This is a genomic window from Paenibacillus daejeonensis DSM 15491, assembly GCF_000378385.1.
Taxonomy (GTDB): Bacteria; Bacillota; Bacilli; order Paenibacillales; family Paenibacillaceae; genus Paenibacillus_D; species Paenibacillus_D daejeonensis.
In genome coordinates this window covers 170,041-227,711 of the sequence record NZ_KB899668.1, presented here as the reverse complement: position 1 = coordinate 227,711, position 57,671 = coordinate 170,041, and the positions used below count along the sequence as shown (strand labels likewise).

Annotated in this window: 47 protein-coding genes (2 of these 47 only partly in view); 5 read left to right on the top strand and 42 right to left on the bottom strand. The window is 53.7% G+C overall.

The genetic code is table 11. The features are described 5' to 3' along the window. The 7 genes from F556_RS0124115 to F556_RS0124085 all read right to left on the bottom strand — a co-directional run. Positions 1-56: the 5' portion of a hypothetical protein gene (locus F556_RS0124115; RefSeq protein WP_020619571.1), read on the bottom strand. It extends 160 nt beyond the left edge of the window; 56 of the gene's 216 nt are visible here — the first part of the coding sequence; its start codon is at positions 54-56; the stop codon falls past the left edge of the window. Positions 57-90: 34 nt separating this feature from the next. Then, entirely contained in the window at positions 91-234 is a 144-nt protein-coding gene (locus F556_RS38030; RefSeq protein WP_020619570.1) for a hypothetical protein, read from the bottom strand. A gap of 83 nt (positions 235-317) precedes the next feature. Continuing rightward, complete coding sequence (uvrA, locus tag F556_RS0124105; RefSeq protein ID WP_020619569.1) at positions 318-3,206, bottom strand: excinuclease ABC subunit UvrA; 2,889 nt, start codon at positions 3,204-3,206, stop codon at positions 318-320. A 36-nt stretch (positions 3,207-3,242) separates the two neighbouring features. Beyond that, positions 3,243-5,240 carry an excinuclease ABC subunit UvrB gene (gene uvrB, locus F556_RS0124100; RefSeq protein WP_020619568.1) on the bottom strand — a complete coding sequence of 666 codons (1,998 nt, stop codon included), beginning with the start codon at positions 5,238-5,240 and terminating at the stop codon, positions 3,243-3,245. A gap of 342 nt (positions 5,241-5,582) precedes the next feature. Next, positions 5,583-5,783, bottom strand: a complete 201-nt coding sequence (locus tag F556_RS0124095) for a cold-shock protein (protein ID WP_020619567.1) — start codon at positions 5,781-5,783, stop codon at positions 5,583-5,585. A 419-nt stretch (positions 5,784-6,202) separates the two neighbouring features. Further along, positions 6,203-8,026 (bottom strand): ABC transporter ATP-binding protein, encoded by a 1,824-nt coding sequence (locus F556_RS0124090; protein ID WP_020619566.1) that lies wholly within the window; start codon positions 8,024-8,026, stop codon positions 6,203-6,205. Further along, positions 8,019-9,764: an ABC transporter ATP-binding protein gene (locus tag F556_RS0124085; protein ID WP_026297473.1), complete on the bottom strand. Its 1,746-nt coding sequence runs from the start codon at positions 9,762-9,764 to the stop codon at positions 8,019-8,021. Before F556_RS0124085 ends, F556_RS0124090 begins: the two co-directional genes overlap by 8 nt. 184 nt (positions 9,765-9,948) lie before the next feature. Here F556_RS0124085 and F556_RS36605 point away from each other — a divergent pair, with 184 nt between their 5' ends. Continuing rightward, a complete protein-coding gene (locus tag F556_RS36605) occupies positions 9,949-10,962 on the top strand; it encodes a stalk domain-containing protein (protein WP_020619564.1) in 1,014 nt (337 codons plus the stop codon). Positions 10,963-11,525: 563 nt separating this feature from the next. Here the strand turns inward: F556_RS36605 and F556_RS0124075 are convergent. Both F556_RS0124075 and F556_RS0124070 read right to left on the bottom strand, forming a co-directional pair. Then, positions 11,526-13,544, bottom strand: a complete 2,019-nt coding sequence (locus F556_RS0124075; protein WP_020619563.1) for an ABC transporter ATP-binding protein — start codon at positions 13,542-13,544, stop codon at positions 11,526-11,528. Further along, complete coding sequence (locus F556_RS0124070) at positions 13,541-15,307, bottom strand: ABC transporter ATP-binding protein (protein ID WP_020619562.1); 1,767 nt, start codon at positions 15,305-15,307, stop codon at positions 13,541-13,543. Before F556_RS0124070 ends, F556_RS0124075 begins: the two co-directional genes overlap by 4 nt. 217 nt (positions 15,308-15,524) lie before the next feature. Here F556_RS0124070 and add point away from each other — a divergent pair, with 217 nt between their 5' ends. From add to F556_RS37300, 4 genes are all read left to right on the top strand, one after another. Next, positions 15,525-16,604 (top strand): adenosine deaminase, encoded by a 1,080-nt coding sequence (gene add / locus F556_RS0124065; protein ID WP_020619561.1) that lies wholly within the window; start codon positions 15,525-15,527, stop codon positions 16,602-16,604. A 77-nt stretch (positions 16,605-16,681) separates the two neighbouring features. Then, the gene (locus tag F556_RS0124060) at positions 16,682-18,877 is read left to right on the top strand and encodes an MMPL family transporter (RefSeq protein WP_245583131.1); all 2,196 of its coding nucleotides are present in this window, start codon (positions 16,682-16,684) and stop codon (positions 18,875-18,877) included. Between the two features lie 336 nt (positions 18,878-19,213). Next, positions 19,214-20,302: a Gfo/Idh/MocA family protein gene (locus F556_RS0124055; protein ID WP_020619559.1), complete on the top strand. Its 1,089-nt coding sequence runs from the start codon at positions 19,214-19,216 to the stop codon at positions 20,300-20,302. 171 nt (positions 20,303-20,473) lie between these two features. After that, positions 20,474-22,165, top strand: a complete 1,692-nt coding sequence (locus F556_RS37300) for an alpha/beta fold hydrolase (protein ID WP_020619558.1) — start codon at positions 20,474-20,476, stop codon at positions 22,163-22,165. Positions 22,166-22,760: 595 nt separating this feature from the next. Here the strand turns inward: F556_RS37300 and argH are convergent. The 33 genes from argH to F556_RS0123885 form a co-directional block, all read right to left on the bottom strand. Beyond that, positions 22,761-24,176 (bottom strand): argininosuccinate lyase, encoded by a 1,416-nt coding sequence (gene argH, locus F556_RS0124045; RefSeq protein WP_020619557.1) that lies wholly within the window; start codon positions 24,174-24,176, stop codon positions 22,761-22,763. Positions 24,177-24,300: 124 nt separating this feature from the next. Further along, the gene (locus tag F556_RS0124040; protein ID WP_020619556.1) at positions 24,301-25,536 is read right to left on the bottom strand and encodes an argininosuccinate synthase; all 1,236 of its coding nucleotides are present in this window, start codon (positions 25,534-25,536) and stop codon (positions 24,301-24,303) included. 415 nt (positions 25,537-25,951) lie between these two features. Further along, positions 25,952-26,884: an ornithine carbamoyltransferase gene (argF, locus tag F556_RS0124035; protein ID WP_040717722.1), complete on the bottom strand. Its 933-nt coding sequence runs from the start codon at positions 26,882-26,884 to the stop codon at positions 25,952-25,954. A 23-nt stretch (positions 26,885-26,907) separates the two neighbouring features. Further along, positions 26,908-28,116: an acetylornithine transaminase gene (locus F556_RS0124030; RefSeq protein WP_020619554.1), complete on the bottom strand. Its 1,209-nt coding sequence runs from the start codon at positions 28,114-28,116 to the stop codon at positions 26,908-26,910. 21 nt (positions 28,117-28,137) lie between these two features. Next, complete coding sequence (gene argB / locus F556_RS0124025) at positions 28,138-28,932, bottom strand: acetylglutamate kinase (protein WP_020619553.1); 795 nt, start codon at positions 28,930-28,932, stop codon at positions 28,138-28,140. Between the two features lie 48 nt (positions 28,933-28,980). Beyond that, positions 28,981-30,219 carry a bifunctional ornithine acetyltransferase/N-acetylglutamate synthase gene (gene argJ, locus F556_RS0124020; protein ID WP_020619552.1) on the bottom strand — a complete coding sequence of 413 codons (1,239 nt, stop codon included), beginning with the start codon at positions 30,217-30,219 and terminating at the stop codon, positions 28,981-28,983. Positions 30,220-30,251: 32 nt separating this feature from the next. Next, positions 30,252-31,301, bottom strand: coding sequence for an N-acetyl-gamma-glutamyl-phosphate reductase (gene argC, locus F556_RS0124015; protein WP_020619551.1), 1,050 nt, complete (start codon positions 31,299-31,301; stop codon positions 30,252-30,254). A gap of 235 nt (positions 31,302-31,536) precedes the next feature. Continuing rightward, on the bottom strand, positions 31,537-32,484 hold the full coding sequence (locus F556_RS0124010; RefSeq protein WP_020619550.1) for a YitT family protein: 948 nt from the start codon (positions 32,482-32,484) through the stop codon (positions 31,537-31,539). Positions 32,485-32,696: 212 nt separating this feature from the next. Then, a protein-coding gene (prfB, locus tag F556_RS0124005) for a peptide chain release factor 2 (protein WP_157272920.1) occupies positions 32,697-33,807 on the bottom strand; the annotation gives its coding sequence in 2 pieces (ribosomal slippage) (positions 32,697-33,734 and positions 33,736-33,807; 1,110 coding nt in all). Positions 33,808-33,830: 23 nt separating this feature from the next. Beyond that, on the bottom strand, positions 33,831-36,335 hold the full coding sequence (gene secA / locus F556_RS0124000; RefSeq protein WP_020619548.1) for a preprotein translocase subunit SecA: 2,505 nt from the start codon (positions 36,333-36,335) through the stop codon (positions 33,831-33,833). Positions 36,336-36,567: 232 nt separating this feature from the next. Further along, positions 36,568-37,122, bottom strand: a complete 555-nt coding sequence (gene hpf, locus F556_RS0123995) for a ribosome hibernation-promoting factor, HPF/YfiA family (protein ID WP_020619547.1) — start codon at positions 37,120-37,122, stop codon at positions 36,568-36,570. 151 nt (positions 37,123-37,273) lie between these two features. Next, positions 37,274-38,236 (bottom strand): SWIM zinc finger family protein, encoded by a 963-nt coding sequence (locus F556_RS0123990; protein WP_020619546.1) that lies wholly within the window; start codon positions 38,234-38,236, stop codon positions 37,274-37,276. A 168-nt stretch (positions 38,237-38,404) separates the two neighbouring features. Further along, a complete protein-coding gene (locus F556_RS0123985) occupies positions 38,405-38,602 on the bottom strand; it encodes a cold shock domain-containing protein (RefSeq protein ID WP_020619545.1) in 198 nt (65 codons plus the stop codon). A 173-nt stretch (positions 38,603-38,775) separates the two neighbouring features. Further along, positions 38,776-39,117, bottom strand: coding sequence for a flagellar protein FliT (fliT, locus tag F556_RS0123980; protein WP_020619544.1), 342 nt, complete (start codon positions 39,115-39,117; stop codon positions 38,776-38,778). Beyond that, the gene (gene fliS, locus F556_RS0123975) at positions 39,077-39,514 is read right to left on the bottom strand and encodes a flagellar export chaperone FliS (protein ID WP_020619543.1); all 438 of its coding nucleotides are present in this window, start codon (positions 39,512-39,514) and stop codon (positions 39,077-39,079) included. Before fliS ends, fliT begins: the two co-directional genes overlap by 41 nt. 6 nt (positions 39,515-39,520) lie before the next feature. Continuing rightward, on the bottom strand, positions 39,521-41,395 hold the full coding sequence (fliD, locus tag F556_RS0123970) for a flagellar filament capping protein FliD (protein ID WP_020619542.1): 1,875 nt from the start codon (positions 41,393-41,395) through the stop codon (positions 39,521-39,523). Positions 41,396-41,415: 20 nt separating this feature from the next. Beyond that, positions 41,416-41,817, bottom strand: a complete 402-nt coding sequence (locus tag F556_RS0123965) for a flagellar protein FlaG (protein ID WP_020619541.1) — start codon at positions 41,815-41,817, stop codon at positions 41,416-41,418. Positions 41,818-41,944: 127 nt separating this feature from the next. Continuing rightward, positions 41,945-43,552, bottom strand: coding sequence for a flagellin N-terminal helical domain-containing protein (locus F556_RS0123960; RefSeq protein ID WP_020619540.1), 1,608 nt, complete (start codon positions 43,550-43,552; stop codon positions 41,945-41,947). 147 nt (positions 43,553-43,699) lie between these two features. Beyond that, positions 43,700-43,951 (bottom strand): carbon storage regulator CsrA, encoded by a 252-nt coding sequence (gene csrA / locus F556_RS0123955; protein WP_020619539.1) that lies wholly within the window; start codon positions 43,949-43,951, stop codon positions 43,700-43,702. Between the two features lie 35 nt (positions 43,952-43,986). Then, complete coding sequence (gene fliW / locus F556_RS0123950; protein ID WP_020619538.1) at positions 43,987-44,412, bottom strand: flagellar assembly protein FliW; 426 nt, start codon at positions 44,410-44,412, stop codon at positions 43,987-43,989. 105 nt (positions 44,413-44,517) lie between these two features. Beyond that, positions 44,518-45,084, bottom strand: coding sequence for a DUF6470 family protein (locus F556_RS0123945; protein WP_020619537.1), 567 nt, complete (start codon positions 45,082-45,084; stop codon positions 44,518-44,520). A 17-nt stretch (positions 45,085-45,101) separates the two neighbouring features. Beyond that, positions 45,102-46,052 (bottom strand): flagellar hook-associated protein FlgL, encoded by a 951-nt coding sequence (gene flgL / locus F556_RS0123940; protein ID WP_020619536.1) that lies wholly within the window; start codon positions 46,050-46,052, stop codon positions 45,102-45,104. A gap of 264 nt (positions 46,053-46,316) precedes the next feature. Beyond that, positions 46,317-47,873 carry a flagellar hook-associated protein FlgK gene (gene flgK / locus F556_RS0123935; RefSeq protein WP_020619535.1) on the bottom strand — a complete coding sequence of 519 codons (1,557 nt, stop codon included), beginning with the start codon at positions 47,871-47,873 and terminating at the stop codon, positions 46,317-46,319. Positions 47,874-47,891: 18 nt separating this feature from the next. Next, on the bottom strand, positions 47,892-48,395 hold the full coding sequence (locus F556_RS0123930; RefSeq protein ID WP_020619534.1) for a flagellar protein FlgN: 504 nt from the start codon (positions 48,393-48,395) through the stop codon (positions 47,892-47,894). Positions 48,396-48,419: 24 nt separating this feature from the next. Then, entirely contained in the window at positions 48,420-48,683 is a 264-nt protein-coding gene (flgM, locus tag F556_RS0123925; protein WP_020619533.1) for a flagellar biosynthesis anti-sigma factor FlgM, read from the bottom strand. A 124-nt stretch (positions 48,684-48,807) separates the two neighbouring features. Further along, on the bottom strand, positions 48,808-49,212 hold the full coding sequence (locus F556_RS0123920; protein ID WP_020619532.1) for a hypothetical protein: 405 nt from the start codon (positions 49,210-49,212) through the stop codon (positions 48,808-48,810). Between the two features lie 102 nt (positions 49,213-49,314). Continuing rightward, complete coding sequence (locus F556_RS0123915; RefSeq protein WP_020619531.1) at positions 49,315-50,319, bottom strand: NADP-dependent oxidoreductase; 1,005 nt, start codon at positions 50,317-50,319, stop codon at positions 49,315-49,317. A gap of 342 nt (positions 50,320-50,661) precedes the next feature. After that, positions 50,662-52,179: a phytoene desaturase family protein gene (locus F556_RS0123910; RefSeq protein WP_020619530.1), complete on the bottom strand. Its 1,518-nt coding sequence runs from the start codon at positions 52,177-52,179 to the stop codon at positions 50,662-50,664. Between the two features lie 116 nt (positions 52,180-52,295). Continuing rightward, positions 52,296-53,585, bottom strand: coding sequence for a TraB/GumN family protein (locus F556_RS0123905; protein WP_020619529.1), 1,290 nt, complete (start codon positions 53,583-53,585; stop codon positions 52,296-52,298). Positions 53,586-53,786: 201 nt separating this feature from the next. Beyond that, complete coding sequence (locus tag F556_RS36600; RefSeq protein WP_020619528.1) at positions 53,787-54,647, bottom strand: ComFC family protein; 861 nt, start codon at positions 54,645-54,647, stop codon at positions 53,787-53,789. An 84-nt stretch (positions 54,648-54,731) separates the two neighbouring features. Then, positions 54,732-56,837: an ATP-dependent helicase ComFA gene (locus F556_RS39275; protein ID WP_020619527.1), complete on the bottom strand. Its 2,106-nt coding sequence runs from the start codon at positions 56,835-56,837 to the stop codon at positions 54,732-54,734. Positions 56,838-56,976: 139 nt separating this feature from the next. After that, positions 56,977-57,531: a hypothetical protein gene (locus F556_RS0123890; RefSeq protein WP_020619526.1), complete on the bottom strand. Its 555-nt coding sequence runs from the start codon at positions 57,529-57,531 to the stop codon at positions 56,977-56,979. Positions 57,532-57,611: 80 nt separating this feature from the next. Beyond that, on the bottom strand, positions 57,612-57,671 hold the 3' portion of the coding sequence (locus F556_RS0123885; RefSeq protein ID WP_020619525.1) for an acyl-CoA dehydrogenase family protein. The gene runs 1,041 nt beyond the window's last position; 60 of the gene's 1,101 nt are visible here — the last part of the coding sequence; the start codon falls outside the window, past its right edge — the gene reads right to left on this strand; it ends in the stop codon at positions 57,612-57,614.

The window sequence follows — 57,671 nt, the reverse complement described above, 5'->3', positions numbered from 1 at the left end:
AATGGATCAAAGCCGGAAGTTGTTACCGTTGTAGTTTCCTCTGCAGCCAAAAACATGAGGGGCCCTCCTTTTTATCGCACGTAACCTATATTAATCTATGTTAGCTGTTCCCATCGCCACTTGCAAGTATGAAATGGCAGGTGTAACAACATTGTCACCATTTGTCCATATCCTAGCCAGCTTGAACTGGACCTGCCGGATCTGAACGCCTGTCTCCAAAATTAGCATTTCCATCCGGATGCCGCATTATGAAGTTCACACAAGATCTCCCCCAGCCGCACTCCGTTTCTCGCGCGGGCAGGGGGAGATGATGATAGTTATTCGGATGCTAGTCCGGCAGCTACGCCATCGGCCAACTCCATCCGTTCTTCTGTTCGTTTACGATCCCGCTCCAGTACCGGCTTGAGGTATCGGCCGGTATAAGAAGCTTCAACATTCACAACGCTCTCTGGCGTTCCGGTGGCCACGATAGTACCGCCGCCACTGCCGCCCTCCGGCCCCAAATCGACCAGATAATCGGCTGTTTTGATAACATCCAGATTATGCTCGATGACGAGCACTGATTCGCCGGCATCGACCAGGCGATGGAGCACGATCAACAACCGGTCGATATCATCGACATGCAGGCCGGTCGTTGGCTCATCCAGAATGTACAGCGTCTTGCCCGTGCTGCGGCGATATAGCTCGGATGCCAGCTTGACCCGCTGCGCCTCGCCGCCCGACAGTGTTGTTGCAGGCTGACCCAGCTTCATGTAGCCCAACCCGACATCGAAGAGCGAGAGCATCTTGCGATGAATGCGCGGAATGTTCTTGAAGAACTCAACCGCATCCTCGATCGTCAGCTCCAGCACATCGGCAATACTGAGGCTTTTATATTTGATCTCCAGCGTTTCCCGATTGTACCGCTTGCCTTTGCAAACCTCGCAGGGCACGTAGACATCTGGCAGGAAGTGCATCTCAATCTTGATGATGCCGTCTCCCCGGCAGGCTTCACAACGTCCGCCCTTGACATTAAAGCTGAAGCGCCCTTTCTTGTAGCCGCGAACCTTGGATTCATTAGTGGCGGCATAGACATCACGAATATCATCGAAAACGCCGGTATACGTGGCCGGATTGGAGCGCGGCGTGCGGCCGATTGGCGATTGGTCGATATCGATGACCTTATCCAGGTGCTCCAGTCCGCGGAGCTCCTTGTGCTCGCCCGGTCTTGCCTTGGCTTTGTTCAGGTCACGAGCCAGTGTCTTGTAGAGAATTTCGTTGATCAATGTCGACTTACCAGAACCCGAGACCCCGGTCACCGCCGTGAACACGCCGAGCGGAATCTTCGCATTCAGGTTGCGGAGGTTGTTCTCCTTGGCTCCCCGAATCTCCAGCCACCGCTCATCGGTGGGGCGGCGTTGCAGCGGCACCGGAATGAACTTGCGTCCGCTCAGATACTGTCCGGTCAGTGACTTCTCATTCTCCATTATCTCCTGCGGCGTTCCTTCAGCGACTACCTGACCGCCATGAATACCCGCCCCAGGTCCGATATCGATGATATAATCGCATGCCATCATCGTATCTTCATCATGCTCGACGACAATCAAGGTATTGCCGAGATTACGCATATGCTCCAGCGTCCGGATCAGACGATCATTATCCCGCTGGTGCAAGCCGATACTAGGCTCATCCAGAATATAGAGGACGCCCATCAGACTGGAGCCGATCTGGGTAGCCAACCGAATCCGCTGCGCCTCGCCGCCCGAGAGCGTACCAGCTGCCCGGCTCATGGTCAGATACTCCAGGCCAACATTGACGAGAAAGCCGAGACGGCTGTTAATTTCCTTGAAGATCAGGTTGGCAATCGTCTGGTCTTTCTCACTGAGCTCAAGTCCCTGGAAGAAGCGCTGCGCATCACCAATCGATAGAGACGTCACGTAGGCAATGTTGCGACTTCCGACAGTTACAGCCAGCGTTTCCTTGCGCAGACGATCGCCTTTGCAGGTTCCACAAGGCTTGGCGCTCATATACCCTTCAATATACTCACGAATGCCATCCGATGCGGTGTCGCGATAACGGCGCTCCAGATTGTGCACGATGCCCTCGAAGGGCACGTATGCCTCTTTGGAATGGCCAAAATCATTCTGGTAGCGGAATTTGACCCGCTCGCCACCAGTGCCGTAGAGCAACTTCTTCAACATCTCGGGTGGCAGCTCACTGACCGGCTTGTCGAGAGGAATCCCATAATGCTTGCACACCGACTTCAGGAATTGCGGATAATAGTTGGAGGTACTGCCGGCCCAGGCCTCAAAAGCTCCCTCTTCAATCGACTTGTCCGGATTCGGCACGAGCAGATCGGGGTCAACAATCATCTTGGACCCCAAGCCGTCGCAATCCGGACAAGCTCCGAATGGACTATTGAAGGAGAACATCCGCGGTGACAGCTCATCAATACTGAATCCGCACTCCGGACAGGCCAGACTGGAGCTGAAGAGCAGCTCTTCCTGCCCCATCACGTCCACCAGAACTTTGCCCTCGGCAATCTTCAACGCCGTCTCTAGTGAATCCGCGAGCCGCGTCTGCACATCATCCTTGACGACGATCCGGTCAACGACCAGTTCGATCGTATGCTTCTTATTCTTCTCCAGCGTGATTTCTTCGCTTAAATCACGCAGTTCGCCATCCACGCGGACCCGGACGAAGCCTTGCTTTTGTACATCGGCCAGCAGCTTGCTGTGCTCGCCCTTGCGTCCTGTCACGAGCGGCGCCAGAATCTGCAGACGCGTGCGCTCGGGGTATTCCATAATCCGGTCCACCATCTGTTCAACCGTCTGAGAGCTGATCGGCGTACCATGGGTCGGACAATGCGGCTTGCCGATCCGTGCGTACAGCAAGCGCAGATAGTCATAGATCTCCGTTACTGTACCCACCGTTGAACGCGGGTTACGGCTGGTTGTCTTCTGGTCAATGGATATCGCCGGAGACAATCCTTCAATAGAGTCTACGTCCGGTTTCTCCATCTGACCGAGAAACTGGCGTGCGTAAGCTGACAGCGATTCGACATAGCGGCGTTGACCCTCTGCATAGATCGTATCGAAGGCCAGCGATGATTTGCCGGAGCCGCTCAGCCCCGTCAGGACGACGAACTTGTCCCGGGGGATGACGACATCTACATTTTTAAGATTATGGGCGCGGGCGCCCTTGATTTCTATACGGTCGATAGCCACACGTATTCCCTCCCTGTTCCTGTCCAGCCCTGTACATTATCCTTCGGCCTTGAGCTCCAGCAATGCATCACGCAGCTCGGCCGCCCGCTCGAACTGCAAATTCTTCGCGGCGGTTTTCATCTCGTCCTCCAGGCGCTGAATCACTGCCTGACGGTCGCGCTTGGACAGCTTGCCTACCTTGTCGCCTGTCAGGTACTCTGCCTTCTGTTCGGCAGCCTTGGTCGCCTCAATCACCTCGGCAACCCGCTTGCGAATCGTAGTAGGCGTGACGCCATGCTTCTCATTATAGGCAATCTGAATCGCACGGCGGCGTTCCGTCTCGGAGATGGCCTTATCCATTGAATCTGTGACCTTGTCACCATACAGGATAACCCGGCCTTCGCTGTTACGCGCTGCCCGGCCGATCGTCTGAATCAGTGACCGTTCCGAGCGCAGGAAGCCTTCCTTATCAGCGTCAAGAATCGCAACCAGCGAGACTTCCGGCAGATCAAGACCTTCCCGCAGCAAGTTAATGCCGACCAGTACATGGAACGTACCGAGGCGCAGGTCCCTCAGGATCGCCATCCGCTCCAGCGTCTTGATGTCCGAGTGGAGATAGCGGACCTTGATTCCAACTTCCTTCAAATAATCCGTCAGATCCTCCGCCATCTTCTTGGTGAGCGTCGTCACGAGCACCCGCTCGTCCTTGGCGATGCGATCCCGGATCTCGCCGAGCAGATCATCAATCTGCCCCTTTGTTGGACGCAGCTCGATAATGGGATCCAGCAGCCCTGTCGGACGGATGATCTGCTGCACCATTTCGGGGCTATGCTCCAGCTCGTAAGGTCCCGGTGTCGCCGAGACATAGACCAGCTGCGTGCTCTTCTGCTCGAACTCTTCAAAGCGCAGCGGCCGGTTGTCCATCGCCGACGGCAAACGGAAGCCATGGTTAACCAGCACTTCCTTGCGGGCCCTGTCACCGTTATACATCGCGCGGATCTGCGGAAGCGTCACATGCGACTCATCCACTACAATCAGCATATCTTCAGGGAAGAAATCCATTAGCGTGTATGGGGTCGCCCCGCGCTCCCTGAATGTCAGTGGGCCCGAATAATTCTCAATTCCCGAGCAGAAGCCCATCTCTTGCATCATCTCGATGTCGTAGCGAGTTCGCTGCTCCAGCCGCTGGGCTTCGAGCAGCTTGTTCTCGCTCCGCAGCTCCTCCAGTCGTTCCTCCAGCTCCCGCTCAATATTGACGATTGCCCGCTTCATCGTGTCCTCATGGGTTACGAAGTGAGAAGCCGGGAAGATCGCAACATGGTCGCGAGTCCCGATAATCTCACCGGTCAGTACGTCAATCTCGGTAATCCGTTCAATCTCATCGCCGAACAGCTCGACACGGATGGCCCGCTCATTGTTGGCAACCGGGAAGATCTCGATGACATCGCCGCGTACGCGGAACGTACCGCGCACGAAGTTGATATCGTTGCGCTGATACTGAATATCGACCAGCTTATGCAGAATTTCGTTGCGCGAACGCTCCATCCCTACCCGCAGCGAGAGAACCAGATTCTTGTACTCCATCGGCGAACCGAGACCGTAGATACACGATACACTCGCGACGATGATGACATCGCGGCGCTCGAACAAAGAGCTCGTCGCCGAGTGGCGGAGCTTGTCGATTTCGTCGTTGATGCTGGAGTCTTTCTCGATGTAGGTGTCCGAGGATGGAATGTACGCTTCCGGCTGGTAGTAATCGTAGTAGCTGACAAAGTAGGAAACCGCATTGTTGGGGAAAAATTGCTGGAATTCGCTGCACAGCTGAGCTGCCAGCGTCTTGTTGTGGGCGATGACCAGCGTGGGCCGGTTCACCTTGGCAATCGTATTGGCGATCGTGTACGTCTTGCCAGTACCTGTTGCTCCCAGCAAGGTCTGATGCCGCTTGCCTGCCTCCAGGCCCTCCACCAGCTGGCGAATCGCCTCCGGCTGATCCCCCTGCGGCTTATAGTCGGATATGAGCTCGAACGGCTTGGCCTTAATCTCCAATTGACTCATAGCGCTCTCCTTTCCGGGGTCTGCCCTGACCTGTCTCTTCTATTATCTATTGTTACCCCATTCTATCATGGGTAGACGAAAGCAAATTTCATAAGAATATGTGTTCCCATAGTATTATACAATGTTTAGAAACGGCTGGCAATGACCGCTTGACACCTAATGCTGGACACCGGACATAATATTGGTGCCCCTTCCTGTAGGACGGAAATGTCCCTCATCCGGTTTGTATTAAACTCTACCCTGATCGCGCGCAGTTCAATCCGGTTAATTGGATGAAGAAATCCTCTGAACGCAAAGAAAAGCCCCTAACCCAAAGGGTCAGGAGCTTTGTCTGAGCAATTATTACAGTTTTACAACGTTCTCAGCTTGTGGACCACGGTTGCCTTGAACTACGTTGAACTCAACGCGTTGGCCTTCGTCGAGGGTTTTGAAACCTTCGCCAGTGATTGCGGAGAAGTGTACGAATACGTCGCTTCCGCCTTCAACTTCGATGAAACCGAAGCCTTTCTCTGCGTTGAACCATTTAACTGTACCTTGTTGCATAGTTATTACCTCCAAATGTTTATTAACATGTTCATTTTTTGCCGATACAACAAAAATTCACATATTGAAAAAGGTATCATCGTAAAATGTTAACCCTTTTCAATATGCGAATCGGTGTTACACTTTTATCAACTGATCCTATGTTACCATATTCCAATCCGAATTGCAAACATGGTTTTTTGAAGTTTTTTCAAATTATAAGACAATATGTTCCCCTCTTATAATTCTCTGGAGGACCAATGCAAGCTCCTCTGTTCACCACCATCTTCCCAAGGAAGTGTTAAACTCACTACTCTATATTAACCACTCTAAACAGATCTAATCACCTTTTCCAAAAAAAATTTTCCACCTCGGTTTCAGCCGGATGGCGGGGCGTCAAAACGCCCCTGTCCGTGCCGAATTCGTAAGCTCTCCTAGCCTTATTGACCTGCGGCCGTCCCCCGTGTCGCATGGTGATACAGGTCCGCATAATAACCGTTCTGCTGCAGCAGCTCCTTGTGCGAGCCCTGCTCGATGATGCCTCCACTACGCATAACGATGATGCGGTCCGCCTGCTGGACTGTAGAGAGTCGATGGGCGATGACCAGTGTAGTCCGACCGACGGAGACGACATTGAGCGCCTGTTGAATCAACCGTTCGGTATGGGAATCGAGGTTGGCTGTCGCTTCATCGAGTATCAGAATCCGTGGCTGGTACACAAGAATTCGGGCAAAAGAGATCAGCTGCCGCTCGCCTGCCGACAAACCGCTGCCCCGTTCAGTCAACAAGGTATCATACCCTTTCTTGAGCCGTTTGATCATCTGCTCTGCTCCGACCATCCGGCAGGCCTCGATGACGGTATCCCGATCAATGCTCTCGTCGAACAGCCGGACGTTATCGATAATGGAACCCGAATACAGGTAAGGCTCCTGCTGGACCAAACCGACGATCCGGTGCAACGACTCCAGCTTGAGCTGCCGGATATCAATCCCGTCGATTTGAATGCTGCCCTTCCTGACATCATAGAACCGCGCCAGCAGATTGACCAGCGAGCTCTTGCCTGCTCCGGTCGTCCCGACGATGCCGACGAATTCGCCTGGCTTGATATGCAGCTCCAAATCGCGCAATACATCACGGTCGTCCGAGTAGGCGAAGCGGATATGGTTGAAATCCACTTGGCCGCGCACCCGCTCTAGTCCCAGCTCCTTGGCTTGTTCCGGCTTCGGATTGCGAACCTCGGGCTCCACCGAGAAAATCCGCCACAGCCGCTCTACGGAGACAAGCGTAGACTGGAGCGTATTCCATTGCTGCGTGATCTGATTGATTGGTTGGAAGAACTGCCGGATATAGCTGATGAATGCATAGAGAACACCAAATTCCAGCGCACTATTAAATACCGCCATGCCGCCCAGGTAGACGACAAACGCCACCGACAGATTGCCGAGAATATCAAATGACCGGTTGAATATAACTGTCGCTCTGACTTCCCGCAGACTTTCCTTCAAATACTTGCGGTTGCGCTGCGAGAAGCGGGATACCTGCTCCTTCTCCTGATGAAAGCTCTGGATCAGGCTCATGCCTGATAGGTTTTCTGCCAAAAAGGCAATTGTCCGTGACAGCTGCGTTCTGGCCCGCTGATACGAATTGCGCAGCATTTTGCGGAACGCTACAGCAATGATGGCAATGAGCGGCAGCAACACCAAACAATAGAGCGCCAGCTGCACGTCGAGCAGGAACATGAAACCGATAATCATAATCAGGGACAAGCCGTCCCGAACGATACTAAGCAGAACCTGCGTGAAAAACTGGTTGATGGTCTCGGTATCGCTGGATTCATTCGTGACAAGCGAGCCGATGGCATGGCGGTCAAAAAAAGACATCGACTGCTTGGCAATATGGCTGAACAAGTCTTTGCGCAACGCGGCTACAATGCTCTGCCCGGCCCTTTGGAGCAGATTCGCCTGCAGGTAGGTGAAGATCATGCTAATAACTGCAAGTAGAAGATAGATCAAGCCTAATCCGATTACACGTCCGGCGCCTTGATCCCCTAACATATTGTCATCGATTACGACCTTCACCAGGTAAGGCTGAAGTAAATCTGCCGAAATCGCCAGAATCGCACAGAAGAAGACGCCCAGGAAAACCAATCGCTGCGGCTTGGCGTAGCCCAGCATGGCCCGGAAGGCCTTGCGCCGGGTTGCACTGTCGACCTGGTAGTTCGGGTTGATCTCTTCTTCCTGTCTATTGTCTCCGGGTTTAGCCATGGGACACACCTTCTTCCTGAATCGCAAACAGCGCTGCGTAATGCCCTCTTTGGCGAATCAGCTCCTGATGCGTTCCCCTTTCAATAATGCGTCCCTCATCCATGACAACAATCTCGTCAGCATGCTTGACGGCACTGATCCGGTGAGCAATGATGATGGTCGTTTTGTCCTTGCGGGCCGACCGGAGATTGCCCAGAATACTCGTCTCCGTCATCGCATCGACAGCACTGACGCTGTCGTCGAGAATCAGGATCGGTGCATCCTTGATTAAGCCACGCGCCAAGCTGGTACGCTGCCGCTGGCCCCCGGAGAGGGTCAGCCCCCGCTCGCCCAGCTGCGTCTCAAAGCGCTTGTCAAACCCGATGACATTGTCATATACTTCAGCCAGCTTGGCGGCATGCTCCACATTGTCATCTGCGATATCACGCTTGAAGAAAGCGATGTTGTCGCGAATCGTCGTACTGAACAGGAAACCATCCTGTGGCACATAGGCAATCTGGGTCCGCAGGCTCTCGAGAGATAGTCGGGTGATATCTTCGCCACCGATGAATACGCTTCCCTCTGGTGGGTCATATACTCGCAGCAGCAGCTTGACCAGGGTTGTCTTGCCACTGCCTGTCTTGCCGATAATCCCCAGTGTGTGGCCTTGAGCTACCTGAAGATCAATCCCGCTCAGCGATGGCTGCCATGAATCCGGATAGGCAAAGGAAAGATTATGAATCCTAACGTCGCCGGCCCCCGGCGGCAGCTCCGCCGCTTGTTCATGGTCCTGAATGTCCGGCTTGATCCCAAGCAGATTGTTCAACCGCTCCAGGGACGCCCGTGCACGCTGCATGGTGTTAATCACATTGCCGATCTGCTGCAATGGATTCATAATCATCCGCAGATAGAAGGTTAAGGCGACAAAGTGACCAATCGACAATTGACCTTGAATCGTCATGTACCCGCCATAGGTAATGGCTACCACCAATGAGAGGGCTCCGGCGAAAGGAATCAGTGCCTGGAAAGCAGACGTCATTTTGACCAATTTGAGCTGATTATCCTTGATGTGCTCCACCGTGCCGCCAAACCGCTGCTCGGCAATGTCCTCTACAGCAAACGTCTTCGTCACCCGGATTCCGCCGAATTGCTCCTCCGCTGACTCCGTCATCTCTGCAAGCGACTCCTGCACCTGTCTGGAGCGGTCGCGGATGCGCGGGCCGAAGTACACGACCAGAAAAGGAATGGTCAACAGCGGCAGTACGCACACAAAAACAAGCTGAAGCGGCAGTTCGCTCAGCGACATCATTACGACAACCGAGACCAGCAGCACCGAAGCATTGGTCAATTGGTTAACGCCGTTAGCAATTGATTCTCTCACGCTCGTCACATCATTCATCACATAACTAAGTAATTTACCCGTGCCGTTTTTGGAATAGTACTGCTCGCTCAGCCGGGTAAAGTGCCGGAACAGCCGCTGTCTGGTATTGTACTCAAAAATCCGGCCCATCCGATGGTTCAAATATTGCCCAAAGCCGAACAACACGCCATAGGCTATGCCGATCCCAAGTAACAACAAGCTGTAGTCCACAATCGCCTGCCTGGTTAGCTCCTTCGCTTCATAAGCGTCCGCAAACCGCTGCAGGACACTTGGGAAAAAAGCGAAGATCACGTTAGCGGAAGCCAATAAAATAAAAGCGCCTCCATAAATCCATCCGTACTTCTTGAAATGCGTCAACAGTAATCGTCGTCCGTCCAAGAGCCTTCTCACCCCGCGTTTTGTATTGGCATGGCAGAAATCTCGTTCCTTTAGTATGTTAATCCAATTGTCTGGAAGTTTCAAGGGCATTGCCCCGGTTATATTTATGTCAAAACGGGTTTCGAGTATGCCTGCCAAAGGGTAATAAGAGGTCATATGCCAATCTTTTTGGGGAGGTTATTCTATGCACAATGAGTATCGAAATCACAGATCGGGCCGGCTTGGTCTAATTCTTATTGTTATCGTTTCCATGCTTGTAATGCCGCTAGCTGCAAGCGCACAAAGTGCTGCGTCCGAGCCGCGGCCAACCGAGTTTGCCGTAAATGGCGGAATGTACAGCAACCCTAGCGGTGAGCCTGTCCCTTATCTTAATGAAGACGGGCGGACGATGGTGCCGATTTCATTTTTTGCAACGGCGCTCGGTGTACCAGCCAGCGGAATCAAGTGGGATAATGGCTCCAAGACAGCGACCATTACCCATGAAGGCCGGGAGCTGCAGCTGACGCAGGGTCAATCCTACCTACTCGTGAACGGTGAGCGTCGGTCCATCGACACGACAATCGCTATCCGCGACGGTCGGGTCTTCATACCGGCCCGCTTTATCGCTGAAGGGCTTGGCGTCACCGTCAGTTGGGATGAGTGGAGCCGTATTGTACATCTGAGCACCGATGATCCATCGCCTAGTCCGGGCGAAGCGCAAGCCATCATCGCCGAGCGAGCTGAAGAGGTGCTGCAGCTCATCGCGGAGCAGGATCTGGATGGATTAGCGGAGCATGTGCATCCGGATCGCGGCTTGCGGTTTTCCCCCTACTCTTATGTAGATGTTCGCGATGAAGTCGTTCTCGAAGCCTTTGAGCTGGCATCCAATCTGAACAACCCCGAACTGAGAGAATGGGGCTTCTACGATGGCAGTGGGGAGACCATCCTGCTGGATTTTAAGGATTATTGGGACCGGTTTGTGTTCGCTCATGATTTCCGGGAAGCCCCCGAGGTGAGTTACAATGAACAGTTATTCAGCGGCAACATGATCAACAACGCTCCAACGGTCTACCACGGCTCTATCATTGTCGAGTATCACTTCGACGGAATCGAGGAGCAATACGCTGGCATTGATTGGCGCAGCCTGCGCCTTGTCTTCCAGCCGTATGCTGGCGATTGGCGTCTGACCGCCATTATTAACGACGAGTGGACGACCTAGAAAAGCGTTTAGACGAACGCTTCGCAACGTATGCTCCCGAAATCACTTTCTGCTAGACAAGACCAGATTGGATTCCGTGCCTCTTAGGCAACGCTCAACAGTCTGAAATAGGACTTTATGTTGGACTTATCGGCTCTAACGGCCACCACAGCAGCTATTTCGCTCTAAAATGGTGCGTTGAGATTGTAACGGCCATATAAGCAGCTATTGTACGTAAAGATGCCTCTTTCTTGGTAAATTCGTGATAATAAGCGCACCTGTGGCCGTTAGATTTCCAAGCTCCACAAAAAAGCCAAAATAAGCGCACCTGTGGCCGTTAGCGCACAATAGCGCGCGTTGGCACTCCACTCAGTGGACAAAAAAGAGCGATCCTGGCACCTGCCCCGGATCGCTCTTTTTTGTCATGAAATTGCGGGTCGCTCCATACATCAATGCCCTCTCAAAACAACGCCCCACTAAGGGACTCTTGCGTCCAGTTACTATGCAATGCGGGTCGACTCGACTCATCAAGGTAAGCAAGCAGTAATCATGCTTACACGCCTACTTCCAATGCTCAGAAAATACTAAGCGCTCTCGGACCCACTCGGCTCATTGCTTTGCAGCTGATACATCCGGTAGTAACGACCCTCGCGCGCCATCAGCTCGTCATGCGTGCCGCGCTCTACGATCTCGCCGCGGTGCAGAACGAGGATGGTGTCAGCCTCCTTAATGGTAGATAGCCGGTGCGCGATGATGAAGGTTGTGCGACCCTCACGAACAACATCAAGCGCCCGCTGGATGAGCGCCTCGGTTTCACTGTCAATGCTGGCCGTCGCTTCATCCAGAATCAGAATCGCGGGATCATACACGAGCGCGCGGGCAAACGAGATCAACTGGCGCTCCCCCGCCGACAATGTACTGCCCCGCTCGACTACCGGTTCCTGCATGCCGCGCGGAAGCCGACTTACGAAACGGTCCGCGCCTACTTCCTGCAGCGCCCTCCATACCTGTTCATCGGTCAGTTCCGGATGATGCAATGCCACATTGGACCGGATGTCGCCAGTGAAGAGGTACGGATCCTGCAGTACGATGCCCATATGTTTGCGCAGCGCTTGCTTGGAGAACGTCCGGACCTCCCGTCCGTCGATTCGGATCTCACCGGCCGCTGGTTCATAGAAGCCAAGCAGCAGGTTCATGATGGAGCTTTTGCCCGACCCCGTGTGACCCACAAGCGCCACTGTCTCTCCTCTTGTAGCACTGAAGCTAATATTCTTCAATACATAACTGTCCGGCTGGTAGCCAAAACTCACCCCATCGAATTCGACATGCCCCTGCGGTCTGGCGGCTGAAGGCGAAGGATCGACCTCCTGTCCCTCCTTGTCCATAAGCTCGAACACCCGCTCCGCTGAGACGACGGCTCGCTGGGCATTCATCATCTGATCGAAGATGCCGATAATCGGCTCGAATATTCGTCCCAGATAGTCAATGAACAGATAGAACACCCCAAAGGAAATCGCTCCAGTGAGCGACTGGCTGCCAAAATACCAAATGATCATCGCGGTAAAGATCCGGCCAACAAAATAAACGGCATTGCGCCCGGAGAAGGCAAAGATGCGGAATTGCATCCGTTGATTGCGGTACCGGTCTTCGTTCAGCACCTCGAACTCCTCACGTGTCCGCGCTTCCCGGCGAAACGCCTGCAGAATTGGCATCGTATGGATCGTCTCATTGAGCGTGGCATTCATCTCCGCAAGTCGTGCGCGGATTGCGGCCACATAGCGGCGTGAAAATTTCAGGTGCAGGATAATGATTAGCGTATAGATGGGCAGCAGAATCGCGCACACCAGCGCCATTCGCCAATCCAGAAACAGTAACGCAGTAAACACACCCAGGATATTCAATCCGCTGACCACAAAGGTCGCCATAAAGCTCATGTAGAGCTCCTTGATGTTCTCCGTGTCATTGGCGATCCGCGAGACAATCTGGCCCACCGGCGTGTTGTCGAAGTACCGGATCGGGATGCGGTGCATGTTGCGGAACACATCCATTCGGATGCGTTGGACGATCCGCTGGGCCACGGTCTGCAGCATCAGACTCTGGATAAAGTTGAGGACGCTGGCTACCACCCCTAGCAGGATAATCGCGCCTACCAGCCATAGGACCGGCTGTGTGTCATGCTGGTAAAAGGACGTCACCTCACTGGCGCGCAGAGTAGTCTCGCCATAGGTCGGACTTTTTAAAATCATGGTCAGCCCGTCCTGACGAATCGTAGCCGTGCCTTCTCCAGCCGGCAGATCGTCAGGGGCGGCCCAGTCGCTGCGCACATAGGCCATGTCGCGGTAGGCTACCGAACGGATCCCTTCTGGTACGGCTGTCTGCGGAAGTTCCGCCCAGTCCCAGGTGATCGCCTGGATATGCTCATCTATTATTTGCTTGGCCAGCAGCGGACCGGCCAACTGAGCCGCCAAGGCAACGACGAGGATGACGATGGCGATCGCTACCTTGCGCTTGAACAGCAACACATACCGGAACAACCGCCGCGCCGTCCCTCCGCCAGCTGGCTGATCTGTCTGCGACCGATGCTCCTCTGAAGATCGGGTCATGACTCTCGTCCCTCCTTGTCTTCGGCCAACAAGCTCTGCTCGAGCTTCTGCCGATCGTATTGCTGACGGTACCAGCCGTTCGCCTCCATCAGTTCATCGTGGGCCCCCTGCTCCACAATCTCGCCATGCGCCATGACAATAATTTGCCCCGCATGAGTGACCGCGGTCAGGCGATGGGTCGCAATAAAGGTCGTCCGGCCCTGGCGGTAGCGGCGGATGTTGTCCAGAATGGCGTGTTCGGTACGCGCATCGACTGCGGAGAGTGCATCATCGAGAATGAGAATCTCAGGGTCCAGCAGCAGCGCCCGGGCAATGCCCACCCGCTGCTTTTGCCCACCGGACAGCATGACCCCGTTCTCGCCAACCAGCGTCTGCAGGCCTTCGGGCATATTCGCGATGTCCCGGGCTAGGGAAGCCATGGTCAGAGCCTGCTCGATCTCCTCATCTGTCGCATCCGGCTTGCCTAATGCAATGTTGTCCCGCAAGGTCTTGGAGAGCAGCAAATGCTCCTGCGGTACGTAACCGATCCAGGCCTTTAGCTCCCCTAGCGCAATGGTTTCAATCGGCGCACCGCCTACGTAGAGTCGTCCCGCCTCGATGGGGTACTGACGTAGCAGTTGCTTCAGCAATGTACTCTTGCCACTGCCCGTCCGTCCGACAATACCGATCGTTTCTCCCCGCTCGACCTCCAGGCGGATCTCGTGCAGACTATCACTCTCTGCCCCCGGATAACGGAACGTCAAGCCTTGGAAGCTGATCGGGGCAGGCACCTTCACCTGAGCAGGACGCAGAGGCTCTGTCACCTCCGGCTGTTGGTCCAGATTGTCCTGGATCCGGTTAACGGAGGCATTGCCGCGCTGCAAAATATTGATGAACTCGCCAAACGCAATCATTGGCCAAATGAGCAAGCCAAGATAGATGTTGAAGGTAACCAGTTCGCCCAGTGTAATCTCGTTCTGGAAGACGAGGTATGCGCCGTATCCGATGCCAATCGCGAAGCTGACGCCAACGATAAGCGAGACGGCTGGCTGGAACAGCGCATTAATGAAAGCGACGCGGATATTTTTCTCCATGACATCTGACGTGACCCGCTCGAAAGCAGCCACATCCTGCTCCTCCTGGACATAGGAGCGAAGCACGCGCATGCCCGAGATCGACTCCAGCACATGGTCATTCATATGGCCGAAGGACTGCTGAGCATCGACAAACCGGCTCCGCATGGCCTTGCCCAGCCGGTTGATGGCCAGCGCCAGAAATGGCATCGGCAGCAGAGCGGCGACCATCAGCTTGAAGCTGACGAACACAATCATCGAGATGACAACGACGGTCGTCACAACGATCGTATTGACCAAGGTCAGCACGCCAAAGCCCGCCGTGTTGCTCACCGCCTGAATGTCGTTGGAGGCCAGCGCCATCAGTTCACCCGAGCGGTTGCGCTGAAAGAACGATGGCGACATCCGTGTCCAGTGGCGAAACAGCCGTTCACGCAACAGCTTATCCAGCAGCACGGAGCTGCCGAAGAGAAGGTTGTTCCATATGTAGATGAAGATATACATCGTCACCGCAATGCCAAGCAGCAGCCAGACGGTCTGCTGCAGCGATTGCCAGGTGAGCGAATGATCGCGGATCTGGTCCACTGTCGTGCCAACCAGCCGGGGGGCGACACTGTTCAGATAACTCGTGCAAGCCATCAGCAGCACAGTCAGAACATAGAACAGCCACCTTTTCTTAAAGAACCAGCTTAGCTGGCTAACGAATTGCATGCTTCCGAACCCTCCTATCAAAAACCCGTATTTTCCCATTGTACCGTCTGTCGGTAATGTTGAATACCCTTTCTTTTATGGGGAATTCGCCTTGCTTGTGACTGGATGCTCTGGGCCGATTTGACACCGCGTCAGGGTCGCGGTATGTTTGCAGTAACGATTCTGAGGACGGCCGTGCATTTGTCGCCGCCTGATGTGAAATGGAGGTTTTTGCTGTATGACGCACCCGCATGTGGACCCTGCTGTCCTAGAGATAATTAAAGCCCTGCCCAAGGTTGATCTTCATCTGCACCTGGATGGCTGCATTCTGCCAAGCACCTTGCTGGAGCTCGCCCGCGAGCAGCAGCAGCCGCTGCCGGCAGATGAACCCCAAACGCTGCTCCCTTACATGCAGGTAGAGGGTCAGTGCGACAATTTGAAGCAGTATCTCGAACGGTTCGATCTGGTGCTGCCCATGCTCCAGACAGGGGAAGCGCTGGAGAGAACCGCATATGAGGCCGTGCAACAAAGCGCTGCCGATAACGGGATGTATATTGAAGTTCGCTTTGCGCCGCAGCTTCATACCGCGCGCGGGCTAACCGCAGCTGCCGCCATCGGCCATGTTATTGAAGGCTTGCAGCGCGGGGAGCGGCAATATGGGGTGCGCGCGCAGGTCATTGCGATCTGCATGCGGCATCACAACGAGGCACTCAACCGGGAAGTCATCGAGGCGGCTGCACAGTATCTGGGCCGGGGACTAGCAGCAGTCGATCTGGCCGGGGATGAAGCGGGATTCCCGCCTGAGCTGTTCCGCAGCGTCTTTGCCCTAGCGGCGCAGCATGGGCTGCCGGCTACGATTCATGCAGGCGAAGCTGGGGGGCCCGCCAACATCCGTGAAGCGATTCATGGACTGGGGGCCGTGCGGATTGGCCACGGGGTGCGGCTTCGCGAAGACCCTGCCCTGCTGGCGGAGGTGCGATCGCTGCAGGTGCCACTCGAAATGTGCCCTGTCAGTAACATTCAGACCAGAGCCGTCACAGACTGGTCCGACTACCCGATTCGGGATTACCTCGAACAGGGGCTGTTCGTTACTGTTAATACCGACAACCCGACGGTCTCCGGCACCACGATGACGCGCGAGTATAGTGAGCTGGCTGCACGTTTTGGTTTCCGCCCGGCTGAGATTGCTACGCTGATTCTGAATAGCATCGAAGCGGCCTGGCTGGATGCTCCCGCCAAGGATGCGCTGCGGCAGCGTCTGCTAAGCAGCTGCGCGTCGCAGGGTATCCAGTTGCATGGGCATGCTCACGATGAATAGTGAAAGTCAGGCTGTTGAAGAAATGCCGGAGAGGCACGGAATTGAATGATGAGAGTGAGTGATTGTTTTTGAATACCATGCTAACCATGCTGGGTGATCTGTGTTATCGACTGCGCAAGATCGTCCTGGCCGTCTGGATTATTGTTGTCGTCGGTCTCTCCTTCTTCGCTTACCAGCTTCCTTCTATATTAAAAGGCAGCGGGTTTGTGATGGAGGGATCGTTTGCCGATGCCAACGCCATTCTGCGGGAGGACTTCGGCATCTATGAGTCTACCCTGCTATTTGTCTTTGAACAGCCGGACAGCTTGTCGGACGAGCAGTTTGGAGAAGCGGTAACCGCCGCGGTCGAACATCTGCAGGCGCTGTCGCTGGAGGAGCTGGCCGATACAGCCTCCCCTTTCCCAGGAGAAGGTGTCCGAGTAGATCCGGAGATGCTTCAGGACGGTGTGGCCTATGCTTCGCTGAGCTTTGATATGCTTACGGTGGACATGGCAGATAATATTGCGCTCGTCCGCGAAGCAGTTGCGGAGCTACAGGATGGCCCTGTACCTGTCGGTTTAACTGGCGCCCCAATTATTGAAGAAGATCTGAACACCGCCAGTCAGGAGGATCTGACGAGGGCCGAGATGATCGGCCTCCCTGTAGCCATGCTTGTTTTGTTGTTTGCCTTTGGCGGCCTCGTAGCTGCGTCGCTGCCGCTGATTATTGGCTTGATCAGTGTCGTCAGTACACTGGGCGTGCTGTACTTCTTTGGCCTGCAGATGGAGTTGTCCATCTTCCTGCTCAATGTGGTGGTCATGCTCGGCCTGGCGCTGGGCATCGACTTTGCCTTATTGTTCGTCAATCGCTTCCGGCAGGAGCTCAAGCAGCACTCGGTTCAGGAATCCGTCCGCATCTCGGTGCGTACAGCCGGGGAATCGATTATCTTCTCCGGATTGTGTGTATTTATCGGTCTGGCCGGTATGCTGTTCATTCAGATTGACCTGTTCAAAATCATCGCACTCGGCGGCATGACGGTCGTGTTCTTCTCGATTCTCTCGGCCCTCACGCTACTGCCCGCTCTGCTCTCGCTGCTGGGCCCGCGCGTGAACCGACTAATGATTCTCAAGGAACGCCCTGAGAAACGAAGCGCTTGGCTGAGCTTCGCCTCCTTTGTTATGCGCAGACCGGTCATTATGGCGCTAGCGGCGTTTCTGATTCTGCTGGCGAGCTCGATTCCAATCAAGGACATGGTTCTGAGGGTCCCAGCTGCCGATGCGCTTCCGGATGGCTATGAGTCCAAGGTGGCGTACGATCTATATGAGGACACCTTCCGCAACAGCCAAGTCTCTGAAATTGTGGTTCTGGCCGAGACCGAAGGCGAGGCCACTGATCCCGAGTCGCTGCAAGAGCTGTACGCGCTGACTGAGCGATTGGCTGCTGATCCGCTGGTCAATGAGGTGGAGTCTCCGTTCTCCCTCGCTGGTGGGCTCGACGCAGACCAGGTCACTGCCATGCTGGCGAGTCCGGAGACGGGGGCCCAGCTGGCGCCGCTCTTTGAACAACTGACTGCAGGCAATCGGACGCTGCTGCAGGTGGAGCTGAACAGTGAGCCTTACGCTCAGGCCACCCAGGATTGGGTGCGCGATTGGGACCGGGTCGATGAAGGCGTCTCACTGCTGGTGGGCGGTTACGCCAAGTTCAATCAAGAGATTTTCGACGAGATTTCGCAGAAAATTGTTTATACGCTCTTATTCATTCTTGGCGCGACCTATATCATCCTGTTCCTCGCCTTCCGCTCAGTGCTGATTCCGCTCAAGGCCATTCTGATGAATGCCCTGAGTCTGTGCGCAACCTTCGGCATCATCGTGTGGATTTTCCAGAACGGCATGTTCGGACTTACCGCGACCGATATCGCACTATTTATTCCGATCTTCATATTCAGTATCGTGTTCGGACTGAGCACAGACTATGAGGTGTTCCTGATCTCGCGGATTCAGGAGATCTACCGGGAGACCGGCAACAATAATGAAGCGACCCTGCAAGGACTGGCATTAACCAGTAAAATTATCACCTCGGCAGCGGCAATCATGATTGTCATCACAGGCGCTTTTGCCTTCACCGGCGTCATGCCGGTCAAGCAGCTCGGCGTGGGGATTGCGCTGGCGATCTTCATTGATGCCACGATCGTCCGGATGATTCTCGTCCCTTCCATGATGAAGCTGATGGGCCGCTGGAACTGGTGGGCCCCCCGTATGCTTCGGAGTCGTCGGGACAAGGCGGACGTGTCGTAATTTCGAAGTAATATGTGCACAATGTCGGATGTTCTCCTGCGCGTCAATATGGTACATTGAGAAGGACATGCCCGCTGTGGGAACCCCCATGGATAGCTGGGGCAGGAAAAGGTCAACGAATCTTTTCCTGTCGCCCAAGGTGAAACGGCTGTCGCCATCATGGGGTGGTGCAGCGCGTTTCAATCCGGAGAAATACAAGCCAAGTAGTGGAGTTGAGAAGCTACTTTCTTGTATTTGGACATCGCCTTTGCTTGACACACGGCTGGCATACGATTAGCATGTGGGTAGCAAGCTGTAAACGCGTTCAAACCTATTATTTCAGGAGGTATTATTTCTATGAGTCAAGTATTGAAGGTAGCCCTGATCGGCTGTGGCGGCATCGCCAACGGCAAGCATCTGCCCGCCCTGAGCCGCAACCAAAATGTCGTTCTGGTGGCCTTTTGCGATATTGTAGAAGACAGAGCTGTTCAGGCTGCTGAGAAATATGGCGTACCCGGCGCAAAAACGTATACCGACTTCCGTGAGCTGTTGAAGGATCAAGAGATCGACGTGGTTCATGTGTTGACGCCAAACGACTCGCATGCTGAGATCTCAATTGCTGCTATGGAAGCGGACAAGCACGTTATGTGTGAGAAGCCTATGGCTAAGACGGCTGCTGAAGCACGCGAAATGGTAGCTGTTGCGAAGCGTACCGGCAAAAAACTGTCGATCGGCTACAACAACCGTTTCCGTCCGGACAGCCAATACCTGAAAAAAGTGTGCGAAGAAGGCGAACTGGGCGAGATCTACTATGCACGTGCTCATGCCGTTCGCAGACGTGCTGTACCTACTTGGGGTGTATTCCTCGACGAGGAGAAGCAAGGCGGCGGCCCGCTCATCGATATCGGAACGCATGCGCTTGACTTGACGCTGTGGATGATGGACAACTACAAGCCTGTCTCCGTTACTGGCTCCGTGTTCCACAAGCTCGGACAAAAAGAAAATGCAGCCAACGCTTGGGGCCCGTGGGACCCAGCCAAGTTCACCGTTGAGGATTCGGCGGTAGGCTTCATCAAAATGGAGAACGGCGCAACCATTACGCTTGAAGCAAGCTGGGCGCTGAACACCCTTGAAGTGGACGAGGCGAAATGTACGCTCTCCGGTACAGAAGGCGGCGCGGACATGAAAGGCGGTCTTCGCATCAACGGTGAAGAAAAGAGCCGTCTGTTCGTGAAAGAAATCGACCTCAAAGGCGGCGGCGTAGCCTTCTACGAAGGCAGCGGCGGCGACAAAGACATCGATGTCGAAGCAGCAGCATGGATCAACTCGGTTCTGAACGATACCGACCCTGTTGTATTGCCTGAGCAAGCGCTGGTCGTGACTGAGATCCTCGAGGCGATCTACGAGTCTGCACGCACAGGCAAGACGGTTTACCTGAACAGCTAATATAAAATGAGAGCCTGCAAGCATTGTGCTTGCAGGCTTTTTTTGTGTTGTGCTCCCGGTTGCCGCCTGTGCCAGTTGAGCAGGCGTGTTATATTTGTACTTGCTTAATCTTTGTGACATCTGTTATGCTACTAATAGAACAGTTAGAATATGAAGGAGGAGTACTTATCCATGAAAAGACTTACTGCATCCACCCTGGTCCTTGTCATGCTCCTGACCGCTCTCCCTGCGTTCGCAGCCGATAGCAGCATCAAGGTGAACATTGACGGTCAGACCGTGACGACACAAGGCGGCCACGCCTACACCAGCGGTAATGACGTGATGCTGCCCCTGCGTAGTATCGCCGTTGAATTGGGAATTAAGGTAGCCTATGAGCAAGCCACTCGTACTGTATCTCTGACCGCACCATTACTCTCAACAAGCTTCAAAGTCGGGGGGCATACAGCTGTTATGGGGGAACAGGAAATGAGCTTTGGCCACGCTTCTGTCCTGCGTAATGACCGTGTGTATGTTCCCTTGTCCTACTTCACCCAAGTATTGCGTGTAGCCGCTGAGTACGATCGTGCAGCAGGAACCGTGTCGCTTGCCTCGCGGCAGCTGGCACCGGAAATGCTGGCTGAGCACGTCGTCTACCTCCTGAGCTCTGGTGACCATGAGCAACTATGGCAGGATTATTTTGACCCGCAGGTCCAGCAGGGGATCCCGCTTGCTGCTCTTGGTACAGTCTGGGAGCAGTTGGAGACCGCCAGTGGTGCCTACACTGCCATTCGTTCGATTGATGCCCAGCAGACAGGTGACTCCACCTCCGTTGCGGTCATCCTTGCGTTTGAGCTTGCCGAAATGAAGCTGTCTCTTCAGTTCAATACGAACCACCAAATCACCGGTATCTCTTTCCAGCCTGTGATCGCCGACATCGAGACCCCGGAGGGCTTGGTGGAAGAGAAGATTACGGTCGGAGCGGGCACGAATTACCCGCTGGAAGGTCTGCTCACTTTACCTGAAAATGCGGAAGGCCCGCTCCCTGCTGTGGTACTCGTACATGGCTCCGGACCAAACGACCGGAATTCAGCCATTGGTGCCAATGCCCCATTCCGTGATCTGGCGTATGGACTTGCGGAACAAGGCATCGCTGTTCTGCGCTACGACAAGCGTACCTACACCCATGGCCGGAGTTATACGCCGGAAGAAGCGGCTCTGCTGACCGTGAAGGAAGAGACGGTGGACGATGCGATCACAGCAGCCGAGCTGCTCAAACAAGACCCACGGATTGACGCAGCGCAGGTGTATGTCATCGGCCACAGCCTGGGCGGCATGCTGGCCCCCCGGATTGATGCCGATGGTGGCGATTTTGCTGGCCTGATCCTGCTCGCCGGATCCCCAAGACCACTATGGGAGATTATTTATGATCAGAATGCGGACTTCATCGCCTCAATGAGCGACAGTGACCCGGCCAAGGCAGCCAATGAAGCCTGGCTGGAAGCTGAGCTGCTGAGAGCCCAATCGATTGCAGAAATGTCGATGGAGGAAGCACAGGCGACGACGGTGTTCGGAATGTCCGCTCACTATTTCAAGGAAATGGACCAGTTCAATCTGAGCCAATATGCAGATGAAGCGACCAAGCCGATATTGGTCCTACAGGGTGAGGATGACTTCCAAGTGAAGTCTGAGACGGACTATGCCGCCTGGAAGACGTTGTTCGACGGCAAGGCCAACGCGACATTCAAGCTATATCCGGGGCTCAACCACTTGTTCATCGCCTACGAAGGACCAGCCAAAGGCACGGTTGATGAATACAAACAGCCTGGCAACGTGTCTCCGACTGTGTTGAATGACATTGCGGAATGGATTCTTAACCTGGAGTAATATCAACGGGATTAAATAGAAGCAGCGGCTATGCCCTCTTGTTGGGCATAGCCGCTGCTTTGCTATTGTCCCGTTTTATTTAGCTGGCCTACCACGGCGCGGACTCGCTCTAAGTATAGAAACTTTACTTGCAGCAGCCCACTGTGGCGCGTAACTCCGCTCTAAGCATAGAAACTTTACTTGCAGCAGCCCACTGTGGCGCGTAACTCCGCTCTAAGTATAGAAACTTTACTTGCAGAAGCTCACTGCGGCGCGTAACTCCGCTCTAAGTATAGAAACTTTACTTGCAGAAGCTCACTGCGGCGCGAAACCTCGCTCTAAGTATAAAAACTTTACTTGGAGGAGCCCACTGCGGCGTGAAACCCTGCTCTAAGTACAAAAACTTTAATTGCAACTGCCCGCTGCTGTGCGCAACCCCACTCTATGTATTCCTCTACACGGCAGACTCACTCTCACCTACTACAACACACCTTTCTTCCTCTATTCGCCCGACTAACCCGCTCGCGCCACCTCGCTGCCCATATCAAAAAACGCGCCTGCAGCAAAGGGACTTCCCCTCCAACTGCAAGCGCGTGTATGTGCATACAACCAAACCTTATTTACTTTTCTCTGCGTACTCCGAGACCCAGCTGGCGGTGAGGCCTTGCTGCTGCTCGGCGCGGCCGATCGCTTCGCTCACTTGGCCACGAGCGGTACCGCCGTAGACGTTGCGGGCGTCGACTACAGCCTCTGGCTGCAGGATCGCAAAGATCCGGTCATCGAACAGGTCGGAGAATTGCTTGAATTCCTCCAGTGTCAGATCCAGTAAATACTTGTTCTGCTCGATGCAGTACAGTACGGTCTTACCAATGACCTCATGAGCCTGGCGGAACGGCAGGCCTTTGCCCACGAGGAAGTCGGCGATGTCCGTCGCGTTGGAGAAGTCCTGGTTCACCGCTTGGCGCATCCGCTCCTTGTTCACCTTCATGGTCGCGACCATCGGCGCAAACAGCTGCAACGCCCCCTGCATTGTCCGTACCGTGTCGAACATGCCTTCCTTGTCTTCCTGCATGTCCTTGTTATAGGCTAGCGGCAACGATTTCAGTACCGTCAGCAGACCCATCAGGTTGCCGTACACGCGGCCGGTTTTGCCCCGTACCAGCTCGGGTACATCGGGGTTCTTCTTCTGCGGCATGATACTGCTGCCTGTGCAGAACGCATCGTCCAGCTCGACGAAGCGGAACTCGGTGCTCGACCACATGACCAGCTCTTCGCTGAGGCGCGACAGATGCATCATGATGATTGACGCGTCAGCGAGGAATTCCAGGATGAAGTCACGGTCGCTGACAGCATCCAAGCTGTTCTCGTAAAGACGCTCGAAGTTGAGCTGCGACGCCACAAAATGCCGATCAATCGGGAACGTCGTACCCGCCAGCGCACCAGCTCCCAGCGGCAACGTATTGATCCGCTTGTAGCTGTCCTGGAGCCGCTCAATATCCCGGCCAAACATCGACACATACGCCATCAGATGATGGGCGAACAGAATCGGCTGTGCCCGTTGGAGATGTGTATAGCCCGGTACAATCGTATCCAGGTTGGCTTTGGCTTGATCCGTCAGCGCGACTTGCAGCTTGTGCAGCAGATCAACGAATTCAACGACCCGCTTGCGCAAGTACAAATGCATATCCGTGGCGACCTGGTCATTACGGCTGCGTCCGGTGTGCAGCTTGCCGCCGACGCGGCCAATATCGTCGATCAGTGTTTTCTCAATATTCATATGGATGTCCTCGTCGCTAACTGAGAACTCAATATCATTGCGCTTCAAGCGCTGCAGCACGCGGTGCAGCCCATCCTTGATTGTCTCCACGTCTTCATCCGGCAGGATGCCTTGCTTACCCAGCATCGTCACATGCGCCAGACTGCCCTGGATGTCCTCCTCGGCCAGCTCCTTGTCGAAGGTAATCGAAGCTGTATACTCCTCCACCAGCTTGTCCGTCTGCTTTGTAAAGCGGCCGCCCCACAATTTGCTCACGTTTCTTCACTCCCTTAATCGAATCAAACCCAGCCCAACCGCCACTGGATTGCTTAGTTACGATTTTATCATACAATCGGTCCTTGACCTCGGAAAAAAACGGGCGCTCAGGCGCCCGTTGCTTCTACTTCTTGTTCTGCTCCACGCCAGAGGAAACCTTCAGGCGCAGTGCCTGCAGCCGGATAAAGCCGGTGGCATCGCCCTGATCGTAGGCTTGGGATGGATCAGCTTCCATCGTTGCAATGTCCGGGTTATACAGACTGACCGGGCTTTGAACGCCCGCACCGATAACATTGCCTTTGTACAAACGCAGTCGGACCACGCCGTCCACGTTTTTTTGGCTTTCCGTCACGAGGGCTTGCATCGCCAGACGCTCAGGCGCGAACCAGAAGCCGTTATAAACGGTTGTGCTGTACTTGGCGATCAGCGAGTCACGCAGATGCATCACTTCACGGTCCATCGTAAGCGACTCAATCTTGCGATGCGCTGTGAAAAGAATCGTGCCGCCCGGTGTCTCGTAGACGCCACGGCTCTTCATGCCGACAAACCGATTCTCCACCATATCGACACGGCCGATCCCGTGCTTGCCACCCAGCTCATTGAGCTTATCCATAACGCCCAGCGGGCTCAGTTGCTCGCCGTTCACGGCGACGCAATTGCCCGCCTGGAACGTCAGTTCAACCAACTCAGCCTCGTCCGGTGCTTCCTCTGGAGAGACACTGAGGACATACATGTCCTTGTTCTCCGGAGCACTTGGATCGAACCAAGGATCTTCCAGCATGCCGCTCTCGAAGCTGATGTGCAGCAGGTTGCGGTCCATGGAATACGGCTTCGATGCCGAAGCCTGAACCGGAATGCCATGCTGCTCAGCGTAGGCAATCATCTCGGCACGACCTGGGAACTGCTCACGGAAGCTCTCCAAACGCCATGGAGCGATACAGCCCAGATCCGGAGCCAGCGCCGCAGCGGTCAGCTCGAAGCGGATTTGGTCATTGCCCTTGCCAGTCGCGCCGTGTGCAATCGCCGTCGCACCTTCAGCGCGGGCGATATCCACCATTCGCTTGGCGATCAGTGGCCGGGCGATCGAGGTGCCCAGCAGGTATTGGCCTTCATAGAGTGCACCCGCCTGGAACATTGGATAGATGAAGTCCTTGGCGAATTCATCGCGCAGGTCGTCGATGTACACCTTGGAGGCACCAGTTGCGAGTGCTTTTTCCTCCAGACCATCGAGCTCTTCCTTCTGGCCGATATCGGCGGTGAAGGCGATGATTTCTGCGTCGTACGTTTCCTTGAGCCATTTCAAAATAACGGAGGTATCCAGCCCGCCCGAATAGGCGAGAACAATTTTCTGCTTAGCCATGCGTATCCATTCGCTCCTTTACTGCCCTCAAAAAGAAGGCCTACAGTCACGGATCGATCTTACGATCGCTGTTGTCCCCGGATTTCTTGATTTATTAACCGCTTTAGCGGTTGAAATCCGGGGACAAAGGCGAACGCTTCGCTTCTCCAGATTCGATTCCGTGCCTCTCCGGCCGTTTTGAGGGCAGTCTGATTTTGAGTCTTAATTACTTACTTCAAATTCCAAAAAGTCGATTTTCAGCACCGAGAAGGTTGAGTGAAGAGGCAACTGAGGAGCGGAGCGTAGGCAAACCTACGTGAGCACCTAAGAGTTTCCGAAGGAAACTAGCTTCGTAAGCATACGCTTAGTTGCATCTGAGCTCAAGATTCGACGCCGAATCAACTTCTCCGAGATACTTCGTGATCAAAATCGACCCTTACATTATTGCTGCCATGATGGCTTTTTGGGCGTGCAGCCGATTCTCTGCCTGGTCAAAGACAATCGAATTCTTGCCGTCGATGACGCCTTCGCTCACTTCTTCGCCGCGGTGAGCCGGCAGACAGTGCAGGAACAGATAGTCCTTCTTGGCGTGCGCAACCAAATTCTCATCCACCTGATAGTCGGCAAACGCCCGCTCCCGGTCCTTCTGCTCCGCCTCAAAGCCCATGCTCGCCCATACATCGGTATAGATAATGTCCGCATTCTCTACCGCCTCACGCGGATCGCGGCAAATGTGCAGCTGCGAACCGGTCTCTGCAGCGTGCTCCTTGGTCTGACGGATGACGTCTTCGTCCGGCTCATAGCCTTCAGGAGAAGCGACCGACATATGCATGCCTACTTTGGCTGCCCCCATCATCAGGGAGTGCACCATGTTGTTGCCGTCGCCGACATAGGCAATCTTTAGTCCTTCCAGCCGGCCTTTGTGCTCCAGGATCGTCTGGTAGTCCGCCAGCGCCTGACAGGGATGCGACAGATCCGTCAGTCCGTTGATGACCGGAATCGTTGCACCACGCGCCAACTCAACGACCGTCCGGTGCGCGTACGTGCGGATCATAATGCCATCCAGGTAACGCGACATGACCTGCGCGGTATCCCATACCGTCTCGCCACGGCCGATTTGCAGATCGTTGCGGCTGAGGAACAGCGCATGACCGCCCAGTTGATACATCCCCACCTCGAATGACACACGTGTGCGGGTAGAGGACTTCTCAAAAATCATGCCCAGTGTTTTGCCCTTCAGCGGCTGATACACCTCACCGGCTTTCTGCTTCGCTTTCAGCTCGATCGCCAGATCGATCAAATACCGGACCTCTTGCGGGGTATAGTCCACCAGCGCCAGGAAGTCCCTGCCTTTTAGGCTTAATGCCATCTCTTCATTTACTACCGATTGTGTCACGCGTTGCTCCCCCTTGTCGTTACCGTCTGTTCGGCCAGCAGGCCAACCAGAATGTCCACGGCCTGATCGATCTCGCTGCGACTGACCAGCAGATTCGGCAACAGTCGAATCACCTGCGGCCCCGCCGTCACCACGAGCAATCCGCGGTCTCTTGCCGCCGTGACCAGATCACCTACCGCGCCGTCGCACGCAATGCCAACTATCAAGCCAAGGCCTCTAATTTCCTTTACAAACGGATTGTCTGCCAATTGGTCACGCAGCCTTGCCAGCAAATATTGTCCCGCATCCGCAGCCTGGTCCACAACCGCCTCTGAGATCATCGTCTCAATGGTCGCCTTGACGACCGCAGTCGCCAGCGGTGTGCCGCCGAAGGTCGAGCCATGACTCCCCGGGCCAAAAGCTTCGCGCAGCGGTGCTTTGGCCAGCATGGCGCCTACCGGGAAGCCGCTCCCCAGTCCTTTTGCCAGTGTAAAGATATCGGGCTCAATCCCGTAATGCTCATATGAAAACAGCTTGCCGGTCCGTCCCATGCCAGTCTGAATCTCATCCACGATAAGCAGCAGGCCGTGCTCCTTGCACAGCTTGGCGACGCGGTGCATGAAGGCCGGCTCCACGAGATTTACGCCACCCTCCGCCTGCACGGTCTCAATTAGGATCGCAGCCGTATGCTCGCTGATGGCCGCCTCTAATGCGGCCTCATCATGTAACGGTACCGTCTTGAAGCCCGGTGGCAGCGGCTGAAAGCCTTCTTTCACTTTGTCCTGACCGGTTGCGGTCAGCGTGGCCAGCGTGCGTCCATGGAAAGACTGACTGAAGGTGATGATCTCATGACGGCCGTTCTTCAACACCTGCTGATGATAACGGCGAGCCAGCTTGATCGCAGCCTCATTGGCCTCAGCGCCGGAATTGCAGAAGAACACGGCATCGGCGCAGCTATGCTCCGTCAGCAAACGGGCTGCCACTTCCTGATTGGGAATGTGAAACAGGTTGGACACATGCCACAGCTCATCCAGCTGTCGCACGAGCGCCTGCTTCACTTGCTCTGGCGCATGACCAAGGTTGGTCACGGCCAGCCCGCACATAAAATCCAGATATTTGTTCCCCTGATCGTCCCACAACCAACTGCCTTCGCCTTTGACCAGTGTCACTGGGAATCTAGCATACGTAGGAAACAGTGAGCTCGCTGCTGTGCCATGTTCATTCATATCTCCGCCGCCTCTCTATGTTTAAGATTGAATAATACGCGTACCGATGCCGCCTTCCTTGACGACCCGACTCAAGACTTGCGGCTCTTCGCCGCTGACAATGACAACCTCGCGCACCCGACCCTGGATGCACTGTACGGCTGCTTTTACTTTTGGAATCATGCCGCCATAGATCTCACCGCTGGCAATCATCTCATCGATCTCAGCCACCGTCACAGACGACAGAACTCGCTTCTCTCCATCCACCGTGCGCATAATGCCCGGCACATCGGTGACGACGATCATGCGCTCGACTCCAAGATAGGAGGCCACAGCGCCTGCTGCGGTGTCGGCGTTAATGTTGTAACGCTGCGCTTCCGCGTCGATACCAATCGGTGCAATGACCGGAATATACCCCATGGCCATGATGCCCTCGATAATCTCGGCCCGAACATCCGTAACCTCGCCCACGAACCCGATCTCATCGCTGTTGGCTACCGGCTGAGCCGTCAGCAGCTGTCCGTCCACGCCGGAGACACCCAGTGCTTTGGCCCCGCTGGCGCCGATCTTCCGGACAATCTCCTTGTTAATCCGCCCGGCCAGCACCATCTCGACCACATCGAGCACAGCCTCGGTCGTTACCCGCAGGCCCGACACAAACGACGACTCAATGCCCAGCTTGCCCAGCGTTTCAGATATAGCAGGGCCGCCGCCATGAACGATGACCGGACGCACGCCCTCCTCCTGCAAAGCCTGCAGGTCAGCGAAGAACGCCTCAGGCAAAGCCGCCAGCGTACTACCGCCGCATTTCATCACGAACCGTTGGTCCTGCTCCATTACAATCGCTCCTTTAGTAAAACCTACCTTTTGAACACAGATCTATGTTTACGTCCGATATGCTGCATTGATCCGTACGTAGTCATAGGTGAGGTCGCAGCCCCAACCGACTGCCTCGCCCGAGCCGTGATGCAGATCAATGTGAATAACAATCGTGTCACCCTTCAGATATTCCAGCGCCGCATCCTCATCGAAGAGGAGCGGCCGTGATTGCTCCAGCGTGACGATATCGCCGATGCGGATATCGACCGTCTCCGGATTGACCGGCTCTCCCGCACGACCAACGGCTGCTATGATCCGCCCCCAGTTGGCATCTGCGCCAAACACCGCCGACTTAACGAGCGATGAGCCAATGACCGTTTTGACGATTTTTCGCGCTGATTCATCGCTGATAGCTCCACGCACCTGAACCTCGACCAGCTTGGTCGCGCCTTCGCCATCCCGAGAAATCGCTTTGGCGAGCACTTCGCATACATAGCGCAAGGCTTCAACGAATGCTGCATAATCAGGATGCTGACGGGTCAATCGCTCATTGCCTGCCAGCCCGCTTGCCATTGCAACCAGCATATCATTGGTGCTCGTATCGCCGTCCACCGTAATCATATTAAAGGTCAGATCCGTCACCTCACGCAGCGCCAGCTGCAGCGTCTCACTATCCACTGCCGCATCGGTAGTCACGAAGCCAAGCATCGTCGCCATATTGGGATGAATCATGCCCGAGCCCTTGGCTGATCCAGCCACATGGACCGTGCGCCCGTCGATTTCCAGCGACACACAGACCATCTTTTGCACTAAATCGGTGGTCAGAATCGCCTGGCAGAAGTCTTCCGCCCCTTGATCCGTAGGCGTCAAGCGCGAAGGCAGCTCGCCGATCCCTTGACGGACCCGGTCCATCTTGAGCAATTCGCCAATGACGCCTGTGGAGGCGACCGCTACCGCTTCCTTCTCTACACCAATCGCATCTGCAAATTCATCACGCATCGCATAGGCATCGTCTTCGCCCTGCTGTCCCGTGCATGCATTGGCATTGCCACTGTTCACAAGAACCGCGCGCAGCGTCCCGTTAGCCGCCAGACTCTCCCGTGTTACTTTGAGCGGTGCAGCTTGGAACACATTGGTCGTATACACGCCCGCCGCTGCCGCCGGCACCTCACAGACGATCGCACCCAGATCGTGACGGGTCGTCTTCTTCAGCCCGCAATGCAGGCCTCCCGCAGTGAAGCCCTTGGGAGTGGTGATGGAGCCTTTCGGCTCGATCCGATAGGTTGCTTTTGTCTCCAGTCCCATCTCGTACTCGTCTCCTTCGCCCACGACTAGGCTTACGGATAGACCGGAACGAATTGCAGTCCCAGGTCCTCTTCCCAGCCCATCATCAGATTCAAGTTCTGGATCGCCTGCCCGGCGGCGCCCTTCACCAGATTGTCGATCACTGATACGATCGTCACCCGGCCTGTACGCTCATCCACGGCAAATCCGATATCACAATAATTTGACCCGTACACTTCCTTGGTTGCCGGCCAGTTGCCAGAAGGACGCACACGCACGAAAGGTCTGCCTTCATAATAACGTGTATATAAATCGATAAATTCCTGTTGGCTGCGCTGGCCTTCCAGCTTGGCATACATCGTGCTCATTATGCCGCGAGTCATTGGCACCAGATGCGTCGTGAACGTCGTCACTACAGGGCGGCCCGCAACCTGAGAAAGCACCTGCTCAATCTCCGGAATATGCTGATGCTGATTGATTTTGTAAGCTTTGAAATTCTCATTAAGCTCCGAATAGTGCGTGCCCAGACTTGCGCCGCGCCCTGCGCCGGAGACTCCGCTTTTGGCATCAATAATAATCGTATCCGGATCGATCCAGCCCTCAGCTACCGCCGGAATCAAGCCCAGCAGCGTTGCCGTCGGATAACAGCCCGGATTGGATAGCAGCTCCACGTCCTTCACCTGATCGCCGAACACTTCGCACAGGCCATAGACGGCTTGCTCCAGATAAGCGTCCCCGGCAGCCGGCTTTTTGTACCACTGCTCATAGAGCGCCCCCGACTTCAGCCGGTGGTCACCCGAGATATCGATAACGCGCAAGCCCTGCTCCAACAGCTCTGGCGTCAGCTTGGACGCGATACCCGGTGGCGTTGCTAGGAAGACAACCTCTGCCTTGCTCCGAATTTCCACTGCATCTATGCCATCCAGCAGCTCTGTGCGAATCTCAGTCAAATGCGGATAGCCCTCCGCAATCGGCGTCCCTGCGCTGGAGGACGAGATTACTGAGGTTACATCCACCCGGGGATGCGCCGCCAGCAACCGAATCAGTTCCACCCCGCCATAGCCCGTCGATCCGACGATCGCCGCCCGTACCTTATCCGTCATGTGCTCCACTCCTATCTAAAATTCTCTTCAATTTGCTCCTATCATTGTACACTAGATTGTCTAGTGAAAGCCAAGCTATTCAACGTGCCTTTAAACAACATTGTATTATTATACAATCTCATTAATATAAATACAATCCCATTTTCATGACATTTTCAAGCAGTTCCACTTAGGCTCTAGACTTCTGCACATAACAAAAAAAGCCCCGGTCCAAACCGAAGCTTCTACCTTTAGCTTAGCGCTTAAAGCCTTCCCCTAATACCTCAGCCGTATCGCTGATAATGACAAAAGCACTGGCGTCCACCGACTGAACCAGCAGCTTCAGACGCGTCACCTCATTCTGTCCCACGACGACCATCAGCACGGTCCGGGACTCTCCAGTATACCCGCCAAGTGCAGTCAGCTTCGTCAGTCCCCGGTCCAGCTCATGCAAGATGGCCTCGCTGATTGCCTCTGTTTTGCCCGAGATGATAAATGCCACTTTGGAGACCAGCAGTCCCGTTTGTACGATATCGATCGTCTTGCTCGTAACGAATAGGCCGATCAGCGCATAAAGTGCATTTTCCGGAGAAATGATGAAGCCAGCGGCTGCAATGACCAGGCCATCGAGGCACGCAACGGCCAGACCGAGCGGCAAACCGGTATATCGATGCACCAGCTGCGCGGCCAGATCCAATCCGCCGGTGGAACTGCGAGCACGAAACACCAGACCCAGGCCGATACCGACCCCGATTCCGCCATAGATCGCTGCGAGCAGCGGATTCTGAGTGGGCGACGGCCATTGCGCTGTCAGCAGGACGAAGAGCGGCAGCACCAATGATCCGAGAATTGTCTTGACCGCAAAGCGCCGGCCCAGCAGCCACAATCCCAGCAGGAACAGAGGAATATTGAGCGCCCACTGGGTCAAGGCCGGCGTGAAGCCGAGCAGCCGTTCAACCAGGATGGAGGCACCCGTCACACCGCCGGAAGCAATGCCATTGGGCAGCAGGAACAGATTAAAGCTAACCGCCACCGTGAAGGCCCCAAGCAAGAGCAAGACCATTTGCACATACAGGCTCTGTCCCGCTTCCCCTGCGGTTCGGGTTCTATGTCGTCTGCGGACAGGTAGACGTACCGGCTCTGTGTCCGCAATCTTTGGTAGTCGGAACCTTTTGCGCTCGCGTGCGTCGCCTCCAGCCTTCATCTGCACCCCTGCCTCACCGATTAGAGTCCTCCCCAGTATGAGCATATTCTGCCACAGGCATACAGGTGACAATCTCACTTACACCAGGATGAACCGAAGACAAGACAAGAGATTAAGGAGTGATTACCGCTGCAGCAATGCAAAAAAACAAGCCCCCGACTTATGGGAGGCTTGGGTTCATTTCATTAGGTTCAAAACAGGTGTACAACGAGTTAGCTGTCCTGCTGGATCTGACTGCGCAGGTAGCCATCGATGAAAGCATCGAGGTCACCGTCCATGACTGCACCGACGTTGCCCGTCTCCACTTGTGTCCGATGATCCTTGACCATGCTGTACGGATGGAACACATACGAACGGATCTGGCTGCCCCATGCGTTGTCTGCGACCTCGCCGCGAATCTCGGCCAGCTCCTTCTGCTGCTCCTCGATCTTGCGCTCATAGAGCTTGGAACGGAGCATCTTCATGGCCTGCTCACGGTTCTTGATCTGCGAACGCTGCGTCTGACAAGAAACTACGATGCCAGATGGCACATGCGTAATCCGGATCGCCGACTCCGTCTTGTTGATATGCTGACCGCCGGCGCCGCTGGCGCGGTACGTATCGACCTTCAGGTCCTCCGAGCGGATCTCAATTTCGATGTCATCGTCGATCTCCGGCATGACATCGCAAGAAGCAAACGAGGTATGGCGACGGCCCGAAGCATCAAAAGGCGAGATCCGAACCAGCCGGTGTACGCCTTTCTCAGCCTTGAGGTACCCATAGGCGTTGTAGCCTTTGATCAGCATCGTCACGCTCTTAATGCCCGCTTCATCACCATCCAGATAATCCAGCAGATCGATCTTGAAGCCACGCTTCTCTGCCCAGCGCGTGTACATCCGGTACAGCATCTCGCCCCAGTCTTGGGACTCCGTACCGCCGGCGCCGGGATGCAGCTCAACGATGGCATTCAGACGGTCGTACGGCTGGTTCAGCAGCAGCTGCAGTTCGAAGTCCTCAACGGCCTTAACCAACTCGGCCGTGCTGCCAGTGAGCTCAGCACCCATCTCGTCATCGCCTTCGGCCTCGACCAGCTCCAGCATCATCTGCAGATCATCATGATCGGCTTGCAGCTTCTCGTATTTCTCAACGACGGATTTGACGCCGTTCAGCTCAGCGATCAGCGCTTGCGCCTTCTCATTATCATCCCAGAAGTCGGGCGCGGTCATCTTCTCTTCGTAGTTCTCAATCTGCTCGCGCTTGAGATCTAAGTCAAAGAGACCCCCTAAGGTTCTGAAGTTTCTTCGCCATCTCGCGAAGGTCCTGCTTTACGGATACATCAATCATTGGAAACCCTCACTTCGTCCTAGTTATGCACCATGGCATTGCTTATATTTCTTGCCGCTGCCGCAAGGACATGGATCGTTGCGTCCGACACGCTCTTCGCGTTTCATTGGACGCTTCGCAGCCGGTTCAGCCTTGTTGTCGACCGCTTGGCCTTCGGCTACTGCTTTACGCTCCACTTTACTTTCGACATGCGCCTTCATAATATACTTGGTGACTTCTTCCTGGATGTTGTCGATCATTTCCTTGAACATCTCGAAGCCTTCGAATTGGTACTCACGCAGTGGATCGGTACCACCGTAAGCCCGCAGATGGATCCCTTGACGGAGCTGATCCATGGCATCGATGTGGTCCATCCATTTGCTGTCGACCGCACGCAGCACGACAACCTTCTCGAATTCGCGCATCGTCTCGGCGCCCATCTCTTCTTCACGCTGGCTATAATAAGCATTCACCTTATCCAGGATAAAGGACTGCATCTCTTCTTTCTCTTTGCCCCACAGATCGTCTTTGGTCAGCGAGCCCTCAGGCAGCAAGGTCGTATGAGCATAGTCGACCACCGCTTGCAGATCCCAATCCTCCGGAACCTCTTCGTCCGGACAGTGCGCAGCGACAATCCGCTCGATGACCGGCTGGATCATCTCCTGCACGATCTGATGAATATTCTCGGCCTGCAACACTTCGCGGCGCTGCTTGTAGATGACTTCGCGCTGCTGGTTCATCACATCGTCATACTGGAGAACGACTTTACGCAGGTCAAAGTTATTGCCCTCAACGCGCTTCTGTGCAGACTCAATCGCGCGGCTGATCAGACGGCTCTCAATCGGCTGGTCTTCCTCAAAGCCGATCCGCTCCATCATACCCATAATGTTCTCAGCACCAAAGCGGCGCATCAGCTCATCCTCCAGAGAGAGGTAGAACTGCGAGGAACCCGGGTCGCCTTGGCGACCGGCACGACCGCGCAGCTGGTTGTCGATCCGGCGGCTCTCATGCCGTTCCGTACCGATAATGTGCAGACCGCCCAAGTCCGCAACACCGTCGCCCAGCAAGATATCCGTACCACGGCCAGCCATGTTCGTCGCGATCGTTACCGATCCGCTCTGACCCGCGCGGGAGATAATCTCAGCTTCCTCTGCATGGTATTTCGCATTGAGGACCTTGTGCGCGACGCCTTTTTTCTTGAGCAGTTCCGAGAGCCGCTCTGAGTTCTCGATCGATACCGTACCGACGAGGACCGGCTGGCTGTTCTTATGCTTGCTCACAATTTCCTCAACGACCGCTTTGAACTTGCTGTTCTCGGTCTTGTAGACGACATCGGCAATATCATTACGAATCATCGTCCGGTTCGTAGGCACCTGGATAACATCGAGTCCGTAGATTTTGCTGAACTCTTCCTGCTCCGTCTTCGCCGTACCGGTCATGCCAGCAAGCTTGCGGTACATCCGGAAGTAGTTCTGGAACGTAATCGTAGCCAGCGTCATACTCTCATTCTGAACCTTGATCTGTTCCTTCGCTTCAATTGCCTGATGCAACCCGTCGCTGTAGCGGCGGCCAGACATCAGACGGCCGGTGAACTCATCGACAATAACAACCTCGTCGTCCTGAACGACGTAGTCGACGTCACGTTTCATAATGACATGCGCCTTCAGCGCTTGCTGGATATGATGGTTCAGCAGTACGTTAGCATGGTCGAACAAATTCTCGATGCCGAAGGCTTTTTCCGCCTTCTCCACACCGCTCTCCGTCAGAGCAACCGTCCGCAGCTTCACATCCACCGTGTAATCCTCTTCGCCATTCAGCTTGGCCAAGAAGCGATCGGCGGAATGGTACATTTCAGTCGATTTAGCCGCTTGTCCCGAGATAATGAGCGGGGTCCGCGCTTCATCGATGAGGATGGAGTCCACTTCGTCAATAATGGCAAAATAAAGCGGGCGCTGAACCATCTGTTCCTTGTACAGCACCATATTATCACGCAGATAGTCAAAGCCGAATTCATTGTTCGTTCCGTAGGTAATATCACAAGCATACGCTTGCTGCTTTTGCTCGTGGCTCAGGCCGTGCAAGTTACAGCCGACCGTAAGTCCAAGGAATTCGTAGAGCTGAGCCATCAACTGACTATCCCGTTGCGCGAGATAATCATTGACGGTGATGACGTGGACGCCTTTGCCCAACAAGGCATTGAGGTAGACCGCCAGCGTCGCGACCAGCGTCTTACCTTCACCCGTCTTCATCTCCGCAATCTTGCCCTCATGCAGGACCATACCGCCCATTAACTGAACGTCAAAATGCCGCATGCCCAGGGTCCGCTTGGACGCCTCACGTGCGGTGGCAAAGGCTTCGGGGAGGATCTTCTCGATGGCCTCGCCCTTTTCTAATCGTGCCTTAAATTCTTCGGTCTTGGCGCGCAGTTGCTCATCCGAAAGACCGGTGAATTGGGATTCCAGATTATTGATCTGTTCTACCGTACGCGTGAGCCGCTTAATCTCGCGGTCATTCGCGTCGCCGAATAATTTCTTAACCAGTCCGAGCATCGTCTATGTTAAGCCCCTTTCGCTTTTCACTGTATCCCTAAATTGTAACAGTTTGTCCAGACTCCCGCAATCGATGGATAGGGATTTCCAACAATATATACGTATGGGAAGGCCCAACTGTTGCGGCCGGGGAGGTCGAAGCTGAAAATTCGCGTTTTGCGGACCGCTACATCTATATAGAAAACCGGACCTCTAAAGGTCCGGTTCAGGAAAGGCCATCCCCTGCAGGGAATTAGCTCTGTTCGATTAAGCCGTATTTGCCGTCATTGCGTCGATAGACGACGTTCACTTCCTGGGTGTCCACATTGGCGAACATGAAGAACGTGTGTCCGACCAGATTCATCTGGAGAATCGCCTCTTCAACATCCATGGGCTTGAGCGTGAATTTCTTGGTCCGGACAACTTCCATCTCTTCGTCTTCATCCAGAGCCACTGTGACCGCACCACTCTCGGCTTCGTCCTTGAACAGCGACTTGATGCTGCCCTCCTGACGGAACTTCCGGTTCAGCTTGGTCTTGTGCTTGCGAATCTGGCGCTCCAACTTGTCCACGACAAGGTCAACCGCTGCATACATATCGTCATTCTTGTCCTCGGCCCGAAGCATGAGTCCCGTGAGCGGGATCGATACCTCAACGCTTTGTTGGTTGCGCGTCACCGATAGGGTCACGTTCGCTTCAGCGTTCAGCGGTTCCTCGAAGTAGCGGTCCAGCCTGTCCAGCTTCTTCTCCACATGGTCGCGAATAGCGTCAGTAACTTGAATGTTTTTGCCACGAATGTTGTATTGCATGGGCACTCCTCCTTTGGTCTCTTTACAATTATACCACATTCCAACACACGCTTTCAAAAGAAGAACGGGCCGGCAGATGTGGCAAAAAGCTGAACAAAAGCTCAGCCGATTGTAGGTGTCCTTGTCATTAACCTGTTAGGTGGGCCGGGAATCAGTCTGAGTGCAATTCACTTGGAATAATTGTAGGTCTGCTCCCTTGTTTCCGCTCAATTTCATCCAAAAGCGCTTCAAAATCCGCTTGGTCCGCATACGTACGAAGCAAGCCCGCCAAGCCATTAAGCAAGTCTAATTGCCAGTCGCTGTACTCCATGTACATTGGTTTCTTGACTTCATTGGCTATCAGCAATCTTATGTCTTTAATAGCGGCATTCGTGGCTGATTCCCCTTGCAGGTCTTCAGTGATACTCAAAACATTATCGATTGCTTCAGATCCCACCATATATACATTCCCTTCGTCATCATCGACATCATCCAACAACGCAACAGCCTCTTCCGCACACAAAAAATATAATTGCACGGCACCTTGCAAAGCTTGTTGCTTTGCTAGCTTATTGGCCTGATCGAGAACCTGCCAGAGTCCTTTCAAGGCCTTACCGATTTGACTCCATTCGATATAACCGTTATAGCCTCCAGCCTGTCGGATTGCCGTATGAATCACCTTACGACCGGCTTCCAGGTCAAACTGATTATCATGATGACTTAGATGAAAACGAAGACGGGTTCTCACTTCTGGTGTATCCTTGGCAAGCGATAGCAGAATCTCCATAAGTTTTTCCTTGGTTTGATATTGAAGGAGTTGCGCTAATGATGCCTGTTCGTTAGAAGCAGTGTTAGCTTCCGCGTTGTTCAATTGATCTTCCAACAATAGCAATACGGCTACGATGTGCTTGCACTCGGGTCCCATATCATAAGGACACGTACAATCGGTCAAAAGCACATGCTGATCCGGGCTCAACTCGATTGTGACACCGTATAGGTCCGTTCCTTCGACCTCTGCCGCATAGAAGCCAGGCTCAATCAACTGGCAGCTTAATACCTGATCGGAATGCCAGATATCTTCCCCACGCGCGTAGATTTTCCCATAAACGTTATCCAGATATGTACGAATAGACATGATTATAGCTTCACCACCAAAAATAGGTTTGTCTGTTTAGCTTCATTATACTACGCCTCCCAGCATGCGTGCATACAGAAAAACCCTCGGGGTCGCCCCCGAGGGTGTCATGTCCAGCAATTAGAACTCGCTATTGCCAGCTATTCTTGCAGCTTCTCAGCCGGAAGATTATGCTTTGACTACGTTAGCAGCTTGTGGGCCACGAGCGCCTTCGACGATGTCAAATTCTACGGATTGACCTTCTTCGAGGGTTTTGAAACCTTCGGATTGGATCGCGGAGAAGTGAACAAATACGTCGCCGCCCTCTTCAGTCTCGATAAAGCCATAGCCTTTTTCTGCGTTGAACCATTTTACTTTACCTTGCATTCAGAACATTCCCTTCGTCTTCAAATAGCTGTGAGAGTTCATTTTATGAAGCCCACAATGAAAATATACCGCATCGTCACAGGATTGTCAATTCCTTTCTGAAAGCGTTTTATGCCATGCTACGTAAGGAATCTAGGAAAACAAAAAGAGCGCTTGGGCGCTCTTGGAGGTTCTTATCGCTTCGTGTCGAAAAAATAGCTCTCTTGGTCCATTGCATATGCATCTTCATACGTAGTTTTGGCGGTTCGTCCATTCGCGAGCTTGTCCATCTCCGCCTTGGCTTCGCCACGAAGCAAATTCATCCGCGCAACAATGAGGGCATCCATGGCCAAAATTCGGTCAACGGCCGGACGTAGCTCCGCCGCCTCTGAGGGCGTAGGACGCATTTGCTGCAACTGAATGAAAATCGCATCCCGCTCCCGCATATACTCGGCCATTTCCTCCAGCTCCACGGACGCCAGCCGGCTAACCAGATTAGACGACAGTTGTGTGAGTAGAAGGATTGTAGCTTCCATATTGCCCTCCTGCCGGTGCGCCCTGCGATTGGTTGATAGCCTTCGCCGCCTGAATCCAGGTTTCCTTCATCTCCATCAAGTGACCCAACACCTCTTCCGCCGGTGCGGCGGTTTTGGTCATGTTGGCTTCGGTGAGGCGAGTCTTGAAGTAGTCGTAGAGCTGCATCAGGCCTGGGGCCAGGGGTGAAGATTGGTCTAGGGTGATGATGAACTCATTGATGATTTGTTGTGCCTTCTGGATCTGAGTGTTCGCCTCTGCTACTTGATTATCGCCAATAGCAGCAATGCCTGCACGACAAGCGCGAATCGCACCGTCATAAAGCATAATCAAGAGCTGAGCTGGGCTCGCGGTCTGAATCGTTGTCTCCAGGTATTTGTTCCGTTGCTGAAGCTGCATCGTTGGTTACCCTCCTGTTGAAAATTGCTGTGCCAGCCATGCGCTTTGCGCGTTCATGCGGTTCAAATAGGTCTCCATTGCTGAGAATTGTTTGTAGTAGCGGGTTTCCAGATCCTCCATACGTCGGGTTAAACGATCTATTCGTTCATCAAACCGATTCATTTCTTTGCCCATGGTATAGCGCTCCTCAACCATTCCGGTTGCGCCTGCCTTGGATGTGATTTTATTGATTAGAGCCGAAGTCTGGGTATGCAATCTGGTGGCAAATCCGTCCCCATTAATAGAAGAAGGATCTCTGTCATCAGCGGTAAACAAGTTCATAACTTCATCAGGATTTTCAGCCAAGGCCTGCTTGAGCTTGGTTTCGTCTATGTATAACTTACCTTTTTCAAGATAAGATCCAGAAACCATGCCGTTCGCAACTAGGGTGCTTGAGATACCGATATCTCCAAGACTTCGGAATTGACCATCTGGGATTCCTGAAACTGGACCACTCAACAGACGGCGAAGATCAGTCATGCCATTTTGAAGTGTTTGATCGTTGGACAACAAACCACTCTTAGCTTTTTCTTCCCAACGTTTTATATCATCGTCGTTCATTTCCTTTTTCTGCTCTTCTGTTAGTGGTTGGAAGTCACGGTAACGCTTTTCTGATGTTTTGGTGTTTACCAAGTCGAGCAACTCATTATATTTGTCTACGAAGTTCTTAATTGCGTTAAAGGCCGCATCGACGTCCTGTGTAACCACAACATCTACGGCTGCAGTCGTGGTCTGCTTAGCAGTAAACGTCATATCCGCAATGGTAAAAGTATTGGATTCGTAGGTTGCAGATTGACCATTAAATCTTACTTCAGCATTTTCACCATTAGTTGAGAAGGATTTTATGGTAACGGGACTACTAACGATGTCGTCACCTAATCCAAGCTTGTCCAATATATTGGAGTTTTCCTCTGCGGAAAACTCAATTTCACTACCACTTCCATTTAATAAGCTAAGCTTACCCTCATTGTTTAAAAAAGCTGTAATGTTATCCTGTTTGAGTTGCTGGTTTAACTTGTCAATCACTTGGCCAATTGTTGTTGCTGAATGAATTTCAACCTTGATCGCTTCACCATTACCAACTGTAACACTAAGTTCTGTGGGTTCAGTTAAATCTTTATCAATGACGGAAGTCGTTTGTTCAAATTTAATTGACCCTGATATTGATGTTGCAGCTGTAGGTGGTGCTGTTGTAGTAGAAAGTTTGAAAACATCTTTTAGAACATCCGCTGTCTCCGAAGTACTCTGTGCATGCAAAGTAATATTGGAGCTTTGCCCTGTTTTAGAAGAGACAAAAAACAGCTTGTCCATATTGGCATCGTAAGACACCTTAACACCTGTCATATTGGATTTTCCGTTAATACGACCCACGAGGTCAGAAATTGTATCCTCAGGCTTAATTTCAATACCAATACTACCTTTATCTCCTCCGATAGTGAGGACTGTAGATTGTGTTAAATTCAGCTCACTCAGTTTCTTTTCAGCCCCAACAGTACTGCCTCCCAATGCCCCAGACGTCACACTTGCTGCTTTAGCAAGTTTATTAATTTCAATAGAGTAACGACCTTCATTTGTCGAGGAGGTGCCCGTTACAGAGACAGCTGCTTCATTAGTAGAGGTGATCTTTTTAGCCAAATAATTGGATTGCAGTTTCATATTGAAAGCCGCATCACGGAAGGCCATCAATTTGGTGTTTAGCGATCTATAATCATCTCTCTGCCATTCGAGTGTTTGTTTCTGTTGTGTCATCTTTTGCAAAGGTATTCGGTTGGCGCTCATAAGTTTAGCTACAATATCATCCGTATTCATACCCGAGACCAAACCGCTGACTCTCATCCCCATATCATAACCACCTTTCTACCTTAACGTTTCTCGTCAACAAACAGTCCGGCTAACTCCCAAAGCTTTGCTGCAAAATCCTGTGTTTTCTCTGGAGGGACTTCCTTCAGGACTTCTCCAGTACGAACATCCATAATTTTCACAAGAATCGCTTTGGTTTTCTCATGAACCGTGAATTGCAAGGAAGTTTCTTTTCCCTGCAGGGCTTGAATCGAACGCTCAATCGTTTTAACGATTTGTTCGTCACTAATGGTTACGGTCTCTCCCCGGCTTGCTGCTCGTTTTAAATCCGCCATGTTGTTAATCGTTGCTGAAATCACAGAATTCGCCTGAGCAAGGGCGGTATCCAATCCAACCTTAATTAAAGGATTCGGCTCGCTTCGTTCTGGCATGCCTCCACCAGGGGCTGGTACATTCAAACTCATGGCATTGACCTCCACCCGTTAACATTTTCTATTTCTTTTATCGGTAAATCAGAAGCGTTCTGTTAGTGATCTTCCAGAAAAACAAAAAAAGACCCCGGCAGTATGCCAGGGTCGGTGTAAGAATAAATTAACGAAGCAGTTGCAGAACGCCTTGTGGTTGTTGGTTCGCTTGTGCCAGCATCGCTTGTGCAGCTTGGGAAAGGATGTTGTTCTTCGTGAAGTCCATCATTTCTTTCGCCATATCTACGTCACGGATACGGGACTCAGCAGCTGTCAGGTTCTCGGAAGCTGTTTGCAGGTTGTTGATGGTGTGCTCAAGACGGTTTTGAACAGCACCCATTTTGGAACGCTCGGACGAAACCGAAGTAATCGCTTTATCCAACTGATCAAGAGCAGCAGATGCACTTGTTGCAGTAGAGATATCAACACCAGCGATACCCAGTGCTGCAGAACGCATGTCGCCAATACCGAAAGTGATGGTTTGACCTCTGTTAGCTCCGATTTGGAAAGTCATACCACCGTTGCCTGCAGCCTCAGTTTGGGCATTGCTCAGTCCAAGGTCAGATACGTCTGTATTGCCGTAACGGTCTTGCAGTGTAACTGGGCCCGATTCACTATTAATAGACAGTCTGCCATCATTAGTTACTGTTACAGTTACGTCTTTAATAAATCCTTCTTCTCCATCAGCCTTATTAGTAATGCCATTGTAAGCAGCGATTGCATCATTAATGGCAGTTTGAAGAGCATCGGCCACTTCGGACATATCATCACCAGAAGTAGCAACACCCGCCAGATCAACCTCAAGCAAGACATTTCCAATTCTAAGATCAGCAGCATTTGCTGTGTCAGCTCCATTGTATGTGCTTTCGCCGTCAGCTGGAGTTGCTGCGCCATACATTTGATTCAGTACACCCGCGGCACCCGAATCTAAAGAGAATTTGGAGTCAACACCTTTGCTTCCGCTTTGAAGAGTGATAACTCCTGCATTATCCGTATATCCTTTTACATGAGAAACATTTTTACCGGAAGCGTCAATGGCCGAGTTAATCGCATTAACAATGATGTTAGTTGCTTTTGCAGCTGCTCCCAGGTCAGTTGTATCAACAGCTTTCAAGAATGCTTTGTCATCTGTGCTTAGATTTGCCCAGTTGACTTTAATCTCGGTGCCATCAATAGTAATCGTTTCTTCAACAAACATAGCATCGGTAATATCCCCAGATGAAATTGCAGCACCTGCCTCAACAGTCCCAGCAGTTTGCTTGGCAATGATCGAACCAGTTGTACCATTTTGGCCTACCAGAGCACCGGAAGATTTCAAGCTGCCATTCAGCAGTTTTTGCGTGTTGAATTCAGTGTTGTTACCAATACGGTCAACTTCTTGTTTCAGCTGAACAACTTCGTCTTGCAAGTTTTTGCGGTCCTCCGCAGTGTTCGTTCCGTTAGCGGACTGGTCGGCCAGTTCACGCATACGCTGAAGGATGGAGTGAGTTTCGTTCAGTGCACCCTCAGCCGTTTGGATCAAGGAAATGCCATCTTGTGCATTTTTTGCAGCCATATCCAGACCACGGATCTGTGCACGCATTTTTTCGGAGATTGCCAGACCAGCAGCGTCGTCACCAGCACGGTTGATCCGCAAACCAGACGAGAGTTTTTCCAGAGATTTGCTTGCACCTGCAGTGTTGCTTGTCAGTTGACGGTGAGTGTTGAGTGCAGCAATGTTGTGATTAATACGCATTGTAAAGTTTCCTCCTTGAATAGCTCGAATTCCCGCGTCCTTGCGGGAGCTTACAAATAATAGGTCGGCCGCCCTATCATTCGCGCTACTATATATATCGAAATCCCCAAAGAAGAAATGAAGAGTATTTTTGATTTTTTTCAGTTTTTATTCCATTTTTCTTTCACCCTTCTCTTTGCCTTTAAATAACTCCGTCAGTTGGCTCAGTGGAATGCTTGCAGTTACTGCATCTCGGTTCGCCGCTTGGATGGCGGTATAGATTTCTTTTCTATAGATATCTACATTTCGAGGGGCTCGGATCCCCAATTTTACCGCATCTCCTTCTACGCCAAGAACCACCACTTCGATTTCGCCATCAATGATAATCGACTCTTCCCGTTTCCTTGATAGTACCAGCACCAGGACCTCTCCTCTCTACAAGCAAATTTTTGGAATTAACGTTGGAATATTGGGTGGGCATGACCAAACGAACTGGCATGGATAATGTATTGCTTCCCTTTGCGCTGTACTCGGTTGAGAACGATAGGTGCCAATAAATTGATGGTAGACTGCGATAAATCGGATGCCAAGGTTACAATCGACCAAACCTCGACGTCAGTAGATGCGGTAATAGCTAATTCTGCCTTCAATTCATCCGGCATCTCCCATTCATAATCCGGATAAAATTGAAAGGGGTTGCCAATAAAAAAAGAAACCTCAGGACGCTCTGTTGATTGCAAAAGTCGCAGTGGCAATTCTTCTCCCAAGTCAATCAACACAAACCGTGTCAGTGTTTCAAAGCCGGGCACCCCATGCTTGAAGACAACAATTGAATCCTCTTGTACTTCTACTGTTCCTAACTGTCGTGTTGCAATAATCATTATCAACTTCCTCCTTGGTAAAGGTGCTTGTCATAATATAAAAGCTATAGACACATTCCCGCAACTTCCGGAAGGCCTATAGCTTAAGCTTGTTCATAATAATGGTTACACTCTCTTATCAATCGCTGGCGGTGTAATCTCTACTCTTGGGTATTGTAGCATATGGATGTCTAACTGTCCCCTAGTGTAGTTATGAATGGGAGCATTGACTTGAGCGTTGACTTCCACCCGACCAGGGGTAGCCTGTATGGACAAGCTGCCCGGGGTAAATCGAGTGTCTACATTGAGAAAGGAAGCAGGTCCTCTGAAGTCAAATTCCGGGAATGTCTTGCGCCAGTCACTGGCTAGTTCCGCAAACGGATTGCTGTCTACATGAATAGCAGACATACGGTTTCCGTTTTCAACGATTTTAGCCAGACCGCGCAAGGCGATATCCTTGGCTGCCGAATAAATTTTGCTCATCGTTTGTAGATTATTGCCCAATCCCAAAGCATCCCAAGCGCGATCCTGATTGATCTCCAGCTTGCCTCGAGGCTGTTTTATCTGAAGCTCTGGCCTGACTTGTCGTAGATCAAGCGTAGGTCTCGGTTGCTGCAGATCCTGCTTGCCAAGATCGGCGTCAATTCCAAGCAAGGCAGGCTGCTGTGAAATTTGAATCTGAGGTATATTCAAGTCATTCCGCTCCCTTTTTAGCGAAGGAAATCCACTAAGCTGGGTCTGATAAGCTTAGCACCTGCAGACAGTGAAGCCTGATACACGTTTTCTTCCATTTTAAGATTAGTAATCACAAAGGCCAAGTCGGCATCTTCGGTCTTGGACTTGATGGCGGTCAGATTTAGGCTGATGTCTTCGAGCCGTCCCGCGACAAGATCGATACGGTTGCTCCGGGCGCCCACTTCCGCACGTTGTTCCAGCAGAATGTTAATCCGGCTATCCATATTGCCCAGCAGATTTGACACTTCTTCGTGATTGCCCTCAGCTAATGCTTCTGATGCGCGGCGGAAAATATCAAACATATTGTCGTTGTCGGCGTCCGGTCCAGCTGTCGGGTCTACAGGCATACCAAAAATATCGTTGCCGGTGAGGTTGACCGCAAGCTTCATGCCAGGCGCCAGTTCAAATTTAATCTGTTGGGTATCGGTCGCCACATGATAAGCCTTGAGATCATCTGGATCCGTGTTGCTCAGTGCTGTAGTCGGATATGGTTGTGTCTCCGTCTGCTCTCCATTGAACATATACTTGCCGTTAAATTTACTGTTTCCGATCTCCACAAGTTGGTTAAAGAGCTCGTCGATCTCCAGTTTGATGGCGTCATACCCCGCCTGGGGCTGAGTTCCATCTGCACCTTTTACCATCAACTCTCTTGCTCTATGCAGTACGTCTCCGACCTGGGAAAGCGCCATATCTGTAAAGTCCAGACTCGACTTGGCCGAATCAACATTACGGATATACTGATCGTTGGCTCCTAGCTCACTACGATAGCGCATAGCAAAGGTTAACCCTACCGGGTCATCCGACGGCGCATTGATGCGCTTGCCCGTAGAGAGTTGATCCTGCAAGGTATTCATACGGCCGAGGTTGTTGGATACGTTGCGCAGGAGCTGATTACTCATCATGGATTGGGTCACGCGTAAAGACATGTATTATTCACTCCTTTAAATGCAAGTTCAAAATGGTCGCTTTTCAGCACCGAGAAGGTTGCGGGCAAAAAGAAATGAGGAGCGGTACACGTTTTCGTAGAAAACGACCTCGGAAGCATACCTACGTGAGCACCTAAGAGTTTCCGAAGGAAACTAGCTTCGTAAGCATACGCTTAGTCTGATTGCCTTCAAGATTCGATGTCGAATCCGCTTCTCTGCACTACTTCGTGATCAAAAGCGGACGTTTTGAACAACCTCTAACGCTTAACGACCTACAATACCCATGCCGTTAATGACTTTGTTTAAGGTCTCATCAATCATCGTCATGTTCCGGGCTGCTGCGTTGTACGCATGCTGGAACTTGATCAAGTTGGCCATCTCTTCATCCAGCGAAACACCGCTCACTGACTGTCTCCGGGAGTCGACCTGGTCGACCAACGTCTTGGAGTTGGCCAGCTGGCGATTGGCCTCTTGGGCTTGGATACCCAACTGACCAACGACAGAGCGGAAATACGAATCGACAGTTGCCAGATCCGGATCCGCCTCTGTTCCAAAGTTGATGCGAGAGTCGCGAACCTGGGAAAAGAGCAGGGCCAAGGAGTTGTTGCCTCTTACCACGGTTTCTTCGCCATCTTGTGTGACCATACGCATCGAGGTCGCGATCTTGGTGGGATTGTCCGCCAGCTCGCGGTTCAATGTGATTGAGCCTGCTTTAATGTTATCCGTACTACCATCGGCATTGGTGAAGAATGGCAGACCGCCGGGCTCAGAGGAGAAGTTGTAGCCGAGTTGATGTAGACCGTTCAGGCCCTTCACCGTCACCTTTGTATCCTCAGTCAGGGTACGTGTTGCTCCGGCGTAAAGAACCCCATTGAGTGTTCTGCCCTCCGGCAGTACCGAACCTGCAGGCAAAGTGACTTCCATATCGCCATTAGCGAGCTTGTCCACCAGTTTGTCCAGGTCATCTATATAGCCCTGTACGAAATGGTCGCGCGAATGAATCATGCCGAACACTTCGCCGCTGTTCAGATCTCCCGATTCAAAGTACGCCTGCAGATCGGCAGGCTCCAGCTCTTGGGGAACCATCCCCGTTACTAGCTCCACACCACCCATTACAACTTGATAGCCGCCGGCACCTTCCGTGACCCGAATGTTGATCATCTGGGAGAGTTCGTCGGTGATCAAATCGCGTTGGTCACGCAGGTCGTTGGCATTATCGCCAAGGCCTTCAATGCGCTGAATCTCGCCGTTGAGCTGCGCAATATTGCGGATAATCGAGTTGATCTGCTGGGACTTGATATTAACGTTCTCCGTCAGGTCATCCTTCAGGTCTTGCAGCGACTTAGCGGTATGATTGAATGCATCGGTCAGGGCGAGTGCCTGCTCGCGGACGATTTTGCGGCCGTCAGCGTTCTCAGGCGACTTGCTGAGATCCGACCAAGCGTTGAAGAAGTCTTCAATGACGGTACGAATACCGGTATCCGACGGCTCGTTGACGATCTTCTCCAGCTTCTCCAACGTATCCTGCTGAATGGCATAGTTGCCGAAGGATTTGTTCTCGTTGCGGAATTGGTCGTCCAGGAATTTCTCCCGAATTCGGGTGATCGAGCTGAACTCCACGCCCATCCCTGTCTGGCCGGGGATCGTCGTGCGGTTCAGACCGAACGCCTCGATGGGCTTGGCCGCGACCATGTTCACCACCTGACGAGTGTAGCCACGTGTGTTGGCATTTGCGATATTATGTCCCGTCGTGTTCAAGGCGGCTTGCTGTGTGAACAGCGACCGCTTGGCGACCTCAAGTCCGTGAAAGGTAGATCTCACCTGTTCTGCACCTCTTCTCTAAGCTCTCGTGTCAAACTGGCTGAACCGCTTGAAGCCCTCGGCCTGCAAGGAACGATGATACGTTGCGTCCTCCTCGGGTGGACCGGCAATTAGATCGATGGAGTGCGAGACGTACTCCAGGTTCAGCCTGATCATTTGCTGATTAAATTCATTAATTTCCTGCAGCTCCAGGAGCGCTACATTCAGTTGAACGCATGCGTCGCGGAGCGCCTGCTTCTCCTCGGCCTTGAAGACCATCTGGATCAGCTGCTCCATCCGGAACGACCCGGTCGGCGCGAAGCCCCGGCGGGCGACATATTGGCCAATCGCCAGCAACCGTTGCTTGTCCAACTCCGTGATTTTCTGCAAAATCTTACTTTCGCGGCTCGCAGTCTGGGCCACCGTATCGATGTCCCCGCTGCCCAGCGCCTCGCGCTTGGTCCGGCCAAGCGCAGACAGGTCGCGATGCAGGTCTGTCAACTGATGAAGCGTATCCATGACGACTTGGAGCGGTTCATTCATTGGGTTCTCTCTCCTCTGGGAGGTCTACTTCAGGTAGGGAAGCAGCTTCTCGGCAATCTTGCCGGCCTCGACATGGTAGGTGCCCGAGGATATGGCCTGTTTCAACTGACTCAGTTGCTCAGCCCGCTCTGCCTGGTTGATCCGATTCGATTCCAACAGCTCCTTCGCCTCCGGAGATATGGTGACTTGATCCTTACGTTTGACAGCCTCCGTCTGTTCCGTACGCTGTCCCCTGGTTTGGTTGTATTGTTGAAGCCCTGCAATGCGGTTAGGCTCATTTACTTTCATCGCACTTCACCTCTACTTCGTTGACGTGGCCCGTTGGCCCGTATAAAAAAACAAGGGCCGATGATTACTTGTTAGTAATATCGGCAACCCCTGTGAGAAAGTTTATAGCTGACTATCTGGCAGACTATTCCTTGCGGAACTTATCTCCAATCTTGTACCCCGATTTAAGCCTCTGTTGTTCTGAAGTAGCAGATGCTTCGTTAACTGCGCCGATATCTTTCATGAGCTTGGAACGACAATCGACACACATATTTCCTTCCCGAATAAAGGAGCCACACATCTCGCACGGATAAGCAAGGTGCGGCGCATCAATGAGCGATATCCTGCCTTCACGAATGAACTTGGTAATCTGTCGATAGGATACCTCGGTCGCTTCTGAGAGCTCCTGAATCCCGCAACCGCGGTTCTCCCTCAGATAGGTCGCGCACCGCTCATACTCCTTATCGATATCCTTGATGCAAGCAGGGCAGACTTCACGAAAATTAACGGCATACAGCTTGCCGCAGCGAGGACAATTACCCAAATTCATGGCACGATCTCCTTCCAGTCACATCCAATGTTACCCTCTAGTGTAACGGAAAGAGCGAGATTTTTCATCTGTTTTTTCGAGTATCCACTTGGAAGGCACAAGTTACTCGACTTCAGCGACTTTCACCAGCAGCTTGCCTGTGTTGCTTCCTTCGAAGAGACCAAGGAATGCCTCGGGCAATCTTTCAAAGCCATCCAGCACGGTTTCTGTATATTGAATCTTCTCCCCCTGCACCCAACGGGCGAGCTGCACGATAGCTTCCGGATATTGCTCTTCATACTCGTAGACGAGGAAGCCCTTAATCATCGCTCGTTTCATTAGCAGCTGAGGTTGGATACGAGGACCTACGTCTACCTTATCCAGGTTATAAGTTGAGATTTGACCACACAGCGGAATGCGTGCTTTCTGATTAATCAGTCCGATCACAGCATCGGAAACCGGCCCGCCCACATTATCAAAATAAATATCTACCCCACCTGGGCATGCTTCCTTCAGCTGTGAGTCGAAGGCATCCGATTTATAGTTGACCACTGCATCGAAGCCAAGGTCATCTTTTAAATAGTTGAGCTTCTCTTCGCTTCCGGCTATTCCCACAACCCGGCACCCCTTCAGCTTGGCGATCTGGCCAACAATCGTGCCCACTGCCCCTGCAGCACCGGATACGACCACCGTTTCCCCAGGCTCAGGCTTACCAATATCGAATAGTCCGAAATAGGCTGTCAACCCGGGCATGCCAAGCACACCCAAAGCTGTCGAGATGGGTGCCTGATCGGGATCAATGCGCTGCAAGTCATCAGCCTTCACTGCCGCATATTCCTGCCAGCCCCACATCCCGCTGACAATGTCGCCTTCACGCAGCTTGCCGCTGCGGGACGAAATTACCTGCCCCACGGCGCCGCCTCTGATGACTTGATCGATTGGTGAAGACGAGGTGTTGTTCATCATATTGCGCATGTATGGATCTACCGAAATGTACAAACTGCGGACAACGACCTCCTCCTCGGCAGGTGCAGGAATGGGTTCTTCCTGAATGCGGAACTGGTCTTCGGTAGGCATCCCTTGCGGACGACTGGCGAGTACGATGGTACGATTTATACTTGCACTCATGCGATAACCTCTCCTTCCATGGTTTGGTCATTACTCTTCATTAACCTTGGGAACATGAGCTGACACAAAGGCAGTGTGAGCTAATTATGTTCGAAATTTCGAGCTTATTTGGTGCGGACAGCGGCTCGTGAGCTAATTATACTCGAAATTTCATACTTATCTGGTGCAAACGGCTACTCAGGAGCTGATTAAATACGAAATTTCATGCTTATGAGGAGGAGGCAATGCCCAAGAGCTGCTTATATTCGAAATTTCATATTTATCTGGAGCGGACACCAGCTTAGGAGCTAATTTTAGCCATAAGTCCAAAGAGGCGGATAAGGGCGGTCAGTAGTCCCCTCCTTATCGCGAATAGTAACCAAACCGTTTGCCAGCAATCCGCTCTGCGGCCATCCAGCCGGATAGGGAAGCGCCAAGCGTACCGGCTCCAGGGAACACGGTGTCGCCGACCATCCATAAGCCGTCTGGTCCGAGCCGGCTATTGAATGCATCGAATAACGAACGCGCGCCTTGCGGGATGTATCCGCCTACCCGACCTTGACGTCTGCCCAGATAGCGATGGAAGGTTACAGGTGTGCCGGGCAGCACCACGCTGCAATGCTCTCGCACCGCTGGATACCGTTCATAGAGCAAGGCAAGCATTTTGTCCTGATACGCTAATTTACGCTGCTCATAGCCCGTCCGATCCCACCAAGGCTCCGGCACCGTATGCGTGGATAGCGTCAGAGTCGGTCCCGGACTGCCTGGGCCGGCATCCAGCCAGGATACGAGAAACTGGTTACCCTCGCTAAGCGGAAGTCCGCTCGCACCAATAACCTGTCGGAAGGGCGTCCAAGTCTCTGCATCCGACGGTCCGAATAGCTTGCACATATCCGAATCGGGCTGTAACCCTATGTACAATGTAAAAGCACTCCAAGCGGCCCGCTGACGTTCCGCCTCGACCAGCTTATGCAAGCGGGAGGGTACGTGCTCGCCAAGTAGGTCCCCCAAGCTGTGCATGGAGGTGTTCAAGACCAACTGCTTGGCCGTCAACTGCTCGCCTCGTTTGGTCACGGCCTGCCAACCCTCACTCTGTCGCTCGATGCTACGAATTGGGGTACGGTATCTGATCTCGCCGCCTGCTGCGGTGAATGTCTCTGCCAGTGCCTCAGCAACGGCTGGCAAACCACCCTGGATCGCAAATGCCCCTTGATGAAAAACAGTTAACGCAATTAATCCCAGCAAAGCCGGGCAGCGGGATGCGGTCGTCTGGACACTGTCCATTAATTGACCGTTCAAAAACGTCCCAAATGGAGAGTGCTCCGACAACCCATATTTGCGAAGCCGATCCCCCACCGTCTGGGTCAGCAGCGGAGCCCACCGCAGCATCCGCGGGTTGAGATGAGGCACCAGGGAGGCCCATTCGCGCAGCCCTGCAGGAGGAAAGAACGGTCTGCGCTCTGTCATGTAACGAAGCAATTCACCTGCTGCTTCCACCTCATCATAGAAGTCGGCTATCTGTCTGGCTTCACCCGGGAACTGCCGCTCACATTCAGCATGCCAACGCTTTCTGTTGCGCCAATAATCCACCGTCTGCTCCGGCATCGCAATCTGCATAATCCGTTCCAGACTATGAAGGTTGGGAGATTCCAGTCCTAGCGTCCCGTACAGCCGGTTAAAATAACCGCCCGGTTCAAACCCCATTCCCACTGTAGCCCCAGCAGCGAACTGATAGCCTTCCCTCTGAAAGCCTCCGGCTGATCCACCCAGCTCGCCTGAAGCCTCGCACAGAATCACCCGATAGCCTTGGCTAGCCAATAGAGATGCGCAAGTCAGTCCGCCAAATCCTGCGCCTGCCACAATTACATCATAGGTTTCCATCCATCCCGATTCTCCTTCCGTCGGCTCCGACAGACACTAGAATTTGAAAAAGAGGCGCGCGCCGCAGTCTGCCTCAGCAGAACTACGGGCCGCCTCTCCCTACTATTCGCTACAGCTTACAGCTCAGTTACTGTATAACCTTGCTCACGCAGCAACGTGACGATGCCGTCTGCACCAACCATGTGGGCCGCACCAACGACAACAAAGTACGTCTTGTTTTCTTCATCCTCCAAATACTCTTTGATCTTGTCAACCATGCCGATATTGCGGTCAATCAGCATCGCTTTGTTGTATTCTTCGCTGATGGAGAAGCCCTCCGTCATCTCAGTCAACAGGGATTGATCGCCATCGACCCACATTTGGATCATATGGTCAATCATGTACTGTGCATTCTCGTCCGGGCCCGCATGGTAACCGGCAATGGAGCCCTCAAGCAGTTCAAGCTGCAGCTCTTCCGAGAAGTCGTTGAACATGTTCAGTTGCAGCGCTGCACTCTCGAGCTCGAGAATCGGCAGGTTGCTGGCTTTGGCTTGATTCAGGAAATGCATGTCGATGCCCATTTCACCGTCATAACCCGCTTCACCAATCTGCAAGGAATCAATGGTAGTTGCAATCACCCAAGGCTTAAACATGTCAAAGGCATCGGCATCCAGACCTTCAGCCTCCAACACTTCGCCAAGCGCGGCATAAGTATCTGCAGGGATGTGATCGCTAAGTGTCGTACCATCTTGATACATCCCCAGCTCAAACATCAGTTCCTCAAATTCAGTCGCGTCTTCCATCGCAATATCCAGCTCGACCGCAAGGTAGTCGGAAGCGGCATACGCCTCTTCAATTTCCGTGCGTAGTGGATACATCGACTCATCCGCTACATGAATCGAACCGAGCAGGTAGACTGTGCTGTTGGCATCTTCTACTTGCCACAGGAAGCCTTTGCTGCCTTCACCCTCTACTACCTCTTCGCCAGGTGCTGGTGCTGTTGCGCCCAGGAGTTGGATAGCGCGTTGCTCAGGGTCCCATAGTACACGGTAGCCTGCAGCTTCGCCCAGCGCACGAACCGGTACATAGGTCACATTATCCATGCTGGCAGCAGCAATGGGCAGTGTGACTTCGGTGCCGTTAATCGTGGCTGTAGTCTCGCCTACTTGGAGCGAAATTGTCAGATTGTCATTCTGGCCAGTTACGGTCTTAGTAGCCCCGTCCCATCCCAGTTCAAGGTTCATTTGATCAAACAGCGGCTTCACAGGTACCAGGGTCACACCTTCTTGAATGACCGGCTGGTGGCCTCCCAGCTCTACTTGGTTCTCGCCATACCATAGCGAAATGGCACGCTCTTGCGCGGCAACAGCCCCCATCACGGAGAACATCAAGACGAGGGACAAACATAAGGACGTAATCTTTTTCATGAATGCAGCAGTCTCCTTTACAGCATGTATTTGTGAAGGCAGCGGGCCCGGAGACGTCGCTTGCCTAACAACCGAAATCGTATGTAGGTCACTCTAGATGAAATGGCTCAATTGGACATTCCAGCCATACGGTATCCTTAACCTTTAGTCCTAGGGCATAATCAGTTTCCAGCTCTTCGATACGAGAACATCCGAGTAAACTCAGGAACGTGCCCAGGTTAGCACACTAATCTGCAATGGTATAGCGGTGCAGCTGTGAAGCGCTGATGCGCAGGCATGCACGGTGCTCCCGGTGGTATAGATATCGTCGAGCAGCAAAATGCGAACCGCACGCCGACCACCATTCACTCTATAGAGATGGGCCAAATAACTTGATGCTCCTGCCTCCACGGCGAACAAGCCCTCCATCGCCCGCATCCGGGCAAGCCTGTCCTTGTGACTCTGCTTACCGGAGTCGCGCGTCCGCACCAATAAGGAAGCGAGCGGCAGGCCGTACCTGCCCGCAAGCGCAGCAGCCAGACGCTCGGCCTGATTGAACCCCCGTTCATCCAGGCGCATGTTGCTCAGAGGTACGAAGGCCACAATATCCCACTTCCAGCGCGAGTCTGCCATCTGACCTCGCAATTCAGCGGAAGTCCTATCGTACAGAGCATAGAGCATGTTTTGCAAAAGGGGCTCCAGCCGTTCGGCTCCCCGGTATTTGTAATCTGCCAGCCACTCCCGCATGGCATCAGTGTACCTGACCGCGCTGCGGTTCCAGAGAATCTGGCCATTCCCGCGCCGTATGCAATCCTCGCAGGCTTCGGCCCGACCGCACACATAGCACTGAATCTCTTCTGACCGAATCCAGGACAACTCGCTGCGACACGCTCTGCACAGCCTGGCGTTCACAGCCTGCGGCAGCTGCAGCGTATCCACCGGGCTCGTCGGCTGTCCTCCAGCGGATGGCCTTGCTGCATGCCCGCATACGAGACAAACCGGATATTGCGGCGAGAGCAGGGTCATCGTGTGCCTGACCCAGCCTGCAGCACGTTGCCCGAGGCTCTTTTTCCAGAGGGTCATGTTCCTGAACTCCTTTCTACTACGCTGTTTATTGGAAAAGGTTGCAATAGCAATAGCCAGACACGAAGACCTGGATGACAGCCGTCACTCATCGGTTGCGGGCAAAAGGTAGCCCCGTCGCTTGGCGATCCGGTTCATATAGCGGATTTGACGGACGGCCGAAGCCTGCGCACGGTTACGGGCTGGACTGCAAAACACCACCCGGCCGCGCGGGTCATCGCCGGAGCGTCCCGCCCGGCCTGCCATCTGAATCAGCGAAGCGTCATCGAACAGCTTGCCATCCGCATCCAGAATGATCACATCGCTGCGGGGAACCGTGACGCCGCGCTCCAGAATCGTGGTCGTCACGAGCAGCCGGATCTCGCACGAACGGAATCGCATGACCCGCGCTGTGCGGTCGGGATCCTGGGAGGAGGTACCTTCAATTACGGTGCCGGGAAAAACTTGAGTAAGCAGCGCGACCAGCGGCTCGATGTGCCGAATCTGCTGAATGAAGACGAACAACTGGGCGCCCCGGGTCAGCGAGGTTTCCATGACTCGCTTGAGAGGGGCTGGAATCATTCGCCGCTTAATCAGCTCGACAACAGAAGGGATACGCAGCAGCTGCGGCACCGGCAAGGGATGCCGGTGATACCGTACGGGCACCGAGGCATGGGCCAACCGCCCGCTCCGGGCTGCCCGACGCAGCGGCCCGGGTGGCGTTGCCGACAGGAGTACCTGCACGCCTTGCGGTGCCCGGACTTTGCCCGCCGCGTAGTAGAGCATTTCATCGCCATGGAAGGGATAGGCATCAATTTCGTCCACCACGACCAGATCAAATGCACTGTCGAACCGCATCAGCTGGTGCGTCGTCGCCAGGGTAATCTGACCTTGCTCCCACCGCTGCTCGCTGCCGCCGTAGAGCGTCACCACCGACGCCTCCGGAAAAGCCCGGCGGATGCGGGGATCCAGCTCCAACACGACATCGCGTCTGGGCGTTGCCACGAGCGCACGGCCGCCGCGCTGCAGCACGGAGTCAATGAGCGGGAAGATCATCTCCGTCTTCCCCGCTCCCGTGACCGCCCAGAGCAGGAATGCCCGCTCCGGGCCCCACCCCGCCGCTGGCGGCGCCTGCTCTATATAGCGCAGCGCCTGCCCCGCCGCGGCCTGCTGCGCCGGGCTGAGCCCCCAGCGCTGCAACCGCTCCGCCAGCGCCGCCTCCGGCCCGGCGCTGGTCCCCCGCTTCCTCTGCGCGAGCCCGCCGCGCACGAGCAGCTCGCACTCGCGTGCCTTCCCCATTGTCAGGCACGCTTCGCAGTACGCGCACATGCGGCCGCACCCGCCGCATGGCGTACGGCGCAGCCGCGCGCCCCCGCTGCCGCAGCGCAGGCAGCGGGCCTGCGGGCGCAGGCGCGGCAGCGCCCAGGGTCGCCGCGACGCGGAGTCCGCGGCGACGGCGCTGGAGAGGCGCAGCCGGCCCAGCAGGGCCGCCAGCTGGAGCGCGCCGCTCCAGCTGGCGGCCTTGGGCGAGGCCGCGCCCGCGCCGTCCAGTAGGTCGTGCGCTTCGCGGCGCAGCAGCGCACGACCCTGCAGGGCCCGGGCGGCGGCGTGGGCGGCCGCCGCGAGGGCTTGGCCTTGCGCCCGCGCGACCGCTGGGGCGCGGGCGGTTCGGGGGCGGGCGCGGGTCAGCAGTGGGTCCGGGGGCTGTGGACCTGGAGGTTGCGAGCCTCTTGCGGGGTTTCGTGCACGACCCTGTGCAGCCGATTTGCCCCCAGCAGCAGCCTTTCCTCCTGCCATTGCGGGTGGATCAATATCACCCTCTATATCGCCGCCTGTTGCAGCATAACGGCTGAGGTCCACCATCCCGGTCTGCCGACTTTTCTCCTTCGTTTTGCCAACCACGCCCTCCACGCACGCGATCAACCGCTTGCCGGCTTCCCGCTCGTTGCCTCGCCAGCCTGCAGCTGTGCCAGTTGACTGTCGCAGCCCGCGTGTCCAAGCTTCTGCCGCCTGCACCGCCTGTCCTAGAGGCAGCGGCGCTGTCCAGATCAGCATGCACTCACCCATTCCTGAACGGGTACGTTTCTCTCCTGCCAGCACGCCTTCGCGAAACTCTGCCTCCAGCCAATACCGGATATCTACGTCAATTTCGATGCTCATGTGCGCCTGCCACCGCTGCGCCGTCTGCACAATATACACCCATGCTTTCATCTGGCCCTCCCCGCTGCAAACGCAAAAAAAGCACACCCCCAGCGCCTAATGGCGCTGATCGGGTGTGCTTCACTCCGTCCGCATGTTTTAAAAGTTCCTGTAGTCCTATCATAGAGCATGCGCTGACGTGAGGCAAGGGTTAGGCTTTGCGCAAGTCAATTAGTACCGTGCGTTCTGCCGGATTGGTTACCCCATGAGCCTGCAGCCAATCTAGATACCCGTCTGTGTCCTGTGGTTTCTCACCAAACAGCAGCGGGCCCTCCTGCAAGCGCTCCCCAAGCGGCCGAGCGTAGGACCCGTTCTGGTAACGGCCGTCCTGTTCATCCTCAGCAGCACGCCTCATCGCCAGACTGTCGCCCCGCATCCCGTCGGTCTGGCAGCGGAGCACCCGCCATTCGCCGGTTTTGGCTACACAGACAATTTGGTCCTCTTCCCTTAGAAGCTTGCTGGCGAGCAATCCGCTGCGACTGGCCATATCTTCGTCAATCACCGTCATCCGCACGGGAACCCCGGTCCAGAACGAACGCCAGCGCAGGCGGCGGACAGCCCATTCCAGTCCCTGTTCCTCGTCATTACCGATCAGAATATAGTGCTCTATGGTCAAAGCGCGCTTTCCCCGTCTGCGTCCAAGGAGATGAACCGCCAGCATCGCCACAAGGTAACAGGAGATCACCCATACAAATATGGCCGTCATCAGAGCCGCCTCCCTTTTTGAGACACTATATGCTCTGAGGTGCCCAGCGGTGAATCCGGTCACTGAAACTTGCTTCTTGGCTATTGCCCTATCGTGACGTTACCCTGATCTTGATTCGACAACAGCCGGTTCAGCTTCTC

Excerpts from the sequence above, each read along its gene's own strand:
- F556_RS0124030 (WP_020619554.1), bottom strand. The coding sequence starts at position 28,116 with ATGAATGAACATGGCACAGCAGCGAGCTCACTGTTTCCTACGTATGCT.
- F556_RS0123990 (WP_020619546.1), bottom strand. The coding sequence starts at position 38,236 with ATGTCTATTCGTACATATCTGGATAACGTTTATGGGAAAATCTACGCG.
- F556_RS0123930 (WP_020619534.1), bottom strand. The coding sequence starts at position 48,395 with ATGAATGAACCGCTCCAAGTCGTCATGGATACGCTTCATCAGTTGACA.
- argF (WP_040717722.1), bottom strand. The coding sequence starts at position 26,884 with ATGGCATTAAGCCTAAAAGGCAGGGACTTCCTGGCGCTGGTGGACTAT.
- F556_RS36605 (WP_020619564.1), top strand. The coding sequence starts at position 9,949 with ATGCACAATGAGTATCGAAATCACAGATCGGGCCGGCTTGGTCTAATT.
- secA (WP_020619548.1), bottom strand. The coding sequence starts at position 36,335 with ATGCTCGGACTGGTTAAGAAATTATTCGGCGACGCGAATGACCGCGAG.
- F556_RS37300 (WP_020619558.1), top strand. The coding sequence starts at position 20,474 with ATGAAAAGACTTACTGCATCCACCCTGGTCCTTGTCATGCTCCTGACC.
- F556_RS0124055 (WP_020619559.1), top strand. The coding sequence starts at position 19,214 with ATGAGTCAAGTATTGAAGGTAGCCCTGATCGGCTGTGGCGGCATCGCC.
- flgL (WP_020619536.1), bottom strand. The coding sequence starts at position 46,052 with ATGTCTTTACGCGTGACCCAATCCATGATGAGTAATCAGCTCCTGCGC.
- fliW (WP_020619538.1), bottom strand. The coding sequence starts at position 44,412 with ATGATTATTGCAACACGACAGTTAGGAACAGTAGAAGTACAAGAGGAT.
- F556_RS0124010 (WP_020619550.1), bottom strand. The coding sequence starts at position 32,484 with ATGAAGGCTGGAGGCGACGCACGCGAGCGCAAAAGGTTCCGACTACCA.
- F556_RS0123910 (WP_020619530.1), bottom strand. The coding sequence starts at position 52,179 with ATGGAAACCTATGATGTAATTGTGGCAGGCGCAGGATTTGGCGGACTG.
- F556_RS0124060 (WP_245583131.1), top strand. The coding sequence starts at position 16,682 with ATGCTAACCATGCTGGGTGATCTGTGTTATCGACTGCGCAAGATCGTC.
- fliS (WP_020619543.1), bottom strand. The coding sequence starts at position 39,514 with ATGCAGCTTCAGCAACGGAACAAATACCTGGAGACAACGATTCAGACC.
- F556_RS0124095 (WP_020619567.1), bottom strand. The coding sequence starts at position 5,783 with ATGCAACAAGGTACAGTTAAATGGTTCAACGCAGAGAAAGGCTTCGGT.
- F556_RS0123960 (WP_020619540.1), bottom strand. The coding sequence starts at position 43,552 with ATGCGTATTAATCACAACATTGCTGCACTCAACACTCACCGTCAACTG.
- F556_RS0123920 (WP_020619532.1), bottom strand. The coding sequence starts at position 49,212 with ATGAATTTGGGTAATTGTCCTCGCTGCGGCAAGCTGTATGCCGTTAAT.
- F556_RS38030 (WP_020619570.1), bottom strand. The coding sequence starts at position 234 with ATGGAAATGCTAATTTTGGAGACAGGCGTTCAGATCCGGCAGGTCCAG.
- F556_RS0123915 (WP_020619531.1), bottom strand. The coding sequence starts at position 50,319 with ATGAGTGCAAGTATAAATCGTACCATCGTACTCGCCAGTCGTCCGCAA.
- F556_RS36600 (WP_020619528.1), bottom strand. The coding sequence starts at position 54,647 with ATGACCCTCTGGAAAAAGAGCCTCGGGCAACGTGCTGCAGGCTGGGTC.
- F556_RS0124075 (WP_020619563.1), bottom strand. The coding sequence starts at position 13,544 with ATGACCCGATCTTCAGAGGAGCATCGGTCGCAGACAGATCAGCCAGCT.
- F556_RS0123965 (WP_020619541.1), bottom strand. The coding sequence starts at position 41,817 with ATGAGTTTGAATGTACCAGCCCCTGGTGGAGGCATGCCAGAACGAAGC.
- F556_RS39275 (WP_020619527.1), bottom strand. The coding sequence starts at position 56,837 with ATGAAAGCATGGGTGTATATTGTGCAGACGGCGCAGCGGTGGCAGGCG.
- argB (WP_020619553.1), bottom strand. The coding sequence starts at position 28,932 with ATGGAGCAGGACCAACGGTTCGTGATGAAATGCGGCGGTAGTACGCTG.
- F556_RS0123985 (WP_020619545.1), bottom strand. The coding sequence starts at position 38,602 with ATGCAAGGTAAAGTAAAATGGTTCAACGCAGAAAAAGGCTATGGCTTT.
- argC (WP_020619551.1), bottom strand. The coding sequence starts at position 31,301 with ATGACGGATAAGGTACGGGCGGCGATCGTCGGATCGACGGGCTATGGC.
- fliT (WP_020619544.1), bottom strand. The coding sequence starts at position 39,117 with ATGGAAGCTACAATCCTTCTACTCACACAACTGTCGTCTAATCTGGTT.
- add (WP_020619561.1), top strand. The coding sequence starts at position 15,525 with ATGACGCACCCGCATGTGGACCCTGCTGTCCTAGAGATAATTAAAGCC.
- F556_RS0124090 (WP_020619566.1), bottom strand. The coding sequence starts at position 8,026 with ATGGCTAAACCCGGAGACAATAGACAGGAAGAAGAGATCAACCCGAAC.
- F556_RS0123890 (WP_020619526.1), bottom strand. The coding sequence starts at position 57,531 with ATGACGGCCATATTTGTATGGGTGATCTCCTGTTACCTTGTGGCGATG.
- flgM (WP_020619533.1), bottom strand. The coding sequence starts at position 48,683 with ATGAAAGTAAATGAGCCTAACCGCATTGCAGGGCTTCAACAATACAAC.
- F556_RS0123905 (WP_020619529.1), bottom strand. The coding sequence starts at position 53,585 with ATGAAAAAGATTACGTCCTTATGTTTGTCCCTCGTCTTGATGTTCTCC.
- hpf (WP_020619547.1), bottom strand. The coding sequence starts at position 37,122 with ATGCAATACAACATTCGTGGCAAAAACATTCAAGTTACTGACGCTATT.
- argJ (WP_020619552.1), bottom strand. The coding sequence starts at position 30,219 with ATGGGACTGGAGACAAAAGCAACCTATCGGATCGAGCCGAAAGGCTCC.
- F556_RS0124070 (WP_020619562.1), bottom strand. The coding sequence starts at position 15,307 with ATGCAATTCGTTAGCCAGCTAAGCTGGTTCTTTAAGAAAAGGTGGCTG.
- uvrB (WP_020619568.1), bottom strand. The coding sequence starts at position 5,240 with ATGAGTCAATTGGAGATTAAGGCCAAGCCGTTCGAGCTCATATCCGAC.
- fliD (WP_020619542.1), bottom strand. The coding sequence starts at position 41,395 with ATGGGGATGAGAGTCAGCGGTTTGGTCTCGGGTATGAATACGGATGAT.
- F556_RS0124040 (WP_020619556.1), bottom strand. The coding sequence starts at position 25,536 with ATGGCTAAGCAGAAAATTGTTCTCGCCTATTCGGGCGGGCTGGATACC.